Raw genomic sequence first — 54,364 nt, forward strand, 5'->3', positions numbered from 1 at the left:
TTCACCCTCGGCTCACTGATGAAAGTGCCAAAGTAGTGCTAGAGCTCCTGCGTCTCGCAGGCGCGGCCGTTGGAATTCCTGTCGTGATGCGACCAGTAGCCGGGTCTTCCGTGATATGCGGGAGCGACGCCCATCATCCGGGCGATGCCGCAGGTGGGAAAAGCCGCCAGGTGCTTCACCGTCGCCAGGAGTGGCCAGGGACTCACGCTCATCGCCGTTCCGGTGAGAGCGAGAACCCCGACGGCCACCAGCGCCCAGACCCTGACCCGGCGACAAAGGCGCTGCAACGCCGCCTTGCGATAGAAGCGGCAGGATATGGCCCGGAACCGACGCTGCAGGCTTTGCAGCTCCCGGTCAGGGGCTCTACTCTCGTAGAACCGCCAGTTCTCAGGCTGCATCCATTCTCCCCCTTCTGTGTCGGGAGGCAGCATAATGCAACGATATGTTATTCCTAAACCGTACGGGGCGAACCGATTCACGGCCCCGACCGGGAAATCGTGGACCTCACCTTCCCGGAAGGCCAGGGACGCGTCGACGTGATCGCGATCTACGAGGTTGAGGACGGCCGGATCGCAAAGGCATGGTTCAAGACAGGAGCGCCGGTGCTGGACGGCAGCCCTCAATCCTGAGGTACAGTCGGCGCAAGTACCGCCCGCAGCTCGTCCGGGATGCGCACGGCCCGACCTTCCCTTACGGCAGCAACCATGACATCGGCGGCGACCAGCACCTCGTCGCCGCGCCGGACCTCCTGCGAGAGCGTCATGGACGCGCCGCGCATCTCCTTGGGCCAGGTCACGACAGTGAGCACGTCGTCCATGACCGCCGCGCCGCGGAAGTCGATGGTCATCTTGCGGACGACGAAGGCGAGCCCGCCCATCTCGGCGTGAAGGTCCGACTGCGCCACCTCCACGGCCCGCAACAACTCCGTGCGCCCGCGCTCCATGAAGCGCAGATAGCTGGCGTGGTAGACGCGGGCTGAGAAATCCGTGTCCTCGTAATAGACGCGGATAGGCATGACATGCGCGCCGTCGCGCAGGGAGCCGGAGAGATGGGGCCAAGCGCCGCCCTGCCCTCCTCCCCCTTGTGGGGAGGAGTTGGAGGTGGGGGTGCCAGCGCCACGTTCCGAAGTGGCGCTCACACCTCCACCCTGGCCCCTCCCATACGAGGAAGGGAAAATGGCGTCGCGTTTCTCGTTCATCCCGATGCTCGCTCAGTCCGGAGTGCAGCCAATCTTCTGGACTTGATCCAAGTCGCTCCGATCAGAACCAGAGCCCAAACGATCTGAATGAAAGCAAATACCGGCCAGAGAACAAGGCCCCAGAAGAGCCAGACCGTATTCGGTTTGGCATTTTTAAGGGAAAGAGGCGCCTCTATCCGAACCTGCACGGCCTCCCCAACTAGGGCCGGATCGACAGATGTAACCTTCAGACGGACCCTGTTAAGGCCCGGATACAGCATGAACTCTGTCCTGGGCTCGGGCGGTGGCTGAACCCACATAGCGGCCTGTCCGTCGACAATCTCACCCATCATGTGACGCTCCAGGATAAGCTTGTCGCCCCTCTGCGCCGGCCAAGCTACATAAGTTACTGGCGAAACGCGGCTAGACGAGAGGGACACCTGAACGGAAGCTCCAGGCTCGGTAAAGACTTCTAAATTGGGAGTTTCTGTTGCAGCAGTCGGACAGCACTTACCGAGTTCACGTCGGTCGGTCTCAAGCCCATCGAATAAGAGCAGGAAATCTATAGCGTTGGGAACAACTCGTACGAGCTTTAACTCGAATGCGCGTCCAGGAATGAGCTCGATCTTCGTTGTAGTTGAAGTTGCTTCAACGCTCCCGGCAGCAACATATCCTGCCATCGTCGCGCTGACGGCCAACCATGTGAGCCATGACCACTTCATAGCGCGCCCCCAGGCTGCTTCTTAGAAAAGCCGATTGCGCTTCTCACTCATCCCCATCCCCATTGAACAGCCCGAACTGCGCCGTCGTCTCGCGGGTGGGCTCCGGCAGGCCGAGATGCTTGAAGGCGTGGGGGGTGAGAACGCGGCCGCGGGGGGTGCGCTGCACGAAGCCCTTCTGGATCAGATAGGGCTCGATGATGTCCTCGATGGCGTCGCGGGGCTCCGAGAGGGCCGCGGCGATGGTCTCGATGCCCACGGGGCCGCCGCCGAAGGAGGAGGCGATCATGGTCAGGTATTTGCGGTCCATGAGGTCAAGGCCGATGGGATCGACGTCGAGGAGGCGCAAGGATCGGTCGGCGAGGTCGCGGGAGACGGTCTGGACGCCCTCGACGATGGCGAAGTCGCGCACGCGGCGGAGCAGGCGGCCCGCAATGCGCGGCGTGCCGCGGGAGCGGCGGGCGATCTCGTTCGCGCCGTCCTCGCTCATGTTCAGGCCCAGCACCCGCGCGCCGCGCCGCACGATCAGCTCCAGTTCCTCGACGGTGTAGAATTCGAGCCGGATCGGGATGCCGAAGCGGTCGCGCAAAGGCGTCGTCAGCAGGCCCGCGCGGGTGGTCGCGCCGACGAGCGTGAATTTCGGCAGCTCGATCTTCACCGAGCGGGCCGCCGGGCCCTCGCCGATGATGAGGTCGAGCTGGTAGTCCTCCATGGCGGGATAGAGGATTTCCTCCACCGCAGGATTGAGCCGGTGGATCTCGTCGATGAAGAGCACGTCGCGCTCTTCCAGGTTCGTGAGCTGCGCCGCGAGATCGCCCGCCTTCGCGATGACCGGGCCGGAAGTCGAGCGGAAATTGACGCCGAGCTCGCGCGCCACGATCTGCGCCAGCGTGGTCTTGCCCAGCCCCGGAGGCCCGACGAAGAGCACGTGGTCCAGCGCATCGCCCCGCGCCTTGGCGGCATTGATGAAGACCTGGAGATTGGCCCGCGCGGCCTTCTGGCCCGTGAAGTCGTCGAGCGAGAGCGGCCGGATCGACGCATCAGTGTCGTCCTCGCGCTTTTCGGGGCTGAGCAGGCGGCGGGAATCGGTCAAAGAGGCTTACCTTCCGGGCACTTCATATAGGCGCTGAGACACTAATACGCCATTCTTAACGAGATCAAAACAGGAACGTTGCGTTCCTTTCGTCATTCCCGGCGGGAGCGCCGCGGAGGGGAATCCATCGGCACGGAGCGTGTGACCGGATCCCCTTCCCCGGTCCTGCGGACCGCAGGGGATGAGAGGGGCTCACCGCGCCAGCTCCCTGAGACCTAGCCGAATGAGCGTCTTCGCTTCCGCCTCCTCGCCCGCCTGCTTCATCGCGGCGGCGACGGCGGCCGAGGCCTGGACCTGGGGATAGCCCAGGTTGACGAGGGCCGAGACGGCGTCGGCCACCGGGGCAGGCGCGCTCCTGTCCTCCACCGCGCCGGTGAGGCGGATGAGGGTCGGGTCGACGGGGGCGAAGGCCGGTGCCTTGTCCCTGAGTTCGGAGACGATGCGCTGGGCGAGCTTGGGGCCGACGCCGGGCCCGCGCGCCATGGAGGCCTTGTCGCCGGTGGCGATCGCGGTGGCGAGGCTTCCCGGATCGAGCACGGAGAGGATGCCGAGCGCCACCTTGGAGCCCACGCCCTGGACGGATTGCAGGAGGCGGAACCACTCGCGCTCCGCATCGGACTTGAAGCCGAAGAGGCGGATCATGTCCTCGCGGACATGGGTCTCGATGGACAGGACCGCCGCCTCGCCTTCCTTCGGCAGGTTCTGAAGGGTGCGGGAGGAGCAATGGACCACATAGCCGACGCCGTGCACGTCGAGGATGACGAAATCCTCGCCGTAGGAATCCACCACGCCTTTGAGTTTGCCGATCACGGGCGTCTCCTGTGTCTTGTCATTCCCGGCGAGCGAAGCGAGGGAAGGGAATCCATCGGTACCCGGAACTCTTCCAGCGGATCCCTTCCCGGCCATGCGGGCTGCCGGGGATGACGCCGGTTATTCCATTACACCCTAAAAGCTTGCCGCCAAAGCGCGGGCCTTGCGGTGATGGGCGTGGGCGATGGCGATGGCCAGCGCATCGGCCGCATCGGCCTTCTTGAAGTCGGCCTTGGGCAGCAGGATCTTCACCATGGCCTGCACCTGGTCCTTCTCGGCGTGGCCGACGCCCACCACGGTCTTCTTCACCTGGTTCGCGCCATATTCCGCCACCGGCAGGCCGTGAAGGGCCGGCACCAGCAGGGACATGGCGCGGGCCTGGCCGAGCTTGAGGGTCGCCTGGGCGTCCTTGTTGACGAAGGTCTCCTCGACGGAGACCTCGTCGGGCGTCCAAGTCCTGATCACATCCGTCAGCCGGTCGTGAAGCTGCTTGAGGCGAAGGGCCAGGTCGAGGTCGCCGTCCGAGGTCACGACCCCGCAGGCGACGTAGGAGAGCTTCGTCCCCTCGACGGTGATGACGCCCCAGCCCGTGTTGCGCAGGCCGGGATCGAGGCCGAGGATGCGGACGCGCTCAGACACATCAGCCCGCCATCTTCTGCATCAGGTCCTCGGAGAGCTCGAAATTGCCGTAGACGTTCTGGACGTCGTCGTGCTCCTCGAGCGTCTCCATGAGCTTCATGAGCTTCTCGCCCGCCTCGTCGTCCACGGCTACGGGGGTCTGGGGCTTCCAGACGAGCTTGGAGGCCCTCGGCTCGCCGAACTTGTCCTCCAGCGCCTTGGTCACCTCGTTGAGGGCGGTCTGCTCGCAATAGACCTCGTGGCCGTTCTCGGAGGAGGCCACGTCCTCCGCGCCCGCCTCGATGGCGGCCTCCAGCATGGCGTCGGCATCGGCCACGTCCGGCCCGAACTCCACGAGGCCCACGCGGTCGAACATGAAGGAGACCGCGCCGGTCTCGGCGAGGTTGCCGCCGCTCTTGGTGAAATAGGAGCGGATGTCCGAGGCCGTGCGGTTGCGGTTGTCGGTCATCGCCTCGACGATGATGGCGGCGCCGCCCGGGCCGTAGCCCTCGTAACGGATCTCCTCGTAGTTCTCGCCGTCATTGCCGGCAGCCTTGTTGATGGCGCGCTGGATGTTGTCCTTGGGCATGTTCTCGGCGCGGGCGGCGAGGATCGCGGCGCGCAGGCGCGGGTTCATGGCGGGGTCGGGCGTGCCCATCTTAGCCGCCACGGTGATTTCGCGGGCGAGCTTGGAGAACAGCTTGGAGCGCATCGCATCCTGGCGCCCCTTGCGGTGCATGATGTTCTTGAATTGCGAATGTCCCGCCATCGGGGCCTCCGGGATGTGGCCGAGGACTGCTTGGAAACCCAGCGCCCGTCAGGCCATGAATGTTGACGATGCCAGGCTTATAAGGCGGCGAAGGGCGCGAGGCAAACCAAGTCTCCCCAGCCCGCTCAGGCTGCGGCCATCTCCATCCTTGTGAGCGCGCTGCGAAGCGCCGCGACGCAGGCGGGGTCCAGGGCCGTGCCGGAATCGGCGGCCAGGATCTCAAGTGCTTTTGCAACCGGCATCGCGGCGCGATAGGGCCGGTCGGCGGTCAGGGCGTCGAAGACGTCGGCCACGGAGACGATCCGCGTGGCCGGGCAGATTGCGTCGGCCTCGATGCCCCGCGGGTAGCCCTTGCCGTCGAGCCGCTCGTGATGCGCCCCGCCGATGCGGGCGGGGTCCCGGAAGGCCCCGATGCGGGCGAGGATCGTCTCGCTGTAGAGGGCATGGCGGCGCATGGCGGCCATCTCAGCCTCGTCGAGCCGTCCCGGCTTGTCGAGGATCTCGTTGCTGACCCCGAGCTTGCCGATGTCATGCAGAAGGGCGGCGCGCTTGAGGCGGCGGCGCGCGGCGGCGTCGAGCCCCATCTCCTCGGCGATCAGATCCGCGAAGAGCGCGACCCGGTCGCTGTGGCCGCTCGTATAGGGGCTCTTGGAGTCGACCACCCGGGCGAAGGCCGCCGCGATGTCGTCGAGGTAATCCTCGTCGGCCACCTCGATCCTCTGGGCGGGCTCGAGGGAAAAGACCGCCTCCTCCACGCTGTCGGACCCGAGCACGTCCCAGAATCGCGGATGGGCGGCGACGCGCTCGAAGGCAGCGACCACCGCAGGGTCGAACCAGGTTCCCGACCGCTCCCGGACCTCGCGCCGGGCCGCCGCCTCCCCTGCGCTCCGGTGGAAGACGTCCGCGACCTGGGAGAGGAGAGCGATGCGGGAATAGACCGGGATCGCGGTTCCTTTAAGCCCCTCGGGCTTGCCCCCTCCGTTCCAGTGCTCGTCGAGGCACTGGATTCCCTGCGCCACCCCTTCGGGGAAACGCAGCTGGCGGGCAATCTCGGCCCCGCGCTGGCAGCGGGTCTCGATGAGCTCACGGGCGATCTCGCCTCCGTTCTGGACGATGTTGAGAATGGCGCGGAAGCGCTCCGCAAGCCCCGCCCGCATGCCCGTATGCGACAGGACGAAGCCCAGGACCTGCGGCAGCCTACTGCCCACGAGCTTGAAGTCGCGCTTGAAGCCGAGATCGTCCGCCAGATAGAGCTGGCCGATGCGGGCCGCATTGCTGCTGCAGCCGAGGCCCTTGAGGAGGATCGTGTAGTAGAGCTCCCACAGGGCGGAATCGCTCAGCCCCATCTCGCGACCGATATGGACGTCGATCCAGCAGGAACGCACGCAATGGCCGGGCGGCTGGCCCTCGGTCATGTCGAGGGCGTGGCTCAGCGCTCCCAGGACTTCCGAGAGCCGGACCGCCTGCGAGGCCGCTGCCGAACCGCTGACCGAATTCTCCGCTTCCACGCCCTGCCCACCCGAGTCGCTGACCCAAGGGACGAGACCTTGCGAGGGAGGGCTTAAGATTCCGTGCCCGCCTTAAAACCCGAACCAGGACGGAAAATTCTCGAAAGCCGCGACGATCAGCTGATACGAGGCTCCAAGGATCGTCACCGTATAGGCGATCCCCGCCAGGCCGATGAGATAGCCCAGGATCAGGAGGTATCCATCCTCCTCCATCACCGCGATCGAGGCGATCACGAGGGCGATGGAGGGCGGGAAATTGGTGCCCGGGAAGGGAATCAGGACGGAGAGGGCGACGAGAAAGGCGAAGAGGCCGATCATCCGGTCGCCGACAACGCTGAAAAGCTGCGTGAGGCGCGGCTTACAGAGGCGCTCGAGCTTCTGGAGCTTGGGTTCCGCGATGTCGATCAGGCGCTTGAACTTGGCGACCGAAACGGTCCGCCGCAGGATGAATTTGGGCAGCCAGGGGCGCCTGTGGCCCAGCATCATCTGGATGCCGAAGATGAGCACCGGGGTGCCCACGATGCCGGCGACCCCCGGCGGGGCGGGAACGCAGTTGGGCAGGGAGAACAGGATCAGGACGAACCCGAAGGCGCGCTCGCCGAAGGCCTCGATGATCTGGCCGATGGAGATGGTCTCTCCCTTGGCCTGATCGATGACCGCGCGCAGGACGGCGGAGACGCTCTTGTGCTCAAGCTCCTGGTGCAGGGGACTCGGCTCTCGGTAGATGCTTTTTCTCGTCCCGGTTTGTGTCTTCGCGTCCACCGATCTTCTCCGTCGAGATCAGGAGATGGGCATGGTTCAGGCGCAAACCAAGGGACCGCCGCCGCATCAATCCCAAAAGCGTGGCCAAGTCTCTTCGAGATGCGGCCCGAGCCGGACCGCCGCCACCCGCACCGCCAGCCCCGTCCGGTCGTCGGTTTCGACCGCGATGCCGGAGAGCGTAGCCTCGCCGGCGGCGGGCTCCAGGCGCATGCCCGGCGTCTTCTGGAGGAAGCGGCGAACCGGCTCCTCCTTCTGCATGCCGATGACGGAGTCGTAATCGCCGCACATGCCCGCATCCGTCATGTAGGCCGTGCCGCCAGGGAGCACCCGGTAATCGGCGGTCGGGACATGGGTGTGGGTGCCGACCACCAGGGTGGCCCGGCCGTCGAGGTAATGGCCCATGGCCTCCTTCTCGCTCGTCGCCTCCGCGTGGACGTCCACGATCACGGCATCCGCAACCTGGCCTAAGGGACAGGCCTCGAGCTCCCGGTCGACGGCCGCGAAGGGATCGTCCAGCGGGTCCATGTAGAGGCGGCCCATGACGTTGACGACGAGGACCCGGTGGCCCGAGCGGGTGTCGATGAGGTTGGCGCCACGCCCCGGCGTTCCCGGCGGGAAATTCGCCGGACGGAGGAGTCTCGGCTGGCGCTCGATGAACACCAGCGTCTCGCGCTGGTCCCAGGAATGGTTGCCAAGCGTGATCGCATCGGCGCCTGCGGCCAGTACCTCGTCGCAGATCGCCTCGGTGAGGCCGAAGCCGCCGGCGGCGTTCTCACCGTTGATGACGACGCAATCGAGCCGCCAGCGATCCCGAAGCCCGGGAAGGCGCTCGATCACCGCATTGCGGCCGGACCGCCCGACGATGTCGCCAAGGAAGAGAAGACGCATGGTGGTCCTTTAAACAGGCTGGGTCCGAATGAGTTCGGCTTCGGTAACGATAACATCGAGCGGCCGATCATGGTCCTCGACCGGAACCGCCTCGATCTCCTGAACCGCATAAGCCAAGCCGATGGTCAAGATCGGATGCTGTGCCTCCAGCGCCGCGATGGCCCGGTCGAAATGGCCTTTTCCGTAGCCGACGCGCCCTCCCCTGCGGTCGAAGGCGATCAGCGGCACGAGGAGCGCTCTCGGAAAGACCTCCGGCGCATCGGGTCCGGGCTCGCGCACGCCGAAGCCGCCCTTCACCAGCACGTCGCCAGGCCGCCAGAGGCGCCAGCTCAAATGGGGGTGGAGGATCTGGGAGAGGGCCACGTCCTGTCCGCGCTTGAGAAGCGCCTCCATGAGCGGGCGGGAATCGACCTCGCTGCGGATGGGCCAGTAGCCGCCAACCGGGTTGGCGTCCTTCAAGTCGGGCAGGCCCAACGCTTGCGCGGCGATGCGCCGGGCAGCCTCGTGGCGGAACTCGGCCTCGAGCGCGTCGCGGCGGGCGAAGCCCTCGTGGCGGATCTGATCCTTGAGACTGGAAGGGGAAGGAGATGTCATGAGGTGCGGAGCCACAGAAGCCGTCGGAGAAGCGATCCCGGGAACCTACAAAGTAGGTGGGCGCCGTATGTCCCGGTCCACGGACCGGGTCAGGGACAGCTCCCTTCAGGATCGATAAGGCCCCGGGGAAAATGACTCCTAACGCGCCCCGCAGCCCCGCCTTTCCTATGTAGGGATGATGAAGGCCGGGGGGAAGGGGAAAGTTTGGGAAATCGAGAGCAAGATGGGCCTCACCTTTTCTTACGGGCAGGGCGAAAGCCGCCTCACCCCTGCCCGGCCGCATTGAGGCTTCGCGCCAGCTGCTCGATGCGCTCCGCGGTGGCCTGGACGATCTGGGCCAGTCTCGCCTCGAAGACCTGACTGCGCTCGTCCCCGGTGGCAAAGCGCCTGATCTCGGCAAGCTCCGCCTCCACGGCCGCGAGCCGCCTTTTCGTCTCGTGCAGCTCGTCGGCCAGGGCAATCGCCGCCATGACGTGGAGGCGCATGTCGCCGATCTCGCCGAAGGTCGCACGCATCTCCTCGATCCGGGCATCGTAGGCGGCTGCAAGGCCTTCGAGATGCCCCTCCTCGCCCTCGGCGCAGGCAATCCGGTAGGCTGTTCCTGCAATCGTCACCGTCACCTGGGCCATGGATCAGCCCTCTTCCGGCTCGAGCTCGCCGGCCTGGGCCAGCACGGCCTGGACCGCGCCGATGGCATGGCGGACGCGCCGACTCACGTCGTCGGTGGCGGCCTCGAAACGATGGAGACGGGTGAGCGCCCCGTCCAGCTCCTCGGCGAGGCGCGAGCGGTCGTCCTGCATGAGCTGGAGCTCGGTCTCCAGGCTCCCCCGACGCCGGTCGGCCTCCAGCCGGCGCGAGACCGCGGCCTCCAGCAGGCCGAAAGCGATCTCAAGCCGTTTCATCGCATCGTCGAGGGTGGGATTCATCAAGCCTCCGGGATTCGGCGAAGACAGTAGAGCATCGTGCGGAAAAGTGGACCCGGTTTTCACTGACGTGGCCCCTCGGGTCCGCCCGAACGATGCTCCACCCAAACAGAAGGCGCCTGGTTGGGTCCCAAAAGCGCCAATCCGCTTTTGGGACCGATGCTTTAGGGCCGAGCCGTGCCGGGAGCAACAATCCTTGGAGGATGAGGACTTTTCCGGTCTTTGACTCCCCCCTGCCCCGTGTTAAGGAGCCCCGGATTTCCTGACAGACCGCCCCTGAGGGCCTTTTTCGAAGTAGTGGATCTCGCCGTGCAAGATACCGTCTCCGCCGCTCGCGTCACCCATTCCGATCTGGCGAGCGCCATCCGCGTCCTCGCCATGGACGCCGTGGAGCAGGCCAAATCGGGCCACCCCGGCCTGCCCATGGGCGCCGCCGACATGGCGACGGTGCTGTTCACCAAGTTCCTGAAATACGACGCCGCCGACCCGACCTGGCCCGACCGCGACCGCTTTGTGCTCTCCGCCGGCCACGGCTCCATGCTGCTCTACGCCCTGCTCCACCTCACCGGCGTGAAGGGCATGACCATCGAGGAGCTGCAGAACTTCCGCAAGCTCGACTCCAAGACCCCGGGGCATCCCGAGAACTTCATGACGCCGGGAGTCGAGACCACCACCGGCCCGCTCGGCCAGGGCATTGCCACGGCGGTGGGCTTCGCGCTCGCCGAGCGCATGCTGAATGCCGAGTATGGCGACGACCTCGTCGACCATTACACCTATGTGCTCGCCTCCGACGGCGACCTCATGGAAGGCATCAGCCAGGAGGCCATTGCGCTTGCCGGCCACCTGAAGCTGAACCGCATGATCGTGCTGTTCGACGACAACGGCATCTCCATCGATGGCCCCCTGTCGCTCTCCGACTCCGTGGATCAGGTGAATCGCTTCCAGGCCTGCGGCTGGAACGCGGTGCGCGTGGACGGCCACGACGAGAAGGCGATCCAGCGCGCCATCTCCAAGGCTCAGAAGTCGGACCGCCCGACTCTCATCGCCTGCAAGACCACCATCGGCTTCGGCGCCCCGAAGAAGGCCGGCACCTCCAAGGCCCACGGCGAGCCGCTGGGCGCCGAGGAGCTGGCGGGCGCGAAGGCCGCCATCGGCTGGAGCCATGCGCCCTTCGAGATCCCGGACAATATCCGTGACGCCTGGGCCAAGGCCGGCAAGAAGGGCCGCCGTCATCGGAAGGCCTGGACCGAGCGCCTGAAGGCCCTGCCGGCGGAGAAGCGCGCTGAGTTCGAGCGCCGCGTGAAGGGCGTGCGCCCCGAAGGCCTCGGTGAGGCCGTCGCCAGGCTGAAGGACCGCCTGATCGCCGAGCCGCAGAATGTCGCCACCCGCAAGGCCAGCGAGATCGCCCTCGAGGTCCTGACCGAGGCCATGCCGGAGCTGGTTCTGGGCTCGGCCGACCTGACGCCCTCCAACAATACCAAGACCAAGAACCTCAACGCCATCGCGCCGGGCCAATATGCGGGCCGGTATATCCACTATGGCATCCGCGAGCACGGCATGGCGGCGGCCATGAACGGCATTGCGCTCCACGGCGGCTACGTGCCGGCCGGCGCGACCTTCCTGGTCTTCACCGACTATGCCCGCCCCGCCATGCGCATCGCGGCGCTCGCCGGGATCCCGGCGGTCTATGTGATGACCCATGATTCCATCGGCCTCGGCGAGGACGGCCCGACCCACCAGCCGGTGGAGCATCTGGCGGCGCTCCGCGCCATGCCGAAGATGCGCGTCTTCCGCCCGGCAGACGCGGTCGAGACGGCCGAGTGCTGGCAGCTTGCGCTCGAGCGCAAGGACGGCCCCTCGACCCTGGCGCTGACCCGCCAGAACCTGCCGCAATCCCGCAAGGAGGCCGGCCAGGGCAACCTCTCGGCGACCGGGGCCTACGAGCTGTCGCCCGCTTCGGGCAAGGCCCGCGCCACGATCTTCGCCTCAGGGAGCGAGGTCGAGATCGCGCTGGCGGCCCAGAAGATCCTCGAAGAACAAAGCTTCGCCGTTCGCGTTGTGTCGGTGCCCTCGCTCGACCTGTTCCTGGCTCAGCCGGAGAAGGTTCGCGCCAGCATCATCGGCGACGCCCCGATCAAGGTGGCGGTCGAGGCGGCCGTCCGCTTCGGCTGGGACTCGGTGATCGGCTCCGACGGGATTTTCGTCGGCATGCATGGGTTCGGCGCAAGCGCGCCCTACAAAGACCTCTACAAGCACTTCGGCATCACCGCCGAGGCCGTGGCGGAAAAGGTCCTCCGGACGCATAATCTCTGAGGCTCACACAAGATTTCAGCCTCGCTTGATAAGGGAGCTAAGACGATGACGGTGAAGGTCGCGATCAACGGTTTCGGTCGCATCGGGCGCAACATCCTGCGGGCTATCGTGGAAAGCGGCCGCACGGATATCGAGGTGGTCGCGATCAACGACCTCGGCCCGGTCGAGACGAACGCCCACCTGCTCCGCTTCGATTCCGTCCATGGCCGCTTCCCGGCTGAGGTGAAGGTCGACGGCGAGGCCCTCGTCATCAACGGCCAGAAGATCAGGGTCACGGCAATCAAGGACCCGGCGACCCTGCCTCACCGGGAGCTCGGCGTGGACATCGCGCTCGAGTGCACCGGCATCTTCACCTCCAGGGAGAAGGCCGCGGCTCACCTGACCGCCGGCGCGAAGCGCGTCATCGTCTCGGCTCCGGCCGACGGCGCGGACCTGACGGTCGTCTACGGCGTCAACCACGACAAGCTGACGAAGGACCACGTCGTCATCTCGAACGCCTCCTGCACCACGAACTGCCTGGCCCCGATGGCCAAGGTGCTTCACGATGCGGTCGGCATCGAGAAGGGCTTCATGACGACGATCCACTCCTACACGAACGATCAGCCGACCCTCGATCAGATGCACAAGGACCTCTACCGCGCCCGCGCGGCGGCCCTGAACATGATCCCGACCTCGACCGGCGCGGCCAAGGCCGTGGGCCTCGTCCTGCCCGATCTCAACGGCAAGCTCGACGGTTCCTCGATCCGCGTGCCGACCCCGAACGTGTCGGTGGTGGACTTCAAGTTCCTCGCCAAGAAGACGACGACCAAGGAAGAGATCAACGAGGCGATCAAGCGCGCCGCCGATGGGCCGCTCAAGGGCGTCCTCGGCTACACGAACCAGCCCAACGTCTCGTCGGACTTCAACCACGACCCGCACTCCTCCGTGTTCCACCTGGACCAGACCAAGGTGATGGAGGGCAACTTCGTGCGCGTCCTGTCCTGGTACGACAACGAGTGGGGCTTCTCGAACCGCATGGCGGACACCGCCGTCGCCATGGCGAAGCTCATCTAAGGGAGGCCTGGAATGACCGCCTTCCGCACGCTCGATCAGGCCGACGTCAAGGGAAAACGCGTTCTCGTCCGGGTGGACCTCAACGTCCCGATGGAGAACGGCCGGGTGACGGACGCGACGCGTATCGAGCGCGTCCTTCCCACCATCCGGGAAATCGCGGACAAGGGTGGAAAGGTGATCCTTCTCGCCCATTTCGGCCGCCCGAAGGGTCGCGATCCGAAGGAATCCCTGAAGCCTGTCGCGGAGGCGGTCTCCCAGCATCTCGGAAAGCCCGTGGCCTTCGCCGATGACTGCATCGGCGAGGCGGCAAGCCATGCCGTGAACGCCCTGAACAAAGGCGAGGTCCTTCTGCTCGAAAATACCCGCTTCCATGCGGGCGAGGAGAAGAACGATCCCGCCTTCGTCCAGGATCTGGCGAAGCTCGGCGACCTCTATGTCAACGACGCCTTCTCGGCGGCGCACCGGGCGCACGCCTCGACGGAAGGGCTTGCCCGCGTGCTGCCGTCCTATGCCGGCCGCACCATGCAGGCGGAGCTCGACGCCCTGACGAAGGGCCTGGAATCTCCCAAGCGTCCCGTCGTCGCCATCGTGGGCGGCGCGAAGGTCTCGACCAAGATCGATCTGCTCGAGAATCTCGTCACCAGGGTCGACGCCCTCGTCATCGGCGGCGGCATGGCCAACACCTTCGTCCACGCCACGGGCCTGGGCATCGGCAAGTCGCTGGCGGAGAAAGATCTGGCCGCGACGGCCTTGCGCATCATCGAGAAGGCGCGCGACGCCAACTGCGCCATCATCCTGCCCGTCGACGGGGTCTGCGCCTACGAGTTCAAGGCGGGAGCCGAGAACCACACCTACGGAATCGATGCGATCCCCGAGGACCGGATGATCCTCGACGTCGGCTCGCAGTCGGTCGAGCGCGTCAACGCCGCCATCAACGATGCGGCGACCCTGGTCTGGAACGGCCCGCTCGGCGCCTTCGAGATCGCCCCGTTCGACCAGGGCACGGTGGCGGCGGCCCGCCATGCGGCACAGCGCACCAAGGAAGGCAAGCTCGTCTCGGTCGCCGGCGGCGGCGATACGGTGGCGGCGCTCAACCACGCTGGCGTTGCGGACAGCTTCACCTATGTATCCACGGCAGGCGGCGCCTTCCTCGAATGGATGGAAGGAAAGGCGCTCCCCGGCGTGGAAGCGCTGAGGGCTTAAGAGCGTTTTCCGGCGAAGCGGATACAGGTTCGCCGGAAGAGAACGCAATAGTGGTTTAAGCAACGGTTCAGCTTAGGCGCGCCTATAAGAGCGCGCCCACAAGGAGGAAAAGATGGCGCGCATTACCATGAGGCAGCTTCTGGATCACGCAGCCGAGCAAGGCTACGGCGTGCCTGCCTTCAACATCAACAACATGGAGCAGGCCCTCGCGATCATGGCGGCGGCCAACGAAGTCGATGCGCCGGTGATCATCCAGGCGTCCCGCGGCGCACGGTCCTACGCCAACGACGTCATGCTCAAGCACATGATGGACGCGGTGACCGAGATCTATCCTCACATTCCGGTCTGCGTGCACCTCGACCACGGCAATGAGGCCGCGACCTGCATGACCGCGATCCAGGCCGGTTTCACCTCCGTGATGATGGACGGCTCGCTGAAGACCGACGGCAAGACTCCGGGCGACTGGGACTACAATGTGGGCGTCACCAAGAAGGTGGTCGAGATGGCCCATCTCGGCGGCATCTCGGTGGAGGGCGAGCTCGGCGTTCTGGGCTCGCTCGAGAGCGGCATGGGCGAGGCCGAGGACGGCCACGGCGCCGAGGGCAAGCTGTCGCACGATCAGCTGCTGACGGACCCCGACGAGGCCGTGAAGTTCGTGGCCGAGACAAAGGTCGACGCGCTCGCCATCGCCATGGGCACCTCGCACGGCGCCTACAAGTTCACCCGCAAGCCCGACGGCGCGATCCTGGCCATGCACGTGATCGAGGAGATCCACAAGAAGCTCCCGAACACTCACCTCGTGATGCACGGCTCCTCCTCGGTGCCGCAGGATCTGCAGGACATCATCAACCAGTACGGCGGCCAGATGAAGCCGACCTGGGGCGTGCCGGTGGAGGAGATCCAGCGCGGCATCAAGCACGGCGTGCGCAAGATCAACATCGACACCGACAACCGCATGGCGATGACCGGCCAGATCCGCAAGGTGCTGACCGAAAACCCGGGCGAGTTCGACCCGCGCAAGTACCTGAAGCCGGCCATGGAGGCGATGACGAAGCTCTGCAAGCAGCGCCTGCAGGAGTTCAACACCGCCGGGCAGGCGTCAAAGATCAAGCGGGTCTTCACGCTGGCCGAGATGGCCAAGCGCTACGCTTCCGGCGAGCTCGACCCGACCTTCGGCACGACGCGCCAGGCCGCGGAGTAAGCCGGACAGGCTTTCGCCTCAATCATCGTGAACAAGCGGGGCCTCGCAAGACGGCCCCGTTTTCGTTATGGGAAGGCCGTCTTTCATTTCTCGAAGTTCCGGAACCCATGGCCGAGCCCACCGCCCGCCTCTATCTTATCACCCCCGTCCTGGAGGATGCATCCTTCGCCGGGCCTCTCGCGGCAGCCTGCGCGAGCGGCGGCGTCGCCGCCGTCCTGCTGCGGCTTGGAGCCGCCGACGAGCGCAGCCTGACCAATCTGGTGAAGGCCTACGCCCCCGCCGTGCAGGACCACGGGGCGGCGCTCATCGTGACCGCCGAGGGCAAGGCGGATCTCGCCACCATCGCCGCCCGGGGCGGGGCCGACGGCGTTCACATTCCCGGCGACCCGGCCCAGGCGCGCGAGCTTCGCGACCGGGTCAAGGCCGACCGGGCCATCGGCGTCGGCGCGATCCGCACGAAGGACGACGCCATGACGCTGGGCGAGGCTGGTGTCGATTACCTGCTCTTCGGGGAGCCTCGTGCCGACGGCTCCCTCCCTCCCCTGGAGAGCGTGGTGGAGCGGGCCGCTTGGTGGGCGGAAATCTTCGAGACGCCCTGCGTCGCCTATGCGCCGAGCCTCGACGCCGTGGAGACGTTGGCTGCGACGCATGCGGAGTTCATCGCCCTGGGCGACGCGGTCTGGTCCCATGCGGACGGACCCGCCGCTGCCGTAAAGCTCGCCGCCGAAACCCTTGCCCGGCAGGAGGCCTCCAGCTGATGCGCCGTTTCGCGATCGCCGGCGCGCTCCTCGTCGCGTGGCTCGTGGGCCCGGCCTCCGCGGCCGAGCCCGATCGGGCCTATGGCGCCTTTCAGCGCGGCCTCTACCAGACGGCCTTCCGGGAAGCGACCCTGCGGGTCGAGAAGAACAAGAACGACGCCGCCGCCATGACGCTTCTGGGAGAGCTCTACAACCAGGGTCTCGGCGTGCCCGCCGATCCGAAGAAGGCGGCCGAGTGGTACCGCCTCGCGGCCGACCGCGGCGACGCCCATGCGCTGGCCGCCCTCGGCCTCATGGCCCTCGACGGGCGTGGCATGGAGAAGAACCCGGCGCAAGGCAGGGCGTGGCTGGAGCAGGCCGCCGCCAAGGGCAACCCCATCGCCAGCCACAATCTTGCCCTGCTGCTCATCTCGAGCGGGGCGGACGAGGATCTCAAGAAAGCCGTAGGGCTTCTCAGGAAAGCCGCCGAAGCGGAAATTCCCGATGCCCAGCACGCTCTCGGTGTGCTCTACCTGAAAGGAAGGGGCGTAGAGCGCAACGCCTCGGAGGCTGCGCGCCTCTTCGAGCGCGCCGCGAAGAACGGCAGCTCGGTCGGCGAGGTCGAATACGCGATCCTGCTTTTCAACGGAGAAGGCGTTCCGGCCAGCGAGGCGCAGGCGGCCCGCTATTTCCGCCGGGCCGCCGCCAAGGGCAACGCCATCGCGCAGAACCGCCTCGCCCGGCTTCTCGCCGCCGGACGCGGCGTCCCGCAGGACAAGGTGGACGCTGCAGCCTGGCACATCCTCGCCGCGGCCCAGGGCCTGAAGGATGCCTGGCTCGACAATGCCCTCAAGGATCTCACGCCCGAGGAGCGGAAGCGCGCCGAGAAATTGGCGGCCGAGCGCCTCGGAATGCGCTGACCTGCCGAAATAACGGATCAATCGGGCTCCCACCCGGTTGATGTCATCCGGGGGCCGCTTGACGTGCCCCTCCCCGTGGTCCATCGACCACATTCCCCTTTCATTCGCTCTTTGCCAGGACCCGCCGACGATGATCCGCTCGCCCCTCATGACCGTCATGACCGATGCCGTGATGAAGGCCTCGCGCTCCCTGAAGCGCGATTTCGGCGAGGTGGAAAACCTGCAGGTCTCCCGCAAGGGGCCCGGCGACTTCGTCTCCGCCGCCGACCGCAAGGCGGAGAAGATCCTGCGCGAGTCTCTCGAAAAAGCCCGCCCCGGCTACGGCTTCATCCTCGAGGAAGGCGGAGTCGTGGAGGGCACTGACACGAGCCACCGCTGGCACATCGACCCCCTCGACGGCACCACGAACTTCCTTCACGGCCTGCCGCAATTCGCCATCTCCGTCGGCCTGGAGCGCGACGGGCAGATCGTCGCCGGCGTGATCTACGATCCCGCCAAGGATGAGCTCTTCATCGCGGAGAAGGGCAAGGGCGCCTATCTCAACAACCGCCGCATCCGCGTGGCGGCGCGCAACGACATCGCCGAGGCGGTCATCGCCTGCGGCTTGCCGCATATCGGCAAGGGCGACCACGCGCTCTGGCTCAGGGAGGCCGCCGCCGTGATGGGCTATGTGGGCGGCATGCGCCGCTGGGGCGCGGCAGCGCTCGACCTCGCCTATGTGGCCTGCGGCCGTCTCGACGGCTATTGGGAGCGCGGGCTCAGTTCCTGGGACATGGCGGCGGGCATCCTCCTGGTCCGCGAGGCGGGCGGCTTCGTCTCCGATGCGGACGGCGGCAGCGATCCCCTGACGAAGAAAACCATCGCCTGCGGGAACGAGATCATCCACCGTGAGCTTCTCGCGCTCTTGAAGAAGGCCAAAGGCTGATATTTCTGTTCGTGCAGGCGGGCGGGAGAGCACCCAAGCTTGATCCTGCGATCAGGCCCGGTCACATTAGGGCCGTCCAGAAGCACGAACGCACAGGATAAAGATGGCGGACCAACCCCTTACCCCACCGCGGATCTACCTGATCCGCATGGCGGTCTTTCTGATCCTGGCGGGGTTTATCGCCTTTATCCTTTACCGGCAGATCTGGGATGCCTTTCAGGCCAATCCGGGGCTGAACGCCCTGATCCTCGGCGTGATGTTCATCGGCATCGTGCTCGCCATCCGGCAGGTCTGGCGGCTCTTTCCCGAAGTGCGCTGGGTCAACACCATCCGGCCGACTGAAGAGGGGCTCGTGGCTAGCTCGACGCCGCGCCTCTTGGCCCCCATGGCCGCCCTGATTTCCAATAGGTCGAGCAACCAGTCCCTCTCCGTGGCGGCGACCCGCTCGGTGCTCGATTCCATCGGCGCGCGCCTCGACGAGAGCCGCGAGGTCGTGCGCTACCTTGCAGGCCTCCTGGTCTTCCTCGGACTGCTGGGCACTTTCTGGGGCCTCATCGACACGGTGGGCTCGGTCGGGCGCATCATCTCGTCCTTGAGGACGGGCCAGGATGCGGCGGTGCTCTTCGACGAGTTGAAGAACTCGCTCGCCGGTCCGCTACAGGGCATGGGCCTGGCTTTCTCCGCCTCTCTGTTCGGCTTGGCGGGCTCCCTGGTCCTCGGCTTTCTCGACCTTCAGGCCGGTCAGGCCCAGAGCCGGTTCTACACGGAGCTGGAGGACTGGCTCGCCACCTCCACCATGGATGCCCCTGCCGAGACGCCCGCCCGCGCCGGCGCGCCGCAGGAACTGATGGTTGCCCTGAACCGGCTGACCGCCGCCGTCAACGACGGGGCGAGCAGCCGGGCCGCGACCCAGGCCATGGCCAATCTGGCAGAAGGCGTGCAGGGCCTCGTCCAGCACATGCGGGCGGAGCAGCAGATGATCCGCGACTGGGTCGAAGCCCAGGCCGCCCGCGAGAAGGAATTGAAGCAGGTTCTCGATCGCCTGACCCGTGAAAGGCTGCCCTGATGCCGGTTTCGAGCGCAGGAGGACGGCGGCGCGGGCGCGCAGGCCAGATGAACTACTGGCCGGGCTTCGTCGACGCCCTGTCCACTCTGCTCCTGTCCATCGTCTTCCTGATCTCGATCTTCACGGTCGGTCAGTTCTTCCTCTCCCGCGAGATCTCGGGCCGGGACACGGTTCTCGACCGCCTGAACCGGCAGATTGCCGAACTCACCGATCTCCTCTCCCTGGAGCGCTCGAACCGGCGCACGGTGGAGGAGAGCATTGCGGCCCTGCAGAGCACCCTCCAGGCAAGCGAGGCTGAGCGGGCGCGCCTGCAGGGACTGCTCAACAGCGGCGGACAGATCCAGGCGCAGGCGCAGGAACTGGGCCTAGCCCTTGAGGCCGAGCGCCAGGCTACGGGCCGGGCACTGAGCCAGGTCGAGATCCTCAACCAGCAGATCGCGGCCATGCGCCGCCAGCTCGCAGCGCTCGAAGAGGCCCTCGCCGCGTCGGAAGCCCGCGACCAGGAAAGCCAGGCCCGCATCGCCGATCTCGGCAGCCGCCTCAACGTGGCGCTTGCCCAGCGGGTTCAGGAGCTGGCCCGATACCGGTCCGACTTCTTCGGCCGTCTCAGGCAGATTCTCGGCAACAGGCCGGACATCCGCATCGTCGGCGACCGCTTCGTTCTGCAATCCGAACTCCTGTTCCCGGCGGGCCAGGCGGTCCTGAGGCCGGAAGCAGCCAACGAGATCGACCGCATCGCCGCTGCCCTGGTCGAGCTGGAGCGGAAGATTCCGCCGGACATCCCCTGGGTGCTGCGCGTCGACGGCCACACGGATGCGCGCCCCATCGCCACGGCCCAATTCCCCTCGAACTGGGCCCTGGCGGCCGCCCGCGCCATCGCCGTGGTCCAGGCCCTCGTCGCCCGCGGCGTCCAGCCCCAGCACCTGCTGGCGGCCGGCTTCGGCGAATATCAGCCCCTCGATCCGGGCACGACGGAAGAGGCCTATGCCCGCAACCGCCGCATCGAATTCAAGCTGACGGAGCGGTGAGGCCACAAGGCCTCCGAAGAAGCCTCGGATCGGACGCCGATCCGCAAGCACTTCTCATTTAAGAATAGCGGCCATCCCTCGGGCACTGGGCTGGAGGGGCTTATTTACTCCGCCGCCTCGGTCCGGCCTTCCCGGTCGGTGAACTGGAGCCGGGCCAGACGGGCGTAGAGACCGCCCTTGGCCCAGAGGGTCTCATGGGTGCCCTCCTCCACGATCACCCCGCGTTCCATGACCAGGATCCGGTCTGCGGAGCGGACGGTGGCGAGGCGATGGGCGATGACGAGGGTGGTGCGGCCTTCCATGAGCCGGTCGAGGGCGGTCTGCACCTTGCTCTCGCTTTCCGCATCCAGCGCCGAGGTCGCCTCGTCGAGGAGCAGGATCGGCGCGTCCTTCAGGATTGCGCGGGCGATGGCGAGGCGCTGGCGCTGGCCGCCCGAGAGCGTTACGCCCCGTTCCCCGATGAGGGTGTCGTAGCCCTGAGGCATTGCCTGAATGAATCCATCGGCGGAGGCGAGCTCGGCTGCCCGGCGGACCTCCTCCTCCGTCGCGTCCTGCCGTCCGTAGCGGATGTTGTCCAGCACGCTCGTGGCGAAGATCGTCGGCTCCTGCGGCACGAGGGCCATGCGGGCCCGCAATGAGAAGGGATCGGTCTCCGCGATCGGAACCCCGTCGACCAGGACCCGGCCGCACTGCGGGTCGTAGAAGCGCAGCAGCAGTTGCAGGATGGTGCTCTTGCCCGCGCCGGACGGGCCGACGATGGCGACGCGCTCGCCGGGCGCGACCCTGAAGGTCAGGCCATGGAGCGCCGGCTGCTCGCCGCGGGTCGGATAGGAGAAATGCACGTTCTCGAAAGCCATGGTGCCGAGGGGCGGCTCCGGGAGCGGCTTCGGGTTCTGCGGCACCGCAATGGCGGGCTTGGCCTCCAGGATCTCGCCCAGACGCTCCGCCGCGCCGGCAGCCTGGGCGAGTTCGCCATAGACCTCCGAGAGCTGACCGAGGGAGCTCGCCGCAAAGACCGCATAGAGCACGAATTGTCCGAGCCGCCCGCCGGTCATCTCGCCCGCGAGCACGTCCTGCGCCCCGTACCAGAGCACGCCGACGACGCTGGCCGAGACGAGAAAGATGCCGGTTCCGGTCAGGAAGGCCCGCATCGTGGTGGAGAGGCGCGCCGCTCCGAAGGCCTCCTCCGCGGCTTCAGAGAAGTGCGAAGCCGTCCGGCTCTCCATGCCGAAGGCCTGCATGGTCCTGACGGAGACGATCGCCTCCGCCGCATAGGCCGAGGCATCCGCCAGCCGGTCCTGGGCCGCCCGCGAGCGACGGCGAACGGCTCTTCCTGAGAAGACGAGGGGCAGGACGATCACCGGGATCGCCAGCAACACAAGGGCCGAGAGCTTCGGGCTCGTGACGATCATGAGCACCACGGCCCCGACGAAGAGGAAGAGATTGCGCAGGGCGATCGAGATGCTGACCCCGAAGGCGGCCTTCACCTGCGTGGTGTCGGCGGTGAGCCGCGACACGATCTCGCCGCTCTTCGTCTGGTCGAAGAAGGCCGGGTCGAGGGAGGTCAGGTGCCGGAACACGGCGGCGCGCAGGTCCGCCACCACCCGCTCGCCCAGGGTGATGACGAGGTAGTAGCGCAGGGCGCTCGCCAGGGCCAAAACGCCGACGACCACGAGCAGGAGAGAAAAATAGGCGTTGATGTAGGCCCGCCCCTCCTCCGAGAAGCCGAAATCCACAACGCGCCGCACCGCCACGGGCACGACAAGCGTGGCGGCGGAGGCCATGATGAGGGCCGCAATCGCCGCGGCGATCCGGCCCTTGTACGCAAGACCGTAGGGGATGAGGGGTTTCAGGGCGCTGAGCGCCGCCTTGGGGCGGTTCGCTCCTGACGGGAGATCGGCCATGGCACTTTCGTTTGCGGAATCCGGGTCCCCGGGGGTTTAGCACCTTTGCTCCCGCTTGTTTCAAGGTTCTAAGTGAGGTATAGGCGCGCAATCATCAAGACAGGCTCGATCTGAAGCTGCGGGCTGACCAGACTGGCTGGCCGCGAGAAGGACTATGGCAATGGCGCGCAAAGAGACCGATCATCCCGACTACCACTTCATCAAGGTGGTCATGACCAACGGCACCGAGTACACGACCCGGTCGACCTACGGCAAAGAGGGCGACACCCTCAACCTCGACATCGACCCGAACACTCACCCGGCCTGGACCGGCGGTTCGCAGCAGCTGCTGGACCGCGGCGGCCGTGTGTCGCGCTTCAACTCGAAGTTCGGCAATCTGGGCCTGGGCAAGAAGTAATCCGGCCCACCGGCACCGATCGGATAAAGAAAGCCCCGCTTCCGCGGGGCTTTTTCTTGTCCTCACTCCGAAGGGTCGAAGGCCTTCTGCAGCAGGCCGAGCTGAGTGGCCACGGGGTTGGCAGGTGCAGGACGCGGAGCTGTCTCGCCCTCGGTGATCAGCCGGTCGAGATGCAGGATGCGGGCGTGAAGCCGGGCCGCGAGGCCGATCAATTCCCTGAGACGGACGGGCAGGGCTTCGAAATCGGAAATGCTGGCGCTCGCATCCTTCGAATTGAGGCGGACGCGGTTCTTCTCGGTCTGAGCCTGATCGGGGGACATTTCGCCCTCCGCCACCGCCCGCTGCAGGAGAAGCCAGGAGGCGATCTGCATTAGCCGGGTGGTCAGGCGCATGCTCTCGCTGGCATAGGCGAGGCTCGCCTGACGCACCAGCTGCCGGGATTCCTCTCGGCCGTCACCGTCGAGATAGGCGGCGGTCTCCTCGATGAGCTCCATGCCCTCTTGAAAAAGGGCCTTGAAGGCTTCGGAACCTACGAAACTCTGCCCGAACCGGACAGGATCGGCGTCAAGTTTGATCACGTCAGGTTCCTTCACCGAGCGCCTCCCAAAGCATTCCCCCCTCCAGCCACGGGGCCGGAGCGGGTCTTCCGCAACGTCAGGAGATCATTATAGGGCGCGATCGCGACGGATGCCCTGCTAACCTACTCTTAAGGTTAAGCCGCAAAGCCCACCTAAAAATTGAGCCGCCAGGGGCGGCTCGAGGTCATAACAGGGAGGCGTCAAACACAAGTGGACAGGAGCCACTCGGCATCCAGCGAGAGAGAAAACTGGATGCCTCATTCATAATTCGGGAACCTTAAGAGAGAGTTAAAAAGCATTCCCGACGCAGGGCGACCGCCCTTACTGGCCGAGCTTGAAAAAGGCGCTGGCCGCAGCGCGGGAATTTTCCTTGTCTCCCCTCGCCTCCCTCAGGCGGGCGATCTCCCGCTCGAGCATCGCGACGCGTTCGTCGATCTCGTCGATGGACAGCATCGACAGGTCCTGCCCGATCTGGTGGCCATTCAGGGTTTCGCGCGGTTCTTCGGCGAAGGGATCGAAAGCCATGGCACTCTCCTCCTCAACGGATTGGTCGCAGATTAGTCCGGCATGCGCGCCTTGCCAATCTTGCCCTATATCTGCGGAGCTTGACCAAAGGAGGGAAAAATGGGGCCGATTCCGGACATGATGCGCGCCGTTGTGGCGGAGGGGAGCGGCGGGCCGGAGGTGCTCCGTATCATCGAGCGACCCGTTCCGCGCCCGGGCGAGGGCGAGATCCTGGTGCGGATCGAGGCGGCGGGCGTGAACCGTCCCGATGTCCTGCAGCGGCAGGGCGGCTATGCCCCTCCCCCCGGTGCATCGGACGTGCTGGGCCTCGAGTTCTCGGGCGAGGTGGTCGCGACCGGGCCGAACGTCCACCGCTTCCGGGTCGATGCGCCGGTGATGGCGCTCGTCTCAGGCGGCGGCTATGCGGAATACGCGATCGTCCATGAGAGCAATGCCCTGCCCATCCCCGCAGGGCTTTCCATGGAGGAAGCGGGCGCCGTTCCGGAGACCTTCTTCACCGTCTGGACCAACGTGTTCGAGCGCGGCCGGCTGCGGCGGGGCGAGACACTGCTCGTCCATGGCGGCACGTCGGGCATCGGGACCACGGCAATCCAGCTCGCCAGGGCCTTTGGGGCCACGGTCATCGCGACGGCGGGCACGGCGGACAAGTGCGATGCCTGCACGGATCTCGGCGCGGATGTGGCGGTGAACTACAGGGAGGCGGACTTCGTCGCGGCCGTGAAGGAGGCGACCGACGGCCGGGGGGCGGACGTGATCCTCGACATGGTCGGAGGCGACTACATCCCCCGCAACCACGAGGTCGCGGCGCAGGATGGCCGGATCGTCCAGATCGCCTTCCTGCAGGGCAGCAAGGTGGAGGTCGATTTCCGCCGCCTGATGCTCAAGCGCCTGACCCACACGGGTTCGACCCTGCGGCCCCGCTCGGTCGCGGAAAAGGCCGGCATCGCCCGGGCGCTGGAGGAAAAGGTCTGGCCGCTGCTGGCCCAGGGCCGCTGCAAGCCGGTCATGGATTCGACCTTCGACTTCGATGACGTGGCCAAGGCCCATGCCCGCATGGATGGGGGCGAGCACATCGGCAAGATCGTCCTGCGGCTTTGACGCCCCGACGAGCAGAAAGCGCTCCTCCCGCGCTATAGAATTTGCAACATCGCGGCACGATCCCTATAATCATGCCGTTTCCCTCACAATGTGAGACGAGATGCTCCGGTCCCGGCCGGGTCGGAGCGCGAGAGAGTTTTGCCGTGCGGCGCCGATCATCCGGCGCCCGGCCTGAAGGAGGTTCGCCTACATGTCCCAGGGACCGCTGATGCCGAAGGCGACGGCCGTTTGGCTCGTCGAGAATACATCGCTGTCGTTCGACCAGATCGCCGATTTCTGCAAGCTGCACCCCCTCGAGGTGAAGGGCATCGCGGACGGCGAGGTTGCGGCGGGCATCAAGGGCCTCGACCCGGTGACCACGGGCCAGCTGACCCGCGAGGAGATCGAGAAGGCCCAAGACAACCCGAACTACCGCCTGAAGCTCGCCGAATCGCGGGTGAAGCTGCCGGAGCAGAAGAAGATCAAGAAGGGGCCGCGCTATACCCCGGTCTCCCGCCGCCACGACCGCCCGAACGCCATCCTCTGGCTGGTGCGCAACCATCCCGAGCTCAAGGACGCCCAGATCATGCGTCTGGTGGGCACCACCAAGACCACGATCCAGCAGGTCCGCGACCGCACCCACTGGAACTCGGCGAGCCTGACCCCGATGGATCCGGTGACGCTTGGCCTCTGCTCGCAGATCGATCTCGATTTCGAGGTGCAGCGCGCCGCCAAGGATCGCCCGCAGGTTCAGCCGCAGGAGACCGGAGGCACCCTGATGCCGGCCGAGGTCTCCACCGCCGAGGAGCCCCGGCACGACGAGCCCTTCGCCGATATGAGCCGGCCCAAGCCGGCCCAGGAGGAGGACATCGACGTCAACTCCGTCTTCGCCAAGCTCAAGCAGCTCAAGCGCGACGACGAGGACGAGGAATAAGGTTCAAAAAAGGCCCGGATCGCTCCGGGCCTTTTCTTTTCCGCCTGCTGTCGTGGATCGGCTCACGGGTCCGAGACGATCTGCCGCCTATCGAGCCAGCCCTCTTCCCCGCAGCACCTCGCCGATCTCCTCTAAGATGATGGGATCATCGATGGTGGCCGGGGTCGCCCACTGGTCCCCGTCGGCGATCTTCTTCATGGTGCCGCGCAGGATCTTGCCGGAGCGGGTCTTGGGCAGGCGCGCCACGGTAAGCGCAAGCTTGAAGGCCGCAACGGGGCCGATCTTCTCGCGCACGAGCGCCACGAGCTCCTTCTCGATCTCGGCGGGCTCCGTCCGGACGCCGGATTTCAACACCACGAAGCCGCAGGGCACCTCGCCCTTGAGCTGATCCTTGATGCCGATCACGGCGCATTCGGCCACGGCAGGGTGCGAGGCCAGCACCTCCTCCATGCCGCCGGTCGAGAGGCGGTGTCCCGCGACATTGATGATGTCGTCCGTGCGGCCCATCACCCAGACATAGCCGTCCTCGTCGAGATAGCCGGCATCCGAGGTGTTGTAGTAGCCAGGATAGGTGGACAGGTACGATTCCTTGAAGCGCTCCTCCGCCTCCCACAGGGTCGGCAGGCAGCCGGGAGGCAGGGGCAGCTTGATCACGATGGAGCCCATCGTATTGGGGCCGACCGGCTTTCCGCCTTCGTCCAGCACGTCCAGGATATAGCCCGGCATCGGCACCGTCGGCGAGCCGTGCTTGACCGGAAGCGCTCCGAGTCCCAGCGGGTTGCCCGCGACGGGCCAGCCGGTCTCCGTCTGCCACCAATGGTCGATCACCGGCACGTTCAGGATGTTCTCGGCCCATTGCAGCGTATCGGGGTCCGCACGCTCGCCCGCGAGGAACAGGGCGCGGAACGAGGAGAGATCGTAGCCTTTCAGGAGTTCCGCGTTGGGATCCTCCTTCTTGATGGCGCGGAAGGCGGTCGGAGCCGTGAACAGCGTCACGACGCCATGATCGGAAATGACCCGCCAATAGGCGCCCGCATCCGGCGTGCCGACGGGCTTGCCCTCATAGAGGATCGCCGTGCAGCCGTGCAGCAGCGGCGCATAGACGATGTAGGAATGGCCGACCACCCAGCCGACATCGGAGGCGGCCCAGAAGACCTCCCCCGGCTCGACGCCGAAGAAGTTGCTCATGGTCCATTTGAGCGCGACCATGTAGCCGCCGTTGTCGCGCACCACGCCCCTCGGCTTGCCTGTGGTGCCGGAGGTGTAGAGCACGTAGAGCGGATCGGTCGCCGCCACCGGCACGCATTCGGCCTTCCGGCCGACCGACCTAGCCTTGGCGGCTTCCGCCGCCCAGTCCCGGTCGCGCCCCTCGACGAGGGAGGCCTCGCATTGCGAACGCTGGAAGACGAGGCAGGAATCCGGCTTGGTCGCGGACAGCGCGATCGCCTCGTCGAGCAAGGGCTTATAGGGAATGACGCGCGCCCCCTCGATGCCGCAGGAGGCGGAGAGGATGAGCTTGGGCCGCGCATCGTCGATGCGGGTCGCGAGCTCCTTCGAGGCGAAGCCGCCGAAGACCACCGAATGGATCGCGCCTATGCGGGCGCAGGCCAGCATGCCGACCACCGCCTCCGGGATCATCGGCATGTAGATGACGACGCGGTCCCCCTTTGCGACCCCCATCTCCTCCAGCATGGCGGCGAGCGTCGCCACCTCGTCCTGCAGCTCTGCGTAGGAAATCCGGCGCTTGGTCCCCGTGACCGGGCTGTCGTAAATGATCGCGGCCTGATCGCCGCGATCCTTCACGTGCCGGTCGACCGCATTGTAGCAGGTGTTGCAGAGCGCGCCGGTGAACCACGCGCCGTAGACTCCGGCCTTGGGATCGAAGATCGTTTCGGCGGGCCTGATCCAGTCGATCTCCCGCGCGGCCTCGGCCCAGAAACCCTCCGGATCGGATCTCCAGCGGGCATAGACCTCATGGTAGCGACTTTGGGTTGTTGGCATGGCGTTTCCCCGTTGTCTTCAGCGCATGAGACTCGAAAGCACTGCTGTGGTAGCAGGCAAAGACACCGGGGTCAGCGGCGACTTTCGGTGAGTCGACTTTCGCCGGGTGTGACCGGATGCGCGACATCTGGACTGGGGGCCGTGAATGCTGTCGGAAGATTTCGCTCACCTGATGGAGGAGTATGGCGCCTTCGACCCCGTCGAGCGCGTCTCGCCGGAGGCGCTGGAGCCGTACCGCGGACGATTGCCGGAAAGCCTTTTGACCCTCTGGCTCGAATGCGGGCGCGGAACCTGGCTCGGAGGCCGCTTCCAGTTCTGCGATCCCGCGCGCTACCACGGCGTTCTCGATCTTGTCTTCGGCGACGACCCGGATTTCAGCAGCGAGGACTGTCTTCCTTACGGCTTTACCGCCTTTGGCGCTCCTCTCGTCTGGAGTCGGCGGCATCAAGCGCTCGAGATCAATCTCCCTTTCGGGCAGGTCCTGGCCCCCGACATGGGGACGGACAGCCCGGCGCCCGACGACCTCGTCATCGCCACGGCGACCCTGCCGGCGCTCGATCATCCCGCCTGCGATCTGATCGCCGCCGACGGCAAGCCGCTGTTCGAGCGGACCGTTGCGAAATGTGGGCCTCTGGCGCTGGACGAGGTCTATGGCTTTACCCCGGCGCTCGCCGTCGGCGGCAGGGCGAGCCTCAATAATCTCCGGCGCGTGAGCGCCCCGGAGCATTTCTCCATCCTCGCCCAGGCAGGCGGCTTCGTGCTTCGGGATGCTTCCTCCTGGCCGCCGAGAACGGTCCGGGATATCGGATAGGCGAATGATCACCGATCCTCTTTTCTATGCCGCCGCAATCCCCGCGGTGATCCTCCTGGGGCTCGCCAAGGGCGGCTTCTCCGGGATCGGACTTCTCTCGCTGCCGCTGATGGCGCTGGTCGTCTCCCCGGTTCAGGCCGCCGCCATCACCCTGCCGCTGCTCATCGTGCAGGACGTGGTTTCCGTCTGGGCCTACCGGCATACATGGGACCGGCGCAACGTCGTCCTTCTGGTCGCCGGAGCCACCTCCGGCATCCTCACAGGCTATCTCCTAGCGGCCCAGGTCTCCGATGCCGCGGTCAAGCTCGCCATCGGCGTGATCTCGGTGGCCTTCGCCATCCGCCGGATCATCCTGGAGCGGGGTGCGATCCAGCCGAAGCCCACCCTTGCCGATGGGCCGCGCGGCCTGTTCTGGGGAGGGGTCACAGGCTTCACCAGCATGATCGCGCATGCGGGCGGTCCGCCCTTCCAGATCTATGTCATGCCCCAGCGCCTGCCGCGGGACGTCTTCGTCGGCACGGGAGCTATCGTCTTCGGGATCGTCAACTGGATCAAGGTCCCGCCCTATATTGCGCTGGGGCAGTTCACCACCGAGAACCTGACGACCGCGGTGGCCCTGTTTCCGGTGGCGATCGCCTCAACCTGGGCCGGGGTCCTGCTCGTGCGGCGGGTCTCGCCCGAGCGCTTCTACACCTTCGTCTATCTGCTTCTGGTGCTGGTCGGCGCCAAGCTCGTCTATGACGGCGCAACAGCGCTCTTTTCATAGCCTTGCCGGGCGGAAGATCGGGTCCCCGCGATGCACCAAAGAAAAGCCGCCGCATCCCAGGAGATGCGACGGCTTTCGCAGGGATTGTCTTGGTGGGACCGGGGGGTCAATGCACCGCCGGTTCGGAGCTTCTCAGTCGTGTGATCTCATCCTTGAGCTGAAGCTTCCTTCGCTTGAGTTCCGCCAGTCTCATGTCATCCGCAGACGGCCTGGTCAGAGCATCCTGGATTTCGCGCTCGAGCGCCCGATGCTTCTTCTCGAGTTCCGTCAGATGGTTCTCTAGCGGCATGTCAGTTCCTCCTATTCGATCTACTGACAGGAATATTGTGACAGACAGAGTGTGGCGAGTCGAAGGCGAAATTTGCAGAATCGAGAGTAGAAGAAGAAGCTGTCCCCTTGCTCTTCATGCGGCCCGAGAGCATACTTTCGCGCTTGCGACCGGCGGGTAGAAACGCCGGGTTGATCGGATTGTTTTCAATGCCCGAATTGGTTGAACTGGAAGCGGAATTGGCCCGCCTCAAGCAGGAGCACCGCGATCTCGACACGGCCATCGATGCCCTGGAAAGCATGATCGCCGGAGACCAGCTCCAGGTGCAGCGTCTGAAGAAGCGCAAGCTCGCCCTGAGGGACCAGATCATCCAGCTGGAAGACCAGCTGACGCCCGACATCATCGCCTGAGATCGCCCGTCGGCGGACGACGGCCTTGCCTGTCTGCGGCGCCTTCGTTATTCCCGCCTGACCATCAGGCCTTACGCCGGAGCCGTATCAATGGCGGGATCCCCCGTTGCCATCATCATGGGCAGTCAGTCCGACTGGGCCACCATGCGCCATGCCGCCGAGACGCTGGAAGCGCTCGACATCGGGTACGATGCCCGCATCGTCTCGGCCCACCGCACGCCCGACCGGCTCGTGGCCTTCGCCAAGGGCGCGAAGGCGGCAGGCTTCCAGGTCGTCATCGCAGGCGCAGGCGGCGCGGCCCACCTGCCCGGCATGACGGCGGCCATGACGCCCCTGCCCGTCTTCGGGGTTCCGGTGGAATCGAAATCGCTGTCCGGCCAGGATAGCCTGCTCTCCATCGTGCAGATGCCGGCGGGCATCCCCGTGGGAACGCTCGCCATCGGTCGGGCCGGCGCGGTGAACGCGGCCCTCCTCGCCGCAGCCGTGCTCGCGCTCCACGACGAAGCCCTGGCCGAGCGGCTCGACGCCTGGCGCAGGCTCCAGAGCGAGAGCGTGGCCGAACACCCCTCCGACGAAGGATGAACGCGATGATCCGCCCCGGCAGCACCCTCGGCATCCTCGGCGGCGGCCAGCTCGGGCGCATGATCGCCATGGCGGCGGCGGAGCTCGGCCTGAAGACCCACATCTACGCCCCCGACGAGAACAGCCCCGCCTTCGACGTGGCGGGCGAGGTCACTGTCGCTCCTTACGAAGACGAGGCGGCCCTGGTGCGTTTCGCGAAGGCCGTGGACGTGGTGACCTACGAATTCGAGAACGTGCCGAGCGAGACCGCCGCCATCTTGAGCGCCCATACCCGGCTTGCCCCCAATGCCCAGGCGCTCGCCGTCTCGCAGGACCGGTTCCTGGAGAAGAGCTTCATTGCCGGACTGGGCATCGCCATTGCTCCCTTCGCAGCCTTTGCCGACGAGACGGAGCTCGCCGCAGCCCTGGACCGCATCGGCCGGCCCGCCGTGCTCAAGACCCGGCGCTTCGGCTATGACGGCAAGGGCCAGGTGATGATCCGGCCAGAGACCGATCACGTCGCCGCCTGGAACGAGGTCGGGCGCGCCTCCTCCATCATCGAGGGCTTCGTGCCCTTCGAGCGCGAGGTCTCGGTGGTCGCAGCCCGCTCCGCCTCCGGAGCATTCGCGGCCTACGACCTGTGCGCCAACGAACACCGCCACCACATCCTGGACACCACCCGGGTGCCGGCCGGGGTCTCGGCGGGCACCGAGGAGCAGGCCATGCGCATCGCCCGCTCCATCGCCGATGCCCTGGACTATGTGGGTGTCCTCGCCGTCGAGATGTTCCTGGTCACGGAAGGCGGGAACGAGCGCCTGGTGGTCAACGAGATCGCCCCGCGGGTCCACAATTCCGGCCACTGGACCCTCGGCGGGGCCGTCACCTCGCAGTTCGAGCAGCATGTGCGGGCCGTCTGCGGCTGGCCCCTGGGCAAGGCCTCGCGCCTCGGCCTGGTCGAGATGACGAACCTGATCGGTCACGATGCCGACGAGTGGGAGCGCATCCTGGCGGAACCGGGAGCCCATCTCCACCTTTATGGCAAGACGGAGGCCCGCCCCGGCCGCAAGATGGGGCATGTGACGCGCGTTTTTCCCGAAGGGGCGTGAAACCTTCTCAAAACGGGACGGTTGACCCTTTGGAGCGGCGCTTTTGTCGGAAGCGGACCCTGGACAGGCAAGGCTTCTTCTGGTACCACGCCGCACCAGATAGAGGTGCACATGACGCGCCTCGATTACCTTTTGTCACAATCGAAACGGCTTTAAACACGAGGAATTCGCGTGCAGGTTCTTGTCCGGGATAACAACGTCGATCAGGCGCTCCGCGCTCTCAAGAAGAAGATGCAGCGTGAGGGTATCTTCCGCGAGATGAAGCTTCGCGGTCATTACGAGAAGCCGTCTGAGAAGAAGGCCCGCGAGAAGGCTGAGGCCGTTCGCCGCGCTCGTAAGCTGATCCGCAAGCGCATGCAGCGCGAAGGCCTGCTTCCTTCGAAGCCCCGCCCGACCCGCTAAGCTTTTCAAGCCTTTCGGGGCTTGGACGATCGATTGTGAACCAGCGCCCGGCTGACACCAGCGGGGCGCTGTTTTGCGTCTTGAGCGACACTTTGGCCCCCTCGCCCGGCCTTTTCCGAGCCGTAGCCGTCTTGTTTCGCGGCTGTTAAGGTTTTATCGGCAGAGTAAGCGTTAACCCATGACATTGGAGACGAAGGTGTTCGCCCCAACGATCCGTCGCTTTGCGCCCCTGAGCCTGACCCTTCTTGCCTTCGGCCTGACCGCCTGCGGAACCACGAGCGTCGGCCCCACGCAACGCATCGCGGTGGTGGAGGAGGATACGCAGGGCACCAGCACTGTGAACATCGCCTCCCTGTCGGATGTCATCCAGCGCAATCCCAACGATCCGAGCGCCTACAACACCCGCGGCGTGGCCTATGCGAAGGTGGGACGCTACAGCGACGCCATCGCCGATTTCAGCAAGGCGGTGCAGCTCGATCCCAACTACGCCCCGGCCTACACCAACCGCGCCCTGGCCTTGAGGCAGACGAACCGCAACGACCAGGCGCTCACCGATTTCACCCGCGCCATCCAGGCCGATCCCAATTACGGCCCGGCCTATATCGGCCGCGGCAACCTGCTGCGCGTCCAGGGACAATACCAGCAGGCCCAGGACGATCTCTCCGTCGCAATCCGCCTGCTGCCCGAATCGGCCGAGGCGCTCCATGCCCGCGGCCTGCTCTACCAGCGCCAGGGCCTGCACCAGCAGGCGATCCTGGACTTCGACGCCACCATCGACCGGAATCCCTTCGTCGCCGCCCCCTATGCCGCGCGCGGCCAGAGCCTCGTGGTGACGAACCAGTTCGACAAAGCCATCGAGGACTTCAACGCGGCGCTCAACGTCAACAACCGGGATGCGGATTCCTGGGCGTGGCGCGGGCTGGCTTATGAGCGCAAGGGCGACCGCCAGCAGGCCGTCGAGAGCTATCAGCGCGCGATTTCCATCGACAACAACAACAGCACCGCCCGCCAGGGCCTCGCCAAGCTCCAGGGCGGCGGCGGAGTGGCGGGCCTCTTCAACTAAGTAAGAGCGCGGCCAGGGGAGAACGGCATGACAGCTGCCGTCACTCCCCTGCACGGCGCCGCCGAGATTGGGAGATTTCTCGAAGCGCAGGCAGACATGCTTGCGCTTCTTTCACATTTGGAGAGCCTTGCACTCCCCGATAGCTGGATCGGCGCCGGTTTCGTTCGAAACGCCGTATGGGATCATCTCCATGGCCGCGAGTTCGACGTGTCCCGTCTCAACGATATCGATGTGATCTTTTTCGACCCCGCCGATTCGTGCAAAGAGCGTGAAGCCGATCTGGAGCACCGCCTCCGCCGACTTGCTCCAGGATTCGAGTGGTCGGTCAAGAACCAGGCGCGCATGCAGCTGCGCAATGGCGATGCGCCCTACCGCAATACCTTCGATGCCGTCGCCCACTGGTCCGAAACCGCCACCGCCGTGGCCGCACGCAAAGCCGACGGACAGGTCGAGATCCTAGCTCCCTAGGGTGTCGAGGATCTCCTGAATCTCATCGTCAGGCCGACCCCGTTATTCGGGCATAAGATGGAGACCTATCGCGATCGGATAGCAGGAAAGAACTGGCCGGCCCGCTGGCCGAAGCTGACGATGCTGATGGCGTGGGAGGAGGCCTACCCGCCCTCTCACAGTTCTTTTTTCAGAATCGACACTTAGGCGCAGTAGGCGTTCAGACTATGCCGCTACCATGGAACCTAACGAGCCACAGAATTGGACAATCGCTCTTTCATAGCGGGAGTGCACATGTCGTTCGTCGCCGATTTGAGGGCTCTGGATTGCTGAACACCATGAACAAAGGCGATCAGGGAAAGCTGTCGCTCATTCATGCGCACTTGATGACGAAAGTGGCTCATGAGTGGACCAAAGAAATTCCTGTTCCAGTCAACACCGCACTTCTCAGCTACGCCCGATATAACTCCAATCGACATCGCTCTGCGAGTATCCTCAATCGAGATGGGGGGATGCCTTAACTCACTTTCTGTTGCAGGCGCACAAAACTTACCTTCAGAGCACAACAGTAAGCGAAGGTTTTTCAAGGCGAGCGCTCTCATCTCATGAGCCATCGCCTCGGTAATCGTCTCTTTCGCTTCGGGCTATGCTTACCCCTGCAAAAGGAGAAACGTAGCAGCCGCAATCAGACCCATGCTCAGATTTCGAAGAGATCTCAAGAAAAGATCCTTATCTGCAACCACATTTCAGTATCGAAATACCATATTACGCACGGGCCGTGTGGAAGCCAACTAAAAGTCGTCTCCCTCACAACTCCTTTTTTAGGATCGACACGTAAGGCTCGAAGCCGAACTGGCGGTAGGTGCGGTCCGCCCGCTCGTTGGCGACGAGCACGCCGATCATCAGGCGCTTGTGGCCGGCGGCCTTCGTCAGCCGCTCGGCCTCGGCGAGCAGCATCTGGCCAATGCCGCGACCGCGCCATTCCTCGTGGACGACGAGATCCGTCACCGTGCCGTGACGGCGCACGTCGTCGGACATGTAGGCGGCGTCCTGGTCGAGGGAGAAGCCCATGGCGCCGACGATGATGCCATTCGCCTCGGCGAGGATGATCCGGCCCTTGCGGGCAGCAAGGCGCTGCATCAGCTCGTCGTAATAGCCGATCGCCCCGCCATAGTCCCGCCGCCGGTCCTGGGTGAGGTCCGCCTCGAAGACGTTGAGCCGATGGATCAGCTCGATCACCGCGTCCCGGTCTGCGGGCTGTGCGGAACGCATCGTGATCGCCATCGTCGTCTCCATGAAATGCCGGAAGAGTGGCCTTTCAACGAACAAGGCCGGTCCTGAGACCGGCCTTACCGCAGAAATCGTCCGAAACGAAATGGTCAGACGAGGTTTTTCAGAATTTCGTCGACCATCTTCTTGGCGTCGCCGAAGAGCATCATCGTGTTGTCTCGGAAGAAAAGCTCGTTCTCCACGCCCGCATAGCCGGAGCCCATGCCGCGCTTGATGAAGAGCACGGTCTTGGCCTTCTCCACGTCGAGGATCGGCATGCCGAAGATCGGCGAGTTGGGATCGGTCTTGGCCGCCGGGTTCGTCACGTCGTTGGCGCCGATCACGAAGGCCACGTCGGCCTGGGCGAACTCCCCGTTGATGTCCTCGAGCTCGAAGACCTCGTCGTAAGGCACGCTCGCTTCCGCCAGCAGCACGTTCATGTGGCCCGGCATGCGGCCCGCCACCGGATGGATGGCGTACTTCACCTCAACGCCCTCGGCCTTGAGGGTGTCGGCCATCTCGCGCAGCGCATGCTGGGCCTGGGCGACCGCCATGCCGTAGCCCGGGACGATGATGACCTTGGCCGCATTCTTCATGATGAAGGCGGCGTCGTCCGCCGAGCCCTGCCTTACGGGCCTCGTCTCGACCGCCCCGCCTGCGGGTCCCGCCGTCTCGCCGCCGAAGCCGCCGAGGATGACGGAAATGAAGGAGCGGTTCATGCCCTTGCACATGATGTAGGACAGGATCGCGCCCGAGGAGCCGACCAATGCGCCCGTGATGATGAGCGCAAGGTTGCCGAGGGTGAAGCCGATGCCTGCCGCCGCCCAGCCGGAATAGGAGTTGAGCATCGACACCACGACGGGCATGTCCGCGCCGCCGATCGGGATGATGAGCGTCACGCCCAGCACGAAGGCCGCCAGCACGATCAACCAGAAGGCCGCATGGCTCTCCGTGCGGATGAAAGCGATGAGCAGCACGAGCAGCAGGAGCCCGAGGCCCATATTGATGAGGTGCCGGCTCGGCAGCAGGATCGGCTTGCCGGACATGCGGCCGTCGAGCTTCAGGAACGCGATGACAGAGCCGGTGAAGGTGATGGCGCCGATGGCCACGCCCAGCGCCATCTCGAAGAGCGAGCCGCCATGGATGGTGCCGACCGCTCCGATGCCGAACGCCTGCGGCGCATAGAGCGCCCCCGCCGCCACGAGCACCGCGGCCAGGCCCACGAGCGAGTGGAAGGCCGCGACGAGCTGCGGCATGGCCGTCATCGGCACGCGCTTGGCGATCACCGCGCCGATGCCGCCGCCGATGGCGAGGCCCAGCACCACCAGCGCCCATCCGCCGAAGCCGTTGGGGGGCTGGACGAACAGGGGGGTGAGGATGGCGATCCCCATGCCGACCATGCCGTAGAGGTTGCCCTGCCGGGACGTGGTGGGATGGGAGAGGCCGCGCAGCGCCAGGATGAACAGGACGCCTGAGATGAGGTAGAGGATCGAGGCAAGATTGGCCGACATCGCCTCATCCCTTCTTGCGGTACATGGCGAGCATGCGCTGGGTCACCAGGAAGCCGCCGAAGATGTTGATGGCCGCGAGGATGAGGCCGATGAAGCCGAGCGCCCTGGCCCAGATCGGCCCCTCCCCGAGGGCGGGCGCCGCGTCGACGCCGACCGCGAGCAGCGCGCCGACCACGATGACCGAGGAGATGGCGTTGGTGACGGACATCAGCGGCGTGTGCAGCGCCGGGGTCACCTGCCAGACCACGTAATAGCCCACGAAGATCGCCAGCACGAAGATGGCCAGGCGAAACACCGTCGGATCCACCACACCATGGGTGACGGTCGACGCGGCCGCCCCGGCCGCGAGCGCCACCTGATCGGCCAGGATCTGCGCCGTTTCGGCGGCCTGCCGGGCAGCCTCGGCCGCCGCTCGGGCCTGTTCGACGGCCTGCTCGGGCGTGAGTATCGTCGCCATGGTGTCCCCCCTCTTGAGTTCTAGGCCGCCGGCTGGAAGGCCGTGTGGACGATGGCGCCGTCCCGGGTCAGGCAGGTCGCCTTGACGAGTTCGTCGTCCCACTTCACGGCCAGGGTCTTGGCTTCCTTGTCGACCAGCGTCTCGACGAAGGCGTAAAGGTTCTTTGCGTAGAGACTGGAGGCGGTGGCGGCGAGACGTCCGGGCACATTGAGGTGGCCCACGATCTTCACGCCGTTATGCTCCACCACTTTGCCGGGCTCCGAGAGCTCGCAATTGCCGCCGCGCTCGACGGCGAGGTCCACGATCACCGAACCCGGCTTCATGGCTTCCACCATGGCCTTCGAGATCAGCTTCGGGGCCGGACGGCCGGGGATCAGGGCCGTGGTGACGACGATGTCCTGCTTGGCGATGTGGGAGGCCACCAGATCGGCCTGCTTGGCCCGGTACTCCGCCGACATTTCCTTGGCGTAGCCGCCCGCGGTCTCGGCCTGCTTGAACTCCTCGTCCTCCACCGCGATGAACTTGGCGCCGAGGCTTTCCACCTGCTCCTTGGCGGCGGGGCGCACGTCGGTGGCGGTCACCACGCCGCCGAGGCGGCGGGCGGTGGCGATGGCCTGGAGCCCTGCGACGCCTGCGCCCATGATGAAGATGCGGGCGGCCGGCACGGTGCCGGCGGCGGTCATCATCATGGGAATGGCGCGGCCGTAGTCGGCCGAAGCGTCGATCACGGCGCGATAGCCGGCGAGGTTGGCCTGGGAGGAGAGCACGTCCATCACCTGGGCGCGGGTGATGCGCGGCATCAGCTCCATGGCGATGGCGGAGACCTGCGCCTCGGCCAGGCTCTGGAGGGCTGCCTCCTGGCCGTAGGGGTCCATGATGGCGACGAGGATCGCGCCGGGCTTGACGCCCTTGAGCTCCGCGGCCGCCGGGCGGCGGACCTTGAGGACGATGTCCGCGTCCTGCAGGGCATCCTTGGCCGTCCTGGCGACCGTCGCGCCCGCGGCCTCGAATTCGGCATCGGCGAAGCCGGCCTTGGCCCCGGCCCCGGCCTGGACGGTCACGTCCGCGCCGAGGCTTTTATACTTCTTGACCGTCTCGGGCGTGGCGGAAACGCGTGTCTCCGCTCCATCGGTTTCGGAGAGAACGGCGATCCGCATATGAGCCCCCAGTCTGTCAGACGGACGTTTTCAGGTCCTTATGTCAGTAGAAGAAGAGCGCCAGAAGGAGGAAAATCCCCACCACCGCCGGGGCGCGAACGCCGATGGACGGGGCAAGGGCGCCCACGGCGCCGGCGGCAAGCGACAGGATGACGCCGAAAATGGCGGTCAACCAGGCATGGTGGATGCCACCCACGGCCAGCGCGAGGACGTGGCAGACGACGACGGCGGTTGCAATTTCAGCGAACCGGATGAAGCCCTGGTAGGTGGCTTCATGGGTCGGTCCGTCCATATCCGGACTATAGCCCCCGTGCGGCGCGTGTTTTGTATCGGCCATGATTCAAAATGCCCTGTTTAGCAACGGTTCTTAATTGCTGCGTTTACCGCATGCGGTGAGGAGCCGCAATCGTTGGAATGATTGTAATGGAAAGTTTATCCGCCAAACGCCAAGTTATCATCTTATTCCCAGAAATTCCCGCCATTGCGGCAGGCAGACGGTCTCGTAATCGTAGCGCTCGACCGCGATGCGGCGGGCCTCCTTCGCCATGGCGGCCGATTTCTCCTTTTCCATCAAGGTCTCGCGCACCCGTTCGGCCAGCGCCTTCTCGTCGAAGAAGGGAAAGAGGCGGCCGTTGACCCCATCCTGGATGATCTCGCGCACCGGCGCGGTGTCGGAGGCCACGATCCGGCATTCGAGCGCCATGGACTCGATGGAGGACCAGGAGAGGACGAAGGGATAAGTCATGTAGATGTGGGCGGAGGAGACCTGCAGCACCCGCACGAACTTGTCGTAGGCCAGGTTGCCCACGAAATGGACCCGCGACCAGTCCACCGGGCGCTCGATCCGGGACTTGAAGACGTCGAACCAGGTCTGACCGTCGGGGGCGGCATCGGAATAGCTGGTCTTCTTGCCGCCGATGATGATCACCTGGAGCTCGGGATCGATGTCGAGCAGGTAGGGCAGGCTCCGGAACACGATGTGCGCGCCGCGCATGGGCTCGATGTTGCGGGTCACGTAGGTGACGACGGGCTTGCCCCGGTTCAGCTTGGGGCCGCTCTGGCCGATCTGGAGGCGGGCCTCCGGATCCGGCTTCAGGTTCTTCGTGTCGATCCCGTCATGGATGACGGCGATCCGGTCGTGCAGATAGGCCGGGAAGGTGTCCCGCTGGAAGCGCGTGGGCGCAACGGCGAGATCCGCGGCGTCGAGCGCACCGAGCTGCATGGCGTTCTTGGCGCGAAGGCGCCAGATCACCTCCTCGTTCACGGTCGGGAATTCGGGGTCGAACCCGACATCCTGCCCCTCGGATGCGTAATAATACTCGAAATAGGCCACATGACGGGCCTTCGGCCAGATGTCCTTGAGAAACAGGTTCTCGCCCCAGCCGGTATTGACCACGACCACGTCCGGCTCGAAGCCCTGGCTCGCCAGCTCCTTCGCCTTCTGCGCGACGCCATAGGCCCGGCGCAGGCGGGGAATGACAGGGGAAAAGCGGAACTTGTAGGGCTGGTCGTCCGGACCCGGAACCGGCTGATAGGAATAGTACTTCACGCCGGGAATGGCGCAGGACTTCACCGTTCCCAGGCCGACCACCTCGTGGCCCTCGGCCACGAAGCTCTTCGACAGACGCAGGAACTGGCCCGGAAAATTCTGGTGGACGAAAGCAATCTTCATCGGCTGCCCCTCTGACGCGGTAAGGCTCTAAAGCCGGGCCGCAAAGGATGCAACCGCGTTACAGGGGCCGAGGCAGGCCCGCCGCAGACAGCACCTCCGCCTGCCTCTGCGCCAGATTCTCCAGCGAGAAGCGCGCGATCTCGTCCTCGAAGAGCCGGTGATAGTTCAGCTCGGCCTTGAGGTGCAGGAAGACCGCCCCGAGACCGACGGCGGCGCGGTCCATGAAGACGAATTCGCGCGGTACGGTGACGGGCCCCTTCTCCTTGAGCGCCTTGTGGACCTCGAAGGCCTGGCGGCGTCCGTATTCGCCAGGCTTCACCCCGTCCGCCACGGTGCGGACGCGGTCGTCGAGGAGCGGCCCGTAGATAAACGAGGCCCAGATATTCAAGATGTCGATCAGCTCGTTCGAGAGATTCTTGAAGCCCCAGGTCTCGTAGGCATGGACGATGCGGGCGCGGTCGCCGGTCTGGAGCCCGCGATAGAGGTCGACGACGCCGCCCACGAAACGGGGATGGAAGATGCGGATGCAGCCGTAGTCGAGAAGGTTGATCCCCCTCGCCTCCCCGTTCTCGGAGAAGACGGTGTAATTGCCCAGGTGGGGATCGCCGTGGATCACGGCCGCATGGCTGAAGGGATGCCACCACGCCTTGAACATGGCCACGGCCAGCCGGTTGCGGATCTCTACGGGACTTTCCGTGAACTGGAGAATCTTCTCACCCTCCAGCCAGCTCAGGGAGAGAAGCCGCCTGGTGGACAGTTCCGGATGGACTTTCGGCACGCGCACTTCGTCGATGCCCTCGAGGGTCCTTGCGTAGAGCGCGGCATGCTTGGCCTCGCGCTCGTAATCGAGCTCCTCCCGCACCCGCTCGCCGATTTCCTTCGAGATCTCGCGGGTATCAATGACGGGATCCATGCGGCGGTGGAGCGCGAAGACGAACTCGAGCTGGCCCAGATCCGCCTCCACGGCGGACTGCATGTCGGGATATTGCAGCTTGCAGGCGAGGGGCTCACCCTCCTTCGTGGCCGCCCGGTGGACCTGGCCGAGGGACGCCGCCGCGGCGGGCGCGAGGTCGAACGAGCCGAAGCGGCTCTGCCAGTTCGGTCCGAGCTCCGCCTGCATCCGCCGCTTGACGAAGGCCGCACCCATGGGCGGCGCTTCGCTCTGCAGCTTCTGCAGTTCGGCGGCATATTCCGGCGGGATGAGATCGGGGATGGTGGCGAGCAGCTGCGCCACCTTCATGATCGGGCCCTTCAAGCCGCCGAGCGCCTGCGCCAGCGCCGCCGCATTGGAGGAGTCGCGCCCGCTCACGCCCATGAGGCGCGCGCCGGCCATGCGCGCCGCAACGCCGCCCATATTGGCCCCCACGCGGGCATAACGGGCGGCCCGGGCGGAAAAGCGGTTGGCTTCGTTATCCCTATCGGCCATGGCGGAGGTGCTTTCCGGTAATCTCGACGGCTGACTCGGCTCTGATGCGGACGCGGCGCGTTGCTGCGTCCGAAGGTCTTGAAACCCCGCGATCAGGCAGCCCGTTCCATGGCCTCCAGTTCGCCGATCAGCTTCTCGATCATCGACAGCCCGATCTGCCAGAAGGACGGATCGCGGGCATCGAGACCGAAGGGCGCGAGCAGCTCCGAGTAATGCTTCGTGCCGCCCGCGGACAGCAGCGCAAAATAGCGGTCCACGAAGCCCTCGTTCGAGCGTTCGTAAACGCCGTAGAGCGAGTTCACGAGGCAGTCGCCGAAGGCATAGGCATAGACGTAGAACGGCGAATGGACGAAGTGCGGGATGTAGGTCCAAAAGGATTCATAGCCCGGACCCAGTCGGATCGCAGGGCCGAGGGATTCATCCTGCACCGACATCCAGAGTTCGCAGAGCTTGTCCGATGTCAGCTCGCCATTGCGGCGCTCCAGATGCACCTTGCGCTCGAAGGAGTAGAACGCGATCTGGCGCACCACCGTGTTGAGCATGTCCTCGACCTTGGCGGCGAGCATGGCTTTGCGCTGCACCGGATCGGTGGTCTGGTCGAGCAGGCGGCGGAAGGTGAGCATCTCGCCGAAGACGGATGCCGTTTCGGCGAGTGTCAGCGGCGTCGGCGCCATGAGCGCGCCATTCGGCGCAGCGAGCACCTGATGCACGCCATGGCCGAGTTCGTGCGCGAGCGTCATCACATCCCGCGGCTTGCCCTGGTAGTTCAGCAGCACGTAGGGATGCGCCGAGGGCACCGTCGGATGGGCGAAGGCGCCCGGCGCCTTCCCGGGACGCGTGGGCGCGTCGATCCAGCTCTCGTCGAAGAAGCGTCGCGCGATATCGGCCATGCGGGGCGAGAAGGCTGAATAGGCCGTGAGGACCGTCTCCTTCGCATCGTCCCAGCGGATCGTGCGCTGCTCGACCTTCGGCAGGGGCGCATTGCGGTCCCAGTGGTCGAGCTGGTCCTTGCCGAACCATTTCGCCTTGAGGGCATAGTAGCGGTGCGACAGACGCGGATAGGCGTCGCGCACGGCGGCCACCAGCGCATCCACCACCTCGCGCTCGACGCGGTTCGCCAGATGGCGGGCATCGGCGACATCCTCGAAACCGCGCCAGCGGTCGGAGATTTCCTTGTCCTTCGCCAGCGTGTTGGTGATGAGCGTGAAGATGCGAAGATTGGCCTTGAAGGTCTTTGCCAGCGCATCGGACGCATCCTTGCGCACGGTCTCGTCCGGATCCTGGAGCTTGTTCAGGGTCGGCTCGATGGGCAGCTCCTCGCCGCGCACGGTGAAGCGCAGGGAAGCGATGGTCTCGTCGAACAGGCGGTTCCAAGCGGAGCGCCCGGTGACGGATTTCTCATGGAAGAGCTGCTCGATCCGGTCGTCGAGCTGGAACGGCTTATCCTTGCGCAGGTCCTCGATCCACGGACGGTAATGGGCGAGCGGCCCCTCACGCATCGCCCTGTCCATGATCTCGTCGTCAATGCGGTTGAGCTCGAGCCCGAAGAAGATAAGCTCGCTCGACGCCGCCGTCATGCGCTCCTGCGTGTCCCCGTAGAACTTCGCACGGGCCGGGTCGGTGGTGTCGCCGGAATAGACGAGGCCGGCATAGGACATGATGCGCCCGAGCAGATCCTCCAGCGCCTCGAAATGCTTGACCGCCTCGCTCAGGGCTTCGGACGGATTGCCGCCCCGCGCCATCTCGTCGAGCCTGCCCCGGTAGGCTTGCGCAAAAGCCTTGCACTCCGCCTCGGCCTTGGCGAGGTCGCTCCTGAAAGCCTCGCTGTCCATGCCGGGATAAAGGTGGGACAGGTTCCATTCGGGCAGGAGGCCGAGATCGGCCTGCGCCGCCCCTGCGGATGAGAGGTTGTGCACGGGGGAGACTTTCTGGAGGTTCGTGGGACTGGACATCGTCGGAACGAAGTTCGAGGGCGGTGTGAACACATATTGGCGTTTCGCCCTTCCGGATCAACCCGGACCGGGCCGCGGCCAAGCCTGCGGCAACGACAGCAGGAGCTTTTACCGAAAATTGAAGGAACTTGGCTTATAGCATGCAGCCGATTTGCGCCCTCGCGCGTTAAGCGTGGCAAGGGGTGCGCCTGCACACTGACGAAATTCATTTGAGTGGAGAGGATTCCGGTCCTCCATCCCATTGCGACGAGGAAGGCGAGCCATGCGGGACTGGCGCAGGAAGACGCTCTGGCTGGGGCTGATCGGATCCGTTTCCTTCATGCCGCTTGCCGCGCTGGCGGAAAGCGGGCCGGTACCCGCAGCACCGGCGGAACCCGTCATCCTGGAACCGGCCGAGCCCTCTTTCGACGACGCCATGGTCGACTTGGCACCCGCCAGGCAGGAGCCCCGCCCCGATGTCATCCCCCTCACCGAGCCAGCTCCCGTCACCATCAATGCCGCCGACCTGAAACCGGCGGGCAGCCTCGATATCCCGCTGCCGGAGACGGCTCCTGTAGCGGTCGTCACCCGGTCGGATTGGGACCGCATCGCCATCGACAGGCTGTTCTCGGACGAGGCGGCCATGCGCCAGCTCCGCCTCGAGGGTCGGGAGCGGGAGGCGCTCGCCGCTTTCTACGGGCAGGCGGAACGGCCTCTGATCTGGCTTCAAGGAGAAACCTGGTCCGCCGCAGCCTTGTCGGCGATGAAGCGCGTGAAGGCGGCCGACGAGGACGGCCTCAACCCGGAGGATTATCCCCTGCCTCCGGCGGCGTTGAGCCGGAACGCAACGCCGGCTGAGCGTGCGGAGGCCGATGTGCGGCTCAGCCTCGCCATCGCCCGCTATGCCCAAGACGCCCGGGGAGCGCGCATCGACCTCGCCCGTCTTTCGCCACTGGTCACGCCGAAGCTCGACGTGCCGGGGACAGGGGACGTGCTGAAGACGGTCGCCTCTGCCGCTGACGCGAATGCGGCGCTGGCCTCCTACCACCCGCCCCATCCGGGATACGGCGCCCTCAGGGCGGAACTTGCCAAGCTGCGCGCCGAGCGCCCCACCCGGCTGATGGTTCGCGTGCCCAAGGGCCCCACCTTGCGCGTCGGCATGAAGGATCCGCGCGTGCCCCTGATCCGCGCGCGCTTCAATCTTGCCAAGGATGCGGATAGCCACAACGTCTACGACCGGCAGCTCGCCTCCGCGGTGGCGGCGTTCCAGAAGGAGAAGGGCCTGCCTACCAACGGCGCCCTGACGCCCCAGACGGTCGCTGCCCTCTCCGGCCCCTCGCCGGCGCAGAGGGAGGCGGAACTGATCTCCAACATGGAGCGCTGGCGCTGGCTTCCCGCCGATCTCGGAGCCCGCCACATCGCCGTGAACGTGCCCGAATTCCGCCTGCGGCTCGTTGAAGCGGGCGACGTGGTCCATGAGACCCGCGTCATCGTCGGCAAGAAGGAGTCGCAGACGCCGATCTTCTCGGAGAACATGAAATATCTGGTGGTGAACCCGTCCTGGACGATCCCGCCCTCGATCATGAAGAAGGAGATCCTGCCTGCGCTTGCGAGCGACCCGACTTATGCCGAGCGCAAGGGCTATCAGGTCATCCGCAACGGCAACCGGATCACCGTGCGCCAGCCCCCCGGCGCGCGCAACGCGCTGGGCTACGTGAAATTCATGTTCCCGAACCAGCATGCAGTTTACCTGCACGATACGCCGAACAGGAACCTGTTCTCGGCGGCCAAGCGCGCCTTCAGCCATGGCTGCGTGCGTGTCGACAAGCCGTTCGAACTGGCAGAAGCGATCATGGGCGCGAACGGAAAATGGTCGGAGAAGAAGCTGCGCGGACTTATCGGCAAGGGCGAGCGCTACGTGCATCTGAGCAATCCCCTGCCCGTGCACCTGACCTACTTCACCCTGTCCGTGGACGAGAAGGGCAGCCTGACCTTCTTCGAGGATCTCTATGGCCTCGACCGCAAGGTCCGCGCCGCCCTGAACCTGCCCGGATAATTCTTCGATCATTCTCCGGGTTTTCGCCGTCCGCTTAACCCTGAAGTAACCGTCTTCGGCAAAGATCCCTTCACTATGAGGGTTGCGGCATCCCCGGATGCGGCACGCGAAAGACGAGTACCACAGTGAGTGTATTGCGTAAGGACCGCTTGGCGCAGCGCGCTGGCAGGCGGGCTCCCCTTTTCCGCGCCGGAATCGGCCTCGCGGCCTTTCTCTCGGTCATGGCCGCCGGCACCCACGGCACCCAGGACGCGGTCGCCAACGGCGATACACGCACGCTCACCTTCTACCACAACAATACCAGGGAGCGCCTGACCGTTACGTTCCGGCGCAACGGCATGTACAATCCGGGCGCCCTGCAGCAGCTCAACTGGTTCCTGCGCGACTGGCGGCGCGGAGAATCGACCCGCATGGATCCGCGCCTCTTCGATACGGTGTGGGAGGTCTATCGCGAGGTCGGATCGAGCGCCCCGGTCCATGTGAACTCGGCCTACCGCTCGCCCCAGACCAACTCCATGCTCCGCCGCCGTTCGAGCGGGGTGGCCAAGAACAGCCAGCACATGCTGGGCAAGGCGTTGGACTTCTACCTGCCGGATGTCCCGGCCAGCCGCCTGCGCGCCATCGGCATGAGGCTGCAGAACGGCGGCGTCGGTTATTATCCCAATGCCTACACGCCCTTCGTCCATCTCGACGTCGGCAGCGTGCGCGCCTGGCCGCGCATGACCAGGGACCAGCTCGTACGCCTCTTCCCCGACGGCAAGACAGTGCATATCCCGGCCGACGGCAGGCCCCTGCCCGGTTATCAGCTTGCGCGCGCCGAGGTGCTCTCCAAGGGTGGCGCGGTCGCAGGTTACGCGGCCTATGCGGAAGCCGAGGATACAGCATCCTCGTCGGGTCGCCGCAAGAGCCTCTGGGCCACCCTGTTCGGCGGCAGCGATGAGGACGAGGACATCGAGGAGATCCGCACCGCGTCCCGTCCGGGCCGGGCCCTCATCGCCTCGCGCGGTCCGACCCAGAACTACTACGCCAGCGATTCCAACTCGTCGGTCTACGCGGCCCTGCAGCCGACGCCGGCTCCGGCCCCGACTCAGGCCGTCGTGCGGCAGGCTCCCGTCGTGCAGCCCAGGCCCGAGCCGCCCGCGCCTGCCGTCGTCGCGGCCATCGCCCCCGCTCTGCGCGAGGATTTCACTCCGCCGGCCGCCGCACCGCTGCCGCCGACCCGGATCAACGGCGCGCCGAGCACGGTCCAGACCGCCTCGGGCCCGGTGCTCGCCTGGCAGCAGGGACCGGCGGGGCAAAACCCTAACGGCTCCGACCTCTCCATCGCCAAGGGCATGGCCTTCGCGCCGATGCCGCCCCGGCGTCCGGATGCGCCTGAAGCACCCGAGACGGTGGTGGCCATGGCTTATGCGCCGCTTCCACCGGCGCGACCCGGCTCGCTTGCCGCCACCAACCCGATTCCCGGCATTCCGGAGCTGCGTGGCGCATCGGACCTCGTCGCGAGCCTGCCGACGGGCCAGCTCCCGCTGCCCCCTCCCCGGCCAGGCCTGCGCCCGGTCGCCATCGCATCGGCCCGTCCGGTCGATATCCCCGTCGCTACGGGCTCGACGCCCAGGGACACGAAGCCCAAGCCCCAGGCGAAAGCGCCTGCTGCGAAGGCGCAGCCCGTGACGACCCTTACCGCCCTGCTTTCGGCCGAGCCGGCCTTGCACATGGGCTTCTCCGACAAGCCTGTGGGCGATCTGGCGACGAACCGCTTCACGGGCCCCGCGGTCAAACCGCTCCGGGTGCTGAGATAAGGAAAAGGGGCTCCGAGAGGAGCCCCTTCTTCCATCAGCCGCTTGTTCACTCGCCGTGCTGCCGGCCATAAGGATTGCGCCCTGGCGAGGTCCAGCCTTCGGGCGGCGCCTTGGGCCTGAAGACCTCCACGAGCAGCGGATGGCAGGCCGCCGCATCGCTCGAATGCTCCGAGCTGCAATCGCCGCCCGGGCAGGCGGAGAGCGCGCCGAGCAGGTCAATCTCGGCGAAGAATTCGAGATAATCGCCGGGCCTCACCGGGCTCGCCTTCATGAAGTACTGCCCCGTATCGCGGGTGAAGCCGGTGCACATGAAGACGTTGAGGACGTCATGCACCGCCGACTCGACCTCTTCCTTCGGACGGCTCGTCCGATATGCGAGGGCGCGGGTCAGGTTCGAATGGCAGCAGTAATGATAGTCGCTGCCGGAGAGCAGGCGATGCGTGTAGGGATCGCACCGCGTGCCGATCACGTCGTGCACGGAGCCGCCATGTTCGTCGAAGCCGTACCAGTCGAGGGTGTCGTGCGTGATCGTCGCCATCGGCCTCAAGAACGGCAGGCACGACCAGAGCCTGTCCCCGGTGGAGAGATGCGTGCCATGCAAGGCCCGCGTCTTGCCGGAGAAGAAGCGCTCGCCGAGATCCTGCGCCGACCAGAGATTCAGGTCCCCGACCTGCGGCCCCTCGATGCTGACGATCCGGAAAAAGTGTCCCACCGGCACATGAAAGCAGCGGGCATCGCGCGGCGGAACGACGACCTCGTCCACCTTCTCCCAGCCTTCGCGCGCCGCGCGGTAGGCGGCGAGATCGGGCTGCGCCAGGCTGTCGACCGGATAGCAGATGACGGGAGCGATCCTGCGGCGCGCATCCGCATCCAGGGGTTCCGACACTTCGTTCCGCGCCCGCTTCATCCGTTTCTCCGATCATCGTTGTCCAGCTTCCTTATAGGCAAGCGGATTGCGAACTGCGAGAGGGAGCGTCGCCACGTGAGAGACGCCCGGCGCAGGTCCTTTTTCGCTTGAGCCTGCCACCCTTCGTATTCTATGGCCGCATCACGAGGAGGCACGATGAAGGACCCGAACGCTCTACGCCCGCTGGAAGCCTATCCTAGCCGCACATCCGCCGAGATCCGCTATTCGGATCTCGACCGGCAGGGCCACGTCAACAACGCTGTCTTTGCGACCTTTTCGGAGATCGGCCGGGTGGCTTTCCTGTACGGCTCGGACAGGCCGCTCGCTGCGGAAGGCTCGAGCTTCGTCCTCGCCCGCCTGCTCATCAACTATCATGCGGAGCTTTTCTGGCCCGGCACGGTCGAGATCGGAACGGGCGTCTCCCGGATCGGACGAAGCTCGATCTCGCTTGTCCAGGGCATCTTCAACAAGGGCCGGCTCGTGGCGAGCGTGGAGACCACCAATGTCATGCTGGACGCGCCCACCCGCCGCCCCATGCCCCTTCCGCCCAGAACGCTCGACATCCTGCAGGGTCTTGTATTGCCGGAATGAGAAAGGCCCCGCAGCGGCATGCTGCAGGGCCTTTGAAATCTTTGGCGGATCTGTCTCGCCTCAGACCATCCCGAGCGCCTGCATGTAGAGCTCGAGGATCGCTTCCTCCTCCTGACGCTCGGCGTAGTCGCGCTTGCGAAGCGAAATGATCTTGCGAAGGACCTTGGTGTCGAAGCCGTTGCCCTTCGCCTCGGCATAAACGTCCTTAATGTCGCCTGCGATGCCGGCCTTTTCCTCCTCGAGGCGCTCGATGCGCTCGATGAAGGCCTTCAGCTGGTCGGCTGCGACGGATTCGGTGTTGAAAGCTGCGTCATCCATGAATGGAAGCCCCTGATTGATGGCATTGCGCCAGAGTTAAAGTCCATTTCGTTGAGGCTGCTTTAATGCCTCGGCTTCGATTTCTCAAAATTCTCAGCCTGCGACGATGTGGCCTCGCGCTGGTAACGCTCCTTCCACTCCTCGTAGGGCATGCCGTAGACGTGCTGACGGCTCTCGTCTTTGGAGAGGGCGACGCCCCGCTCGTCGGCGGCGTCTTTGAGCCAGTTGGACAGGCAGTTGCGGCAAAAGCCCGCCACGGCCATGAGGTCGATGTTCTGGACATCGGTGCGCCCGCGCAGGTGTTCGAGCAGCCTGCGGAAGGCGGCGGCCTCCAGTTCCGTGCGGGTCGCGGCGTCGATCTCCTTCATGAACTCATCCTCCATGGCGGCGCAGGCGCTCCTGCGTGCGGGACGCATGGAGCTTCGGCATCCGCAGGCTTTCCTGTGCGGCGAGCGGTTCGAGCAGCCGCGCGAAACGGGCGGCCCACTCCTCCGCGCCTTCGTCCGAGGCGATCAGGTCCTGCCGGATCTCGATGAGCGCGTTGGCGAGCCCTCGGATCGTGGCGTGGCGGTCGACCGTATCGCCTGCAAGGGCTCCATCATAAGGCTCGTTGTCGCCCACGACGAGTCCTTCTTCCGCACATAGCCCCGCCAGCAGGGGCCTGGCGAAGCGATCGTCCGCATCCCACAGGATGCCCACGTGCCAGGGCCGGGGCCAGCCGCGCCAGACCGGCGTGAAGCTGTGGACGGTCACAACGGCCGGCGGATGTCCTGCCGCCATGGCCCTGTTGATCGCAGCGGAAATGGCGGTGTCATAAGGGTCGTAGAACCGGGCGATGCGCCTTGCGATCTCGGCCTCGCCCACCCGGGCGTTGCCCGGCACCACCGCGCCGTCGGACAGGCGCATGACCAGGGTCGGATCGTCGCGCCCCCGGTTCGGGTCGATGACGAGGCGCGAGAACTGCGTGAGGATCGCGGGCGCCTGGAGCCTTCGGGCCAGCGAGCGCGTCACGGCAGCCGCCCCGATGTCGTAGGCGATGTGCCGCTGGAACTCGGCCTCCGGCAGGCCGAGATCGCCCAGATCCGGCGGAACGGCGTTGGAGGCATGGTCGCACAGGATCAGGATTCCCGATTCGACGGCCCCTTCGACAAGCTCGACCGGGCAAGGTTCGAGGACGGGATCGATGCTCTTGGGAGCGACGGAAGCGGACATGGGTTGCGAAGAGGATCGGAACGGTGGATTGAAGGATTGTGGGCAAGCCTTAACCTGCCCTCCCCGTGCTGACAACGCGACGTTAAGCGCAATATCGTTTCGCAAGAGCCCATGACCTCCACATCCACCCCCGTCCGCCTCGACACGGGCTTCGCCCCGGCTTTCGCCGCGCTCTGCGCCGGGGCCGTCGCCATGGGCATCTCCCCGATCTTCGTCCGATTCGCTGCGGCGGACGTGGGTCCTTTCGCCAGTGCCTTCTGGCGTGTCGCCCTCGCCCTGCCGGTTCTCTATGCCTGGATGCGCATCGAGGAGGCGAAAGCGCCCGCGAACGCTCCCCGCGCCTCCTTCAGCAAGGCCACCGTGCTGGCGGGCCTCGTCTTTTCGGGCGACCTCTTCTTCTGGCACCTGGCGATCTTCAACACGACAGTGGCCAATGCGACCTTCTTCGCCACGACGGCCCCGTTCTTCGTCGTGCTCGTGACCTGGCTGGTGCTGAGGCAGCGGGTCTCCCGGGGCACGGTCATGGGGCTCGTGATGTGCCTGGCCGGCGGCGCGGCCCTGATCGGCCAGAGCCTGCAGGTCGATCCCGACCGCATCAGGGGGGATCTCTACGGGCTCGCCACAGCCTTCTCTTCGGCCTCTATTTTCTGGCCGTCAGCCGGGCGCGGGACAGGGCCGGAGCGGCCAGAGTGACCTTCGAGGCGGGGGCGATCACCGCCACCATCCTTCTCGCGGTGGCGCTCGCCCTCGAGCCGCGGATATTGCCGCAGACCTGGCATGGCCTCGCAGCCCTGACCGCCATGGCCCTCATTAGCCACGCGGGCGGCCAGGGGCTGCTTTCCGTCGCACTCGGACGCCTGCCGGCCGTGTTCTCCTCCCTCGTCATGTTCCTGGAGGCCGTCGCGACGGCTCTCTTCGGCTGGCTGATTCTGGGCGAAGCGCTGACCTTCGTGCAGAGCCTGGGAGGAGCCTTGATCCTCTTCGGCATCTGGATCGCGAGGCCGAGGGCCGAGGCGTCAACCGGATGATCTGCCCTTCAAACGGAGGGGGCGAGACGGATCAGGCCTGCGACAACCCGCCAAACCCGATCTTTAGCAGGCTAATTTGGCAGGTTTCGCAGTCTTGGGCCTTGATACCTCGCCGCTTCTGACTGACAACGATTCGACATAGTTCTCGAAGCATTGTGCGATTTCATTCCTGACCTGAATCGACCGAACCAGCATCCATGAAGGCCGTTATTATCCCATCGGCTTCCCGCCGGCGTCACAGCCTTGGGCTCGCCATCGCCCTCCTCGGCTCCAGTTTCCTGGCCGCATCCCCGGCGAAGGCGGACCTGCGCCTGTGCAACATGACCTCGAGCCGGGTCGGTATCGCTCTCGGCTACCGGGACGCCCAGGGCTGGGTGACGGAGGGTTGGTGGAACCTGAATGCGCGGGGTTGCGAAACCCTGCTCAGGGGCCAGCTCGGAGGACGCTTCTATTACATCTACGCCATCGACTACGACCGGGGCGGAGAATGGAGCGGCCGCTCCTTCATGTGCACGAGGGAACGGGAATTCACGATCCGCGGCACGGAGGACTGCCTCGCCAGAGGCTACGATCGCAGCGGCTTCTTCGAAGTCGATACGGGTGAACAGAAGAGCTGGACCATTCAGCTCACCGAAACGAACCGCCCAGGGGGGCAGTAAGCATGAGACGCGCACGGCGCACGAAAATCCTCGCGACCCTCGGACCGGCCTCCGAGTCCCAGGAGATGATCGAAAAGCTCTTCGAGGCAGGCGCCGACGTTTTCCGTCTGAACATGAGCCACCTGCCGCGCGAGCGCCTGAAGGAGCGGGTCGCCATGATCCGCGCCGTCGAGGCCAAGTTCAAGCGCCCGATCGCCATCCTGGCGGACCTCCAGGGGCCGAAGCTGCGCGTGGGCGCCTTCGAAGGCGACAGCGCCATGCTGGTGCAGGGCCAGACCTTCACGCTCGATGAGGACAAGGCTCCCGGCGACACGAAGCGTGTTCACCTGCCCCATCCGGAAATCCTGTCATCGCTCGAGCCCGGCCACACGGTCCTGATCGACGACGGCAAGCTGAGGCTGCGCGTCAAGAGCGTGAAGACCGGCTCGGCCACCACCGCCGTCGAGGTTGCGGGCAAGATCTCGAACCGCAAGGGCGTGAGCCTTCCCGATACGGTCATCCCGGTCGCCGCGATGACCGATAAGGACCGCTCGGACCTGGAGGCTGCGCTCGATGCCGGAGTCGACTGGATCGCGCTCTCCTTCGTGCAGCGCCCGGAGGACGTGGCCGAGGTGAAGAAGGTCGCGCGCGGCCGGGCCCTCGTCATGTCGAAGCTCGAAAAGCCGCAGGCCATCGCCCGCCTCGACGAAATCATGGAAATCTCTGATGCCGTGATGGTCGCCCGCGGGGATCTCGGCGTCGAGATGCCGCTGGAGAAGGTGCCGGGCATCCAGAAGCGTATCGTCCGCACCGCGCGCCGCCTCGGCAAGCCCGTGGTGGTCGCGACCCAGATGCTGGAATCGATGATTACCTCGCCGGTGCCGACCCGCGCGGAAGTCTCGGACGTCGCGACCGCCGTCTATGACGGGGCCGATGCGGTGATGCTTTCCGCCGAGAGCGCCTCGGGCCAGTACCCGGTGGATGCGGTGGCTACCATGAGCCGCATCGCGGAAGAGGTGGAGCAGGACCAGAACTACTGGTCGATCATGCGCACGCTGAACGCCGAACCCGAAGCGACCGGATCGGACGCCATCGCGGCGGCCTCGCACCAGATCGCCGACACACTCAACCTCAAGACCGTGGCCGCCTGGACCTTCTCGGGCTCCACCGCCTTCCGCATCGCCCGCGAGCGGCCCAACTCGACCGTGATCGCCCTCACGCCCAGTCAGGAGACCGCCCGTCGCATGGCGCTGGTGTGGGGCGTACATCCGATCCGGACCAAGGACGCCAGCGACATCGACGACATGGCGTTCCGCGCCTGCAAGTTCGCCGTGCGCGAAGGTTTCTCGCAGGTCGGCGACCGGGTCATCATCGTGGCCGGAATGCCCTTCGGCACGCCGGGGGCCACCAACATGGTGCGCATCGCCTTCGTGAACCAGGAGCACCTGGCGAAGGCCTAAGGCGCTCCCGCCCTGGCCGGCGCAATCCGTGCCGCCAGGGCCTCGATTCTCGGGATCACGAGATCGGGCCGGGCGTAATGCGGCATGTGGCCGAGGCTCGGGAGCACGACCAGCTCCGCTCCGGGGACCTCCCGTACGAAGGAGCGGCTGTGGAGATCGGTCCAGACGATCTCGTCGCTGTCTCCCGCGATCACCAGGACCGGCATGCGGATCTCGGCATAACGCAGGCTCTGTCTTCTCACGGCGTCGTACATGGCGGCGAGGTCCTGCGCCGTGGCGTGGAAGGGCCGAGGCCGCAGATCGACGGGGACGGCCGCCCGCTCCATGAAGTCCGGCGGCACCGGACACGGGGCGAAGGTTTTTCTCAAGGCCTGACGGCGCAGCAGCAGCGTGATCGGAATCCCGACGGTCCAGGAGAGAAGCCGCCCGAACCAGGACGCGGCGATTCGCCGGTACCAGCCCACATAGCCGCCGGGCCAGGGCGAGGTGATGCCTGCCAGGACGACGATGGCCCCCGCCACATCCGTGTGGTCGAGGGCGAAATGGGGCGCGATGGTTCCGGACCAGGAATGTCCGACGACGACGGCGTTGCGGATTCCGAGACGGCGCAAGGCCTTTGCGATCACCTCCGCCTGCCAGGAAGGATCGGCTGTCTCCATGACAAGCCTCCGTTCGCTCCAGCCGAAGCCGGGGCGGTCGAAGGCGATGACCCGGTAGCGCGCAAGCTGCGAACCGAGCCCGAGCATGATCTCGACGAGATTGGAGGACGCTCCATGGAGAAGGACGATCGTCCCGAGCGCCTCCCCCTCCTCCGGCCCCCTTTCCAGGTAGTGAAGCCTGCAGCCGTCGATCTCGATGAAGCGGCCTACCGGCGGATAGAGCCGCGCCACGCGCCGAGCATATAGGTGCGTGAAGACGGCTCCGGCAGCAAAGAGCAGGACGATCAGGCCAACGGCCAGGAGGAGGATGTTCATTCCGGCCCGGAGATCAGAGGTCCTGGCCCCCGACCTCGACGTCGAGGCGGGACACGATGGTCTGGATGGAGGAGAGCTTCGGGTTGAGGGCGAGTGCGCGGCGATAGGCGATCAGGGCCCGCTCCTTGTCCTCGGAGGCCATCAGGATGTGGCCGAGCCCGGTCCAGGCGTTGAAATGGCGCGGCTCGATGGACAGGGCGCGGTAGAGATCGGCCATGGCCCCCACCGGGTCGTCGAGCTGATAGAACACGGTCGCCCGCTTGTACCAGGCCTCGGCCCAGTCGGGTTCGAGCGCCACGACCCGGTCGAGCAGTTCGACCGAGAGGGCGTAGTTCTTGGCAAGGAAGGCTTCGGCCGCGCGACTCAGGAGAAGGTCGGCCGTGTCGGAGCCGGATCGGGAA

59 protein-coding genes, 1 other RNA gene and 1 pseudogene (1 of these 61 cut by a window edge) are annotated in these 54,364 nt (G+C 65.8%); 28 read left to right on the plus strand and 33 right to left on the minus strand.

What is annotated here, in order from left to right:
* Nucleotides 1-38: 38 nt before the first annotated feature.
* Complete coding sequence (locus LG661_RS07990) at nucleotides 39-398, minus strand: excalibur calcium-binding domain-containing protein (protein ID WP_230531352.1); 360 nt, start codon at nucleotides 396-398, stop codon at nucleotides 39-41.
* A gap of 99 nt (nucleotides 399-497) precedes the next feature.
* Between LG661_RS07990 and LG661_RS25055 the strand changes: the two genes are divergently transcribed.
* On the plus strand, nucleotides 498-629 hold the full coding sequence (locus LG661_RS25055; protein ID WP_268995441.1) for a hypothetical protein: 132 nt from the start codon (nucleotides 498-500) through the stop codon (nucleotides 627-629).
* Here the strand turns inward: LG661_RS25055 and ybgC are convergent.
* From ybgC to LG661_RS08055, 13 genes are all read right to left on the minus strand, one after another.
* Nucleotides 620-1,015 carry a tol-pal system-associated acyl-CoA thioesterase gene (gene ybgC, locus LG661_RS07995; RefSeq protein ID WP_230531466.1) on the minus strand — a complete coding sequence of 132 codons (396 nt, stop codon included), beginning with the start codon at nucleotides 1,013-1,015 and terminating at the stop codon, nucleotides 620-622. The genes LG661_RS25055 and ybgC overlap by 10 nt on opposite strands.
* Before the next feature lie 179 nt (nucleotides 1,016-1,194).
* Entirely contained in the window at nucleotides 1,195-1,899 is a 705-nt protein-coding gene (locus LG661_RS08000; RefSeq protein ID WP_230531353.1) for a hypothetical protein, read from the minus strand.
* Between the two features lie 43 nt (nucleotides 1,900-1,942).
* Nucleotides 1,943-2,989: a Holliday junction branch migration DNA helicase RuvB gene (gene ruvB / locus LG661_RS08005; RefSeq protein ID WP_230531354.1), complete on the minus strand. Its 1,047-nt coding sequence runs from the start codon at nucleotides 2,987-2,989 to the stop codon at nucleotides 1,943-1,945.
* 192 nt (nucleotides 2,990-3,181) lie between these two features.
* Nucleotides 3,182-3,799, minus strand: coding sequence for a Holliday junction branch migration protein RuvA (gene ruvA, locus LG661_RS08010; RefSeq protein WP_230531355.1), 618 nt, complete (start codon nucleotides 3,797-3,799; stop codon nucleotides 3,182-3,184).
* A gap of 135 nt (nucleotides 3,800-3,934) precedes the next feature.
* A complete protein-coding gene (gene ruvC, locus LG661_RS08015) occupies nucleotides 3,935-4,438 on the minus strand; it encodes a crossover junction endodeoxyribonuclease RuvC (protein ID WP_230531356.1) in 504 nt (167 codons plus the stop codon).
* Between the two features lies 1 nt (nucleotide 4,439).
* The gene (locus tag LG661_RS08020; RefSeq protein WP_230531357.1) at nucleotides 4,440-5,186 is read right to left on the minus strand and encodes a YebC/PmpR family DNA-binding transcriptional regulator; all 747 of its coding nucleotides are present in this window, start codon (nucleotides 5,184-5,186) and stop codon (nucleotides 4,440-4,442) included.
* 125 nt (nucleotides 5,187-5,311) lie between these two features.
* Nucleotides 5,312-6,601, minus strand: coding sequence for an HD-GYP domain-containing protein (locus LG661_RS08025; RefSeq protein ID WP_230531467.1), 1,290 nt, complete (start codon nucleotides 6,599-6,601; stop codon nucleotides 5,312-5,314).
* Nucleotides 6,602-6,766: 165 nt separating this feature from the next.
* Nucleotides 6,767-7,456: an exopolysaccharide biosynthesis protein gene (locus LG661_RS08030; protein ID WP_230531358.1), complete on the minus strand. Its 690-nt coding sequence runs from the start codon at nucleotides 7,454-7,456 to the stop codon at nucleotides 6,767-6,769.
* A 66-nt stretch (nucleotides 7,457-7,522) separates the two neighbouring features.
* Complete coding sequence (locus LG661_RS08035) at nucleotides 7,523-8,344, minus strand: TIGR00282 family metallophosphoesterase (RefSeq protein ID WP_230531359.1); 822 nt, start codon at nucleotides 8,342-8,344, stop codon at nucleotides 7,523-7,525.
* A gap of 9 nt (nucleotides 8,345-8,353) precedes the next feature.
* Nucleotides 8,354-8,938 carry a 5-formyltetrahydrofolate cyclo-ligase gene (locus tag LG661_RS08040; protein ID WP_230531360.1) on the minus strand — a complete coding sequence of 195 codons (585 nt, stop codon included), beginning with the start codon at nucleotides 8,936-8,938 and terminating at the stop codon, nucleotides 8,354-8,356.
* 4 nt (nucleotides 8,939-8,942) lie between these two features.
* A non-coding RNA gene (gene ssrS / locus LG661_RS08045) (6S RNA) lies at nucleotides 8,943-9,098 on the minus strand.
* A 103-nt stretch (nucleotides 9,099-9,201) separates the two neighbouring features.
* Nucleotides 9,202-9,567 (minus strand): cell division protein ZapA, encoded by a 366-nt coding sequence (locus LG661_RS08050; protein WP_230531361.1) that lies wholly within the window; start codon nucleotides 9,565-9,567, stop codon nucleotides 9,202-9,204.
* A gap of 3 nt (nucleotides 9,568-9,570) precedes the next feature.
* Entirely contained in the window at nucleotides 9,571-9,864 is a 294-nt protein-coding gene (locus LG661_RS08055) for a DUF4164 domain-containing protein (protein ID WP_230531362.1), read from the minus strand.
* Nucleotides 9,865-10,239: 375 nt separating this feature from the next.
* Here LG661_RS08055 and tkt point away from each other — a divergent pair, with 375 nt between their 5' ends.
* The 9 genes from tkt to LG661_RS08100 all read left to right on the plus strand — a co-directional run bounded on the left by tkt (nucleotide 10,240) and on the right by LG661_RS08100 (nucleotide 20,307).
* Nucleotides 10,240-12,174, plus strand: a complete 1,935-nt coding sequence (tkt, locus tag LG661_RS08060) for a transketolase (protein WP_230531468.1) — start codon at nucleotides 10,240-10,242, stop codon at nucleotides 12,172-12,174.
* Nucleotides 12,175-12,219: 45 nt separating this feature from the next.
* Nucleotides 12,220-13,227, plus strand: coding sequence for a type I glyceraldehyde-3-phosphate dehydrogenase (gap, locus tag LG661_RS08065; RefSeq protein WP_230531363.1), 1,008 nt, complete (start codon nucleotides 12,220-12,222; stop codon nucleotides 13,225-13,227).
* 12 nt (nucleotides 13,228-13,239) lie between these two features.
* Nucleotides 13,240-14,430 (plus strand): phosphoglycerate kinase, encoded by a 1,191-nt coding sequence (locus tag LG661_RS08070; protein ID WP_230531364.1) that lies wholly within the window; start codon nucleotides 13,240-13,242, stop codon nucleotides 14,428-14,430.
* A 112-nt stretch (nucleotides 14,431-14,542) separates the two neighbouring features.
* Complete coding sequence (gene fba / locus LG661_RS08075; protein WP_230531365.1) at nucleotides 14,543-15,631, plus strand: class II fructose-bisphosphate aldolase; 1,089 nt, start codon at nucleotides 14,543-14,545, stop codon at nucleotides 15,629-15,631.
* 107 nt (nucleotides 15,632-15,738) lie between these two features.
* The gene (locus tag LG661_RS08080; RefSeq protein ID WP_230531366.1) at nucleotides 15,739-16,389 is read left to right on the plus strand and encodes a thiamine phosphate synthase; all 651 of its coding nucleotides are present in this window, start codon (nucleotides 15,739-15,741) and stop codon (nucleotides 16,387-16,389) included.
* Entirely contained in the window at nucleotides 16,389-17,288 is a 900-nt protein-coding gene (locus LG661_RS08085; RefSeq protein WP_230531367.1) for a tetratricopeptide repeat protein, read from the plus strand. Before LG661_RS08080 ends, LG661_RS08085 begins: the two co-directional genes overlap by 1 nt.
* A gap of 130 nt (nucleotides 17,289-17,418) precedes the next feature.
* Nucleotides 17,419-18,213, plus strand: a complete 795-nt coding sequence (locus tag LG661_RS08090) for an inositol monophosphatase family protein (RefSeq protein WP_230531368.1) — start codon at nucleotides 17,419-17,421, stop codon at nucleotides 18,211-18,213.
* 103 nt (nucleotides 18,214-18,316) lie between these two features.
* Nucleotides 18,317-19,279 carry a flagellar motor protein MotA gene (locus tag LG661_RS08095; protein ID WP_230531369.1) on the plus strand — a complete coding sequence of 321 codons (963 nt, stop codon included), beginning with the start codon at nucleotides 18,317-18,319 and terminating at the stop codon, nucleotides 19,277-19,279.
* The gene (locus LG661_RS08100) at nucleotides 19,279-20,307 is read left to right on the plus strand and encodes a peptidoglycan -binding protein (protein WP_230531370.1); all 1,029 of its coding nucleotides are present in this window, start codon (nucleotides 19,279-19,281) and stop codon (nucleotides 20,305-20,307) included. Before LG661_RS08095 ends, LG661_RS08100 begins: the two co-directional genes overlap by 1 nt.
* Before the next feature lie 104 nt (nucleotides 20,308-20,411).
* Here the strand turns inward: LG661_RS08100 and LG661_RS08105 are convergent, their stop codons facing one another.
* Complete coding sequence (locus LG661_RS08105) at nucleotides 20,412-22,211, minus strand: ABC transporter transmembrane domain-containing protein (protein WP_230531371.1); 1,800 nt, start codon at nucleotides 22,209-22,211, stop codon at nucleotides 20,412-20,414.
* 160 nt (nucleotides 22,212-22,371) lie between these two features.
* On the opposite strand from LG661_RS08105, the gene rpmE reads away from it, so the two are divergent.
* A complete protein-coding gene (rpmE, locus tag LG661_RS08110) occupies nucleotides 22,372-22,608 on the plus strand; it encodes a 50S ribosomal protein L31 (protein WP_230531372.1) in 237 nt (78 codons plus the stop codon).
* A gap of 62 nt (nucleotides 22,609-22,670) precedes the next feature.
* Here the strand turns inward: rpmE and rcdA are convergent, their stop codons facing one another.
* Nucleotides 22,671-23,186 carry a protease adaptor protein RcdA gene (gene rcdA, locus LG661_RS08115; RefSeq protein ID WP_407666678.1) on the minus strand — a complete coding sequence of 172 codons (516 nt, stop codon included), beginning with the start codon at nucleotides 23,184-23,186 and terminating at the stop codon, nucleotides 22,671-22,673.
* Between the two features lie 321 nt (nucleotides 23,187-23,507).
* A complete protein-coding gene (locus LG661_RS08120; protein WP_230531374.1) occupies nucleotides 23,508-23,711 on the minus strand; it encodes a DUF1192 domain-containing protein in 204 nt (67 codons plus the stop codon).
* A 99-nt stretch (nucleotides 23,712-23,810) separates the two neighbouring features.
* Between LG661_RS08120 and LG661_RS08125 the strand changes: the two genes are divergently transcribed.
* Together LG661_RS08125 and LG661_RS08130 are read left to right on the plus strand one after the other, a co-directional pair.
* The gene (locus LG661_RS08125; protein ID WP_230531375.1) at nucleotides 23,811-24,809 is read left to right on the plus strand and encodes an NAD(P)H-quinone oxidoreductase; all 999 of its coding nucleotides are present in this window, start codon (nucleotides 23,811-23,813) and stop codon (nucleotides 24,807-24,809) included.
* 190 nt (nucleotides 24,810-24,999) lie between these two features.
* The gene (locus LG661_RS08130) at nucleotides 25,000-25,722 is read left to right on the plus strand and encodes a DUF1013 domain-containing protein (RefSeq protein ID WP_230531376.1); all 723 of its coding nucleotides are present in this window, start codon (nucleotides 25,000-25,002) and stop codon (nucleotides 25,720-25,722) included.
* Nucleotides 25,723-25,809: 87 nt separating this feature from the next.
* On the opposite strand, the gene LG661_RS08135 is transcribed toward LG661_RS08130, so the two are convergent.
* On the minus strand, nucleotides 25,810-27,723 hold the full coding sequence (locus LG661_RS08135) for a propionyl-CoA synthetase (RefSeq protein WP_230531377.1): 1,914 nt from the start codon (nucleotides 27,721-27,723) through the stop codon (nucleotides 25,810-25,812).
* Between the two features lie 145 nt (nucleotides 27,724-27,868).
* Here LG661_RS08135 and LG661_RS08140 point away from each other — a divergent pair, with 145 nt between their 5' ends.
* Both LG661_RS08140 and LG661_RS08145 read left to right on the plus strand, forming a co-directional pair.
* On the plus strand, nucleotides 27,869-28,534 hold the full coding sequence (locus LG661_RS08140; RefSeq protein ID WP_230531378.1) for a GAD-like domain-containing protein: 666 nt from the start codon (nucleotides 27,869-27,871) through the stop codon (nucleotides 28,532-28,534).
* Nucleotides 28,535-28,538: 4 nt separating this feature from the next.
* Nucleotides 28,539-29,300: a sulfite exporter TauE/SafE family protein gene (locus tag LG661_RS08145; RefSeq protein ID WP_230531379.1), complete on the plus strand. Its 762-nt coding sequence runs from the start codon at nucleotides 28,539-28,541 to the stop codon at nucleotides 29,298-29,300.
* A 106-nt stretch (nucleotides 29,301-29,406) separates the two neighbouring features.
* Here the strand turns inward: LG661_RS08145 and LG661_RS08150 are convergent, their stop codons facing one another.
* The gene (locus LG661_RS08150; protein WP_230531380.1) at nucleotides 29,407-29,589 is read right to left on the minus strand and encodes a YdcH family protein; all 183 of its coding nucleotides are present in this window, start codon (nucleotides 29,587-29,589) and stop codon (nucleotides 29,407-29,409) included.
* A gap of 188 nt (nucleotides 29,590-29,777) precedes the next feature.
* Here LG661_RS08150 and LG661_RS08155 point away from each other — a divergent pair, with 188 nt between their 5' ends.
* The 6 genes and pseudogenes from LG661_RS08155 to LG661_RS08180 all read left to right on the plus strand — a co-directional run bounded on the left by LG661_RS08155 (nucleotide 29,778) and on the right by LG661_RS08180 (nucleotide 33,764).
* Nucleotides 29,778-29,978 carry a YdcH family protein gene (locus tag LG661_RS08155; protein WP_230531381.1) on the plus strand — a complete coding sequence of 67 codons (201 nt, stop codon included), beginning with the start codon at nucleotides 29,778-29,780 and terminating at the stop codon, nucleotides 29,976-29,978.
* Between the two features lie 90 nt (nucleotides 29,979-30,068).
* Nucleotides 30,069-30,560 carry a 5-(carboxyamino)imidazole ribonucleotide mutase gene (gene purE / locus LG661_RS08160; protein WP_230531382.1) on the plus strand — a complete coding sequence of 164 codons (492 nt, stop codon included), beginning with the start codon at nucleotides 30,069-30,071 and terminating at the stop codon, nucleotides 30,558-30,560.
* Between the two features lie 5 nt (nucleotides 30,561-30,565).
* Complete coding sequence (locus LG661_RS08165; RefSeq protein WP_230531383.1) at nucleotides 30,566-31,645, plus strand: 5-(carboxyamino)imidazole ribonucleotide synthase; 1,080 nt, start codon at nucleotides 30,566-30,568, stop codon at nucleotides 31,643-31,645.
* A 171-nt stretch (nucleotides 31,646-31,816) separates the two neighbouring features.
* Nucleotides 31,817-32,047 (plus strand): 30S ribosomal protein S21, encoded by a 231-nt coding sequence (rpsU, locus tag LG661_RS08170; RefSeq protein WP_009763401.1) that lies wholly within the window; start codon nucleotides 31,817-31,819, stop codon nucleotides 32,045-32,047.
* 178 nt (nucleotides 32,048-32,225) lie between these two features.
* Nucleotides 32,226-33,110: a tetratricopeptide repeat protein gene (locus tag LG661_RS08175; protein WP_230531384.1), complete on the plus strand. Its 885-nt coding sequence runs from the start codon at nucleotides 32,226-32,228 to the stop codon at nucleotides 33,108-33,110.
* A 96-nt stretch (nucleotides 33,111-33,206) separates the two neighbouring features.
* Nucleotides 33,207-33,764: pseudogene (locus LG661_RS08180) on the plus strand (nucleotidyltransferase family protein).
* 600 nt (nucleotides 33,765-34,364) lie between these two features.
* On the opposite strand, the gene LG661_RS08185 reads toward LG661_RS08180, so the two are convergent.
* From LG661_RS08185 to LG661_RS08220, 8 genes are all read right to left on the minus strand, one after another.
* Nucleotides 34,365-34,841, minus strand: coding sequence for a GNAT family N-acetyltransferase (locus tag LG661_RS08185; RefSeq protein ID WP_230531385.1), 477 nt, complete (start codon nucleotides 34,839-34,841; stop codon nucleotides 34,365-34,367).
* Between the two features lie 95 nt (nucleotides 34,842-34,936).
* Complete coding sequence (locus LG661_RS08190; RefSeq protein ID WP_230531386.1) at nucleotides 34,937-36,337, minus strand: NAD(P)(+) transhydrogenase (Re/Si-specific) subunit beta; 1,401 nt, start codon at nucleotides 36,335-36,337, stop codon at nucleotides 34,937-34,939.
* A gap of 4 nt (nucleotides 36,338-36,341) precedes the next feature.
* The gene (locus LG661_RS08195) at nucleotides 36,342-36,794 is read right to left on the minus strand and encodes a proton-translocating transhydrogenase family protein (RefSeq protein WP_230531387.1); all 453 of its coding nucleotides are present in this window, start codon (nucleotides 36,792-36,794) and stop codon (nucleotides 36,342-36,344) included.
* Between the two features lie 20 nt (nucleotides 36,795-36,814).
* On the minus strand, nucleotides 36,815-37,951 hold the full coding sequence (locus LG661_RS08200; RefSeq protein WP_230531388.1) for a Re/Si-specific NAD(P)(+) transhydrogenase subunit alpha: 1,137 nt from the start codon (nucleotides 37,949-37,951) through the stop codon (nucleotides 36,815-36,817).
* Nucleotides 37,952-37,994: 43 nt separating this feature from the next.
* On the minus strand, nucleotides 37,995-38,288 hold the full coding sequence (locus LG661_RS08205; RefSeq protein WP_230531389.1) for an aa3-type cytochrome c oxidase subunit IV: 294 nt from the start codon (nucleotides 38,286-38,288) through the stop codon (nucleotides 37,995-37,997).
* Between the two features lie 117 nt (nucleotides 38,289-38,405).
* Nucleotides 38,406-39,623, minus strand: a complete 1,218-nt coding sequence (locus LG661_RS08210; protein WP_230531390.1) for a glycosyltransferase — start codon at nucleotides 39,621-39,623, stop codon at nucleotides 38,406-38,408.
* A gap of 58 nt (nucleotides 39,624-39,681) precedes the next feature.
* On the minus strand, nucleotides 39,682-41,049 hold the full coding sequence (locus LG661_RS08215; RefSeq protein WP_230531391.1) for an ABC1 kinase family protein: 1,368 nt from the start codon (nucleotides 41,047-41,049) through the stop codon (nucleotides 39,682-39,684).
* Nucleotides 41,050-41,141: 92 nt separating this feature from the next.
* Nucleotides 41,142-43,001 (minus strand): M3 family oligoendopeptidase, encoded by a 1,860-nt coding sequence (locus LG661_RS08220; RefSeq protein WP_230531392.1) that lies wholly within the window; start codon nucleotides 42,999-43,001, stop codon nucleotides 41,142-41,144.
* A gap of 262 nt (nucleotides 43,002-43,263) precedes the next feature.
* Between LG661_RS08220 and LG661_RS08225 the strand changes: the two genes are divergently transcribed.
* Nucleotides 43,264-45,036: a L,D-transpeptidase family protein gene (locus LG661_RS08225; RefSeq protein WP_230531393.1), complete on the plus strand. Its 1,773-nt coding sequence runs from the start codon at nucleotides 43,264-43,266 to the stop codon at nucleotides 45,034-45,036.
* A gap of 125 nt (nucleotides 45,037-45,161) precedes the next feature.
* Entirely contained in the window at nucleotides 45,162-46,835 is a 1,674-nt protein-coding gene (locus LG661_RS08230; protein WP_407666679.1) for a DUF882 domain-containing protein, read from the plus strand.
* A 46-nt stretch (nucleotides 46,836-46,881) separates the two neighbouring features.
* Here LG661_RS08230 and LG661_RS08235 read toward each other — a convergent pair whose 3' ends face one another.
* On the minus strand, nucleotides 46,882-47,742 hold the full coding sequence (locus tag LG661_RS08235; protein ID WP_230531394.1) for an urea carboxylase-associated family protein: 861 nt from the start codon (nucleotides 47,740-47,742) through the stop codon (nucleotides 46,882-46,884).
* A 156-nt stretch (nucleotides 47,743-47,898) separates the two neighbouring features.
* Between LG661_RS08235 and LG661_RS08240 the strand changes: the two genes are divergently transcribed.
* Nucleotides 47,899-48,333: an acyl-CoA thioesterase gene (locus LG661_RS08240; protein ID WP_230531395.1), complete on the plus strand. Its 435-nt coding sequence runs from the start codon at nucleotides 47,899-47,901 to the stop codon at nucleotides 48,331-48,333.
* A gap of 60 nt (nucleotides 48,334-48,393) precedes the next feature.
* Here the strand turns inward: LG661_RS08240 and LG661_RS08245 are convergent, their stop codons facing one another.
* The 3 genes from LG661_RS08245 to LG661_RS08255 all read right to left on the minus strand — a co-directional run bounded on the left by LG661_RS08245 (nucleotide 48,394) and on the right by LG661_RS08255 (nucleotide 49,863).
* Entirely contained in the window at nucleotides 48,394-48,651 is a 258-nt protein-coding gene (locus LG661_RS08245; protein ID WP_036361868.1) for a DUF2312 domain-containing protein, read from the minus strand.
* A 62-nt stretch (nucleotides 48,652-48,713) separates the two neighbouring features.
* On the minus strand, nucleotides 48,714-49,019 hold the full coding sequence (locus LG661_RS08250; protein WP_230531396.1) for a DUF1244 domain-containing protein: 306 nt from the start codon (nucleotides 49,017-49,019) through the stop codon (nucleotides 48,714-48,716).
* A gap of 4 nt (nucleotides 49,020-49,023) precedes the next feature.
* Nucleotides 49,024-49,863, minus strand: a complete 840-nt coding sequence (locus LG661_RS08255) for an N-formylglutamate amidohydrolase (protein ID WP_230531397.1) — start codon at nucleotides 49,861-49,863, stop codon at nucleotides 49,024-49,026.
* 111 nt (nucleotides 49,864-49,974) lie between these two features.
* Between LG661_RS08255 and LG661_RS25210 the strand changes: the two genes are divergently transcribed.
* The 4 genes from LG661_RS25210 to pyk all read left to right on the plus strand — a co-directional run bounded on the left by LG661_RS25210 (nucleotide 49,975) and on the right by pyk (nucleotide 52,989).
* Nucleotides 49,975-50,556, plus strand: a complete 582-nt coding sequence (locus LG661_RS25210; RefSeq protein WP_322098845.1) for a DMT family transporter — start codon at nucleotides 49,975-49,977, stop codon at nucleotides 50,554-50,556.
* Entirely contained in the window at nucleotides 50,511-50,891 is a 381-nt protein-coding gene (locus tag LG661_RS25215; protein ID WP_322098846.1) for a DMT family transporter, read from the plus strand. The genes LG661_RS25210 and LG661_RS25215 overlap by 46 nt, the downstream gene beginning before the upstream one ends.
* Nucleotides 50,892-51,088: 197 nt before the next feature.
* Entirely contained in the window at nucleotides 51,089-51,550 is a 462-nt protein-coding gene (locus LG661_RS08265; RefSeq protein WP_230531398.1) for a DUF1036 domain-containing protein, read from the plus strand.
* Between the two features lie 2 nt (nucleotides 51,551-51,552).
* Entirely contained in the window at nucleotides 51,553-52,989 is a 1,437-nt protein-coding gene (gene pyk, locus LG661_RS08270; protein ID WP_230531399.1) for a pyruvate kinase, read from the plus strand.
* Here the strand turns inward: pyk and LG661_RS08275 are convergent.
* Both LG661_RS08275 and LG661_RS08280 read right to left on the minus strand, forming a co-directional pair.
* A complete protein-coding gene (locus tag LG661_RS08275) occupies nucleotides 52,986-53,963 on the minus strand; it encodes an alpha/beta fold hydrolase (protein WP_230531400.1) in 978 nt (325 codons plus the stop codon). The genes pyk and LG661_RS08275 overlap by 4 nt on opposite strands.
* A 13-nt stretch (nucleotides 53,964-53,976) precedes the next feature.
* Nucleotides 53,977-54,364 carry the 3' portion of a tetratricopeptide repeat protein gene (locus LG661_RS08280; protein WP_230531401.1) on the minus strand. It continues 245 nt past the right edge of the window, so the window shows 388 of its 633 coding nt (coding positions 246-633); the start codon falls outside the window, past its right edge; it ends in the stop codon at nucleotides 53,977-53,979.

It is taken from the genome of Microvirga roseola, assembly GCF_020866965.1.
Classification (GTDB): domain Bacteria; phylum Pseudomonadota; class Alphaproteobacteria; order Rhizobiales; family Beijerinckiaceae; genus Microvirga; species Microvirga roseola.

Bases quoted from the DNA above. Each gene is read 5' to 3' on its own strand.
- LG661_RS07990 (WP_230531352.1), bottom strand. From the start codon at position 398: ATGCAGCCTGAGAACTGGCGGTTCTACGAGAGTAGAGCCCCTGACCGG.
- ybgC (WP_230531466.1), bottom strand. From the start codon at position 1,015: ATGCCTATCCGCGTCTATTACGAGGACACGGATTTCTCAGCCCGCGTC.
- LG661_RS08000 (WP_230531353.1), bottom strand. From the start codon at position 1,899: ATGAAGTGGTCATGGCTCACATGGTTGGCCGTCAGCGCGACGATGGCA.
- LG661_RS08020 (WP_230531357.1), bottom strand. From the start codon at position 5,186: ATGGCGGGACATTCGCAATTCAAGAACATCATGCACCGCAAGGGGCGC.
- LG661_RS08025 (WP_230531467.1), bottom strand. From the start codon at position 6,601: ATGACCGAGGGCCAGCCGCCCGGCCATTGCGTGCGTTCCTGCTGGATC.
- LG661_RS08035 (WP_230531359.1), bottom strand. From the start codon at position 8,344: ATGCGTCTTCTCTTCCTTGGCGACATCGTCGGGCGGTCCGGCCGCAAT.
- LG661_RS08040 (WP_230531360.1), bottom strand. From the start codon at position 8,938: ATGACATCTCCTTCCCCTTCCAGTCTCAAGGATCAGATCCGCCACGAG.
- LG661_RS08050 (WP_230531361.1), bottom strand. From the start codon at position 9,567: ATGGCCCAGGTGACGGTGACGATTGCAGGAACAGCCTACCGGATTGCC.
- LG661_RS08055 (WP_230531362.1), bottom strand. From the start codon at position 9,864: ATGAATCCCACCCTCGACGATGCGATGAAACGGCTTGAGATCGCTTTC.
- tkt (WP_230531468.1), top strand. From the start codon at position 10,240: ATGGACGCCGTGGAGCAGGCCAAATCGGGCCACCCCGGCCTGCCCATG.
- gap (WP_230531363.1), top strand. From the start codon at position 12,220: ATGACGGTGAAGGTCGCGATCAACGGTTTCGGTCGCATCGGGCGCAAC.
- LG661_RS08070 (WP_230531364.1), top strand. From the start codon at position 13,240: ATGACCGCCTTCCGCACGCTCGATCAGGCCGACGTCAAGGGAAAACGC.
- fba (WP_230531365.1), top strand. From the start codon at position 14,543: ATGGCGCGCATTACCATGAGGCAGCTTCTGGATCACGCAGCCGAGCAA.
- LG661_RS08080 (WP_230531366.1), top strand. From the start codon at position 15,739: ATGGCCGAGCCCACCGCCCGCCTCTATCTTATCACCCCCGTCCTGGAG.
- LG661_RS08085 (WP_230531367.1), top strand. From the start codon at position 16,389: ATGCGCCGTTTCGCGATCGCCGGCGCGCTCCTCGTCGCGTGGCTCGTG.
- LG661_RS08090 (WP_230531368.1), top strand. From the start codon at position 17,419: ATGATCCGCTCGCCCCTCATGACCGTCATGACCGATGCCGTGATGAAG.
- LG661_RS08095 (WP_230531369.1), top strand. From the start codon at position 18,317: ATGGCGGACCAACCCCTTACCCCACCGCGGATCTACCTGATCCGCATG.
- LG661_RS08100 (WP_230531370.1), top strand. From the start codon at position 19,279: ATGCCGGTTTCGAGCGCAGGAGGACGGCGGCGCGGGCGCGCAGGCCAG.
- LG661_RS08105 (WP_230531371.1), bottom strand. From the start codon at position 22,211: ATGGCCGATCTCCCGTCAGGAGCGAACCGCCCCAAGGCGGCGCTCAGC.
- rpmE (WP_230531372.1), top strand. From the start codon at position 22,372: ATGGCGCGCAAAGAGACCGATCATCCCGACTACCACTTCATCAAGGTG.
- LG661_RS08120 (WP_230531374.1), bottom strand. From the start codon at position 23,711: ATGGCTTTCGATCCCTTCGCCGAAGAACCGCGCGAAACCCTGAATGGC.
- LG661_RS08125 (WP_230531375.1), top strand. From the start codon at position 23,811: ATGGGGCCGATTCCGGACATGATGCGCGCCGTTGTGGCGGAGGGGAGC.
- LG661_RS08130 (WP_230531376.1), top strand. From the start codon at position 25,000: ATGTCCCAGGGACCGCTGATGCCGAAGGCGACGGCCGTTTGGCTCGTC.
- LG661_RS08135 (WP_230531377.1), bottom strand. From the start codon at position 27,723: ATGCCAACAACCCAAAGTCGCTACCATGAGGTCTATGCCCGCTGGAGA.
- LG661_RS08140 (WP_230531378.1), top strand. From the start codon at position 27,869: ATGCTGTCGGAAGATTTCGCTCACCTGATGGAGGAGTATGGCGCCTTC.
- LG661_RS08145 (WP_230531379.1), top strand. From the start codon at position 28,539: ATGATCACCGATCCTCTTTTCTATGCCGCCGCAATCCCCGCGGTGATC.
- LG661_RS08150 (WP_230531380.1), bottom strand. From the start codon at position 29,589: ATGCCGCTAGAGAACCATCTGACGGAACTCGAGAAGAAGCATCGGGCG.
- LG661_RS08155 (WP_230531381.1), top strand. From the start codon at position 29,778: ATGCCCGAATTGGTTGAACTGGAAGCGGAATTGGCCCGCCTCAAGCAG.
- purE (WP_230531382.1), top strand. From the start codon at position 30,069: ATGGCGGGATCCCCCGTTGCCATCATCATGGGCAGTCAGTCCGACTGG.
- LG661_RS08165 (WP_230531383.1), top strand. From the start codon at position 30,566: ATGATCCGCCCCGGCAGCACCCTCGGCATCCTCGGCGGCGGCCAGCTC.
- LG661_RS08175 (WP_230531384.1), top strand. From the start codon at position 32,226: ATGACATTGGAGACGAAGGTGTTCGCCCCAACGATCCGTCGCTTTGCG.
- LG661_RS08185 (WP_230531385.1), bottom strand. From the start codon at position 34,841: ATGGCGATCACGATGCGTTCCGCACAGCCCGCAGACCGGGACGCGGTG.
- LG661_RS08190 (WP_230531386.1), bottom strand. From the start codon at position 36,337: ATGTCGGCCAATCTTGCCTCGATCCTCTACCTCATCTCAGGCGTCCTG.
- LG661_RS08195 (WP_230531387.1), bottom strand. From the start codon at position 36,794: ATGGCGACGATACTCACGCCCGAGCAGGCCGTCGAACAGGCCCGAGCG.
- LG661_RS08200 (WP_230531388.1), bottom strand. From the start codon at position 37,951: ATGCGGATCGCCGTTCTCTCCGAAACCGATGGAGCGGAGACACGCGTT.
- LG661_RS08205 (WP_230531389.1), bottom strand. From the start codon at position 38,288: ATGGCCGATACAAAACACGCGCCGCACGGGGGCTATAGTCCGGATATG.
- LG661_RS08210 (WP_230531390.1), bottom strand. From the start codon at position 39,623: ATGAAGATTGCTTTCGTCCACCAGAATTTTCCGGGCCAGTTCCTGCGT.
- LG661_RS08215 (WP_230531391.1), bottom strand. From the start codon at position 41,049: ATGGCCGATAGGGATAACGAAGCCAACCGCTTTTCCGCCCGGGCCGCC.
- LG661_RS08220 (WP_230531392.1), bottom strand. From the start codon at position 43,001: ATGTCCAGTCCCACGAACCTCCAGAAAGTCTCCCCCGTGCACAACCTC.
- LG661_RS08225 (WP_230531393.1), top strand. From the start codon at position 43,264: ATGCGGGACTGGCGCAGGAAGACGCTCTGGCTGGGGCTGATCGGATCC.
- LG661_RS08235 (WP_230531394.1), bottom strand. From the start codon at position 47,742: ATGAAGCGGGCGCGGAACGAAGTGTCGGAACCCCTGGATGCGGATGCG.
- LG661_RS08240 (WP_230531395.1), top strand. From the start codon at position 47,899: ATGAAGGACCCGAACGCTCTACGCCCGCTGGAAGCCTATCCTAGCCGC.
- LG661_RS08245 (WP_036361868.1), bottom strand. From the start codon at position 48,651: ATGGATGACGCAGCTTTCAACACCGAATCCGTCGCAGCCGACCAGCTG.
- LG661_RS08250 (WP_230531396.1), bottom strand. From the start codon at position 49,019: ATGAAGGAGATCGACGCCGCGACCCGCACGGAACTGGAGGCCGCCGCC.
- LG661_RS08255 (WP_230531397.1), bottom strand. From the start codon at position 49,863: ATGTCCGCTTCCGTCGCTCCCAAGAGCATCGATCCCGTCCTCGAACCT.
- LG661_RS25210 (WP_322098845.1), top strand. From the start codon at position 49,975: ATGACCTCCACATCCACCCCCGTCCGCCTCGACACGGGCTTCGCCCCG.
- LG661_RS08265 (WP_230531398.1), top strand. From the start codon at position 51,089: ATGAAGGCCGTTATTATCCCATCGGCTTCCCGCCGGCGTCACAGCCTT.
- pyk (WP_230531399.1), top strand. From the start codon at position 51,553: ATGAGACGCGCACGGCGCACGAAAATCCTCGCGACCCTCGGACCGGCC.
- LG661_RS08275 (WP_230531400.1), bottom strand. From the start codon at position 53,963: ATGAACATCCTCCTCCTGGCCGTTGGCCTGATCGTCCTGCTCTTTGCT.